This window comes from Mesorhizobium sp. M0761 (assembly GCF_040320205.1).
Taxonomy (GTDB): Bacteria; Pseudomonadota; Alphaproteobacteria; order Rhizobiales; family Rhizobiaceae; genus Mesorhizobium.
In genome coordinates this window covers 329,584-385,427 of sequence record NZ_JAMYPF010000004.1, presented here as the reverse complement: position 1 = coordinate 385,427, position 55,844 = coordinate 329,584, and the positions used below count along the sequence as shown (strand labels likewise).

The 55,844-nt window shown below is 62.2% G+C and carries 57 protein-coding genes, 1 tRNA gene and 1 pseudogene (2 of these 59 only partly in view); 21 read left to right on the top strand and 38 right to left on the bottom strand.

Annotation, left to right across the window (positions count from 1 at the left end; all coding sequences use genetic code 11):
- From NKI32_RS09580 to NKI32_RS09560, 5 genes and pseudogenes are all read left to right on the top strand, one after another.
- Nucleotides 1-168, top strand: the 3' portion of a protein-coding gene (locus NKI32_RS09580; protein ID WP_023706209.1) for a GntR family transcriptional regulator. The gene continues 492 nt to the left of window position 1, outside the view; 168 of the gene's 660 nt are visible here — the last part of the coding sequence; its start codon lies beyond the left edge, outside the window; the stop codon is at nt 166-168.
- A gap of 63 nt (nt 169-231) precedes the next feature.
- Nucleotides 232-1,568, top strand: a pseudogene (locus NKI32_RS09575) (ABC transporter substrate-binding protein).
- Nucleotides 1,568-2,506, top strand: a complete 939-nt coding sequence (locus NKI32_RS09570; protein ID WP_023693414.1) for a carbohydrate ABC transporter permease — start codon at nt 1,568-1,570, stop codon at nt 2,504-2,506. The pseudogene NKI32_RS09575 and the gene NKI32_RS09570 overlap by 1 nt, the downstream one beginning before the upstream one ends.
- Nucleotides 2,507-3,328 (top strand): carbohydrate ABC transporter permease, encoded by an 822-nt coding sequence (locus tag NKI32_RS09565; protein ID WP_023684659.1) that lies wholly within the window; start codon nt 2,507-2,509, stop codon nt 3,326-3,328.
- Between the two features lie 39 nt (nt 3,329-3,367).
- Nucleotides 3,368-4,429, top strand: a complete 1,062-nt coding sequence (locus NKI32_RS09560; protein ID WP_353002544.1) for an ABC transporter ATP-binding protein — start codon at nt 3,368-3,370, stop codon at nt 4,427-4,429.
- Between the two features lie 47 nt (nt 4,430-4,476).
- On the opposite strand, the gene NKI32_RS09555 is transcribed toward NKI32_RS09560, so the two are convergent.
- Nucleotides 4,477-4,552 (bottom strand) — tRNA-Lys (locus tag NKI32_RS09555).
- Nucleotides 4,553-4,874: 322 nt separating this feature from the next.
- On the opposite strand from NKI32_RS09555, the gene NKI32_RS09550 reads away from it, so the two are divergent.
- Nucleotides 4,875-5,366, top strand: a complete 492-nt coding sequence (locus NKI32_RS09550; protein WP_023693412.1) for a BA14K family protein — start codon at nt 4,875-4,877, stop codon at nt 5,364-5,366.
- Nucleotides 5,367-5,456: 90 nt separating this feature from the next.
- Here NKI32_RS09550 and NKI32_RS09545 read toward each other — a convergent pair whose 3' ends face one another.
- The 17 genes from NKI32_RS09545 to NKI32_RS09465 all read right to left on the bottom strand — a co-directional run bounded on the left by NKI32_RS09545 (nt 5,457) and on the right by NKI32_RS09465 (nt 23,104).
- Nucleotides 5,457-5,933, bottom strand: a complete 477-nt coding sequence (locus NKI32_RS09545) for a DUF6882 domain-containing protein (protein ID WP_023670980.1) — start codon at nt 5,931-5,933, stop codon at nt 5,457-5,459.
- A gap of 22 nt (nt 5,934-5,955) precedes the next feature.
- Nucleotides 5,956-7,449, bottom strand: coding sequence for a glycerol kinase GlpK (gene glpK, locus NKI32_RS09540; protein WP_353002543.1), 1,494 nt, complete (start codon nt 7,447-7,449; stop codon nt 5,956-5,958).
- Nucleotides 7,450-7,538: 89 nt separating this feature from the next.
- On the bottom strand, nt 7,539-9,266 hold the full coding sequence (locus tag NKI32_RS09535) for an ABC transporter substrate-binding protein (protein ID WP_023670978.1): 1,728 nt from the start codon (nt 9,264-9,266) through the stop codon (nt 7,539-7,541).
- 77 nt (nt 9,267-9,343) lie between these two features.
- Nucleotides 9,344-9,631 (bottom strand): DUF2160 domain-containing protein, encoded by a 288-nt coding sequence (locus NKI32_RS09530; protein WP_353002542.1) that lies wholly within the window; start codon nt 9,629-9,631, stop codon nt 9,344-9,346.
- A 67-nt stretch (nt 9,632-9,698) separates the two neighbouring features.
- Complete coding sequence (locus tag NKI32_RS09525) at nt 9,699-10,613, bottom strand: carbohydrate ABC transporter permease (protein ID WP_023670976.1); 915 nt, start codon at nt 10,611-10,613, stop codon at nt 9,699-9,701.
- A gap of 1 nt (nt 10,614) precedes the next feature.
- The gene (locus NKI32_RS09520; protein WP_023670975.1) at nt 10,615-11,481 is read right to left on the bottom strand and encodes a carbohydrate ABC transporter permease; all 867 of its coding nucleotides are present in this window, start codon (nt 11,479-11,481) and stop codon (nt 10,615-10,617) included.
- Complete coding sequence (locus NKI32_RS09515) at nt 11,482-12,573, bottom strand: ABC transporter ATP-binding protein (RefSeq protein WP_023730147.1); 1,092 nt, start codon at nt 12,571-12,573, stop codon at nt 11,482-11,484.
- A 10-nt stretch (nt 12,574-12,583) separates the two neighbouring features.
- Nucleotides 12,584-13,663 (bottom strand): ABC transporter ATP-binding protein, encoded by a 1,080-nt coding sequence (locus NKI32_RS09510; RefSeq protein WP_023684650.1) that lies wholly within the window; start codon nt 13,661-13,663, stop codon nt 12,584-12,586.
- 38 nt (nt 13,664-13,701) lie between these two features.
- Nucleotides 13,702-15,222, bottom strand: a complete 1,521-nt coding sequence (glpD, locus tag NKI32_RS09505) for a glycerol-3-phosphate dehydrogenase (protein WP_353002541.1) — start codon at nt 15,220-15,222, stop codon at nt 13,702-13,704.
- A 117-nt stretch (nt 15,223-15,339) separates the two neighbouring features.
- On the bottom strand, nt 15,340-16,107 hold the full coding sequence (locus NKI32_RS09500; RefSeq protein WP_023670971.1) for a DeoR/GlpR family DNA-binding transcription regulator: 768 nt from the start codon (nt 16,105-16,107) through the stop codon (nt 15,340-15,342).
- Between the two features lie 225 nt (nt 16,108-16,332).
- Entirely contained in the window at nt 16,333-17,748 is a 1,416-nt protein-coding gene (locus NKI32_RS09495) for a pyridoxal phosphate-dependent decarboxylase family protein (RefSeq protein ID WP_352754414.1), read from the bottom strand.
- Between the two features lie 93 nt (nt 17,749-17,841).
- Complete coding sequence (locus NKI32_RS09490; protein WP_023684646.1) at nt 17,842-18,573, bottom strand: proteasome-type protease; 732 nt, start codon at nt 18,571-18,573, stop codon at nt 17,842-17,844.
- A gap of 32 nt (nt 18,574-18,605) precedes the next feature.
- Nucleotides 18,606-19,400, bottom strand: coding sequence for a transglutaminase family protein (locus NKI32_RS09485; protein ID WP_023739978.1), 795 nt, complete (start codon nt 19,398-19,400; stop codon nt 18,606-18,608).
- A gap of 1 nt (nt 19,401) precedes the next feature.
- Complete coding sequence (locus NKI32_RS09480; RefSeq protein ID WP_023693403.1) at nt 19,402-20,343, bottom strand: alpha-E domain-containing protein; 942 nt, start codon at nt 20,341-20,343, stop codon at nt 19,402-19,404.
- A 122-nt stretch (nt 20,344-20,465) separates the two neighbouring features.
- Nucleotides 20,466-21,878, bottom strand: coding sequence for a circularly permuted type 2 ATP-grasp protein (locus NKI32_RS09475; RefSeq protein WP_023670964.1), 1,413 nt, complete (start codon nt 21,876-21,878; stop codon nt 20,466-20,468).
- A gap of 309 nt (nt 21,879-22,187) precedes the next feature.
- Nucleotides 22,188-22,424, bottom strand: coding sequence for an Lrp/AsnC family transcriptional regulator (locus tag NKI32_RS09470; protein WP_023670963.1), 237 nt, complete (start codon nt 22,422-22,424; stop codon nt 22,188-22,190).
- Between the two features lie 68 nt (nt 22,425-22,492).
- Nucleotides 22,493-23,104, bottom strand: coding sequence for a DsbA family protein (locus NKI32_RS09465; RefSeq protein ID WP_023693402.1), 612 nt, complete (start codon nt 23,102-23,104; stop codon nt 22,493-22,495).
- A 193-nt stretch (nt 23,105-23,297) separates the two neighbouring features.
- Between NKI32_RS09465 and NKI32_RS09460 the strand changes: the two genes are divergently transcribed.
- Nucleotides 23,298-23,720, top strand: coding sequence for a DUF4864 domain-containing protein (locus NKI32_RS09460; protein WP_023684643.1), 423 nt, complete (start codon nt 23,298-23,300; stop codon nt 23,718-23,720).
- A 6-nt stretch (nt 23,721-23,726) separates the two neighbouring features.
- On the opposite strand, the gene tgt is transcribed toward NKI32_RS09460, so the two are convergent.
- The 7 genes from tgt to coaD all read right to left on the bottom strand — a co-directional run bounded on the left by tgt (nt 23,727) and on the right by coaD (nt 28,378).
- On the bottom strand, nt 23,727-24,857 hold the full coding sequence (tgt, locus tag NKI32_RS09455) for a tRNA guanosine(34) transglycosylase Tgt (RefSeq protein WP_023715836.1): 1,131 nt from the start codon (nt 24,855-24,857) through the stop codon (nt 23,727-23,729).
- Nucleotides 24,850-25,119: a hypothetical protein gene (locus NKI32_RS09450; RefSeq protein ID WP_023684641.1), complete on the bottom strand. Its 270-nt coding sequence runs from the start codon at nt 25,117-25,119 to the stop codon at nt 24,850-24,852. The genes tgt and NKI32_RS09450 overlap by 8 nt, the downstream gene beginning before the upstream one ends.
- Entirely contained in the window at nt 25,109-26,197 is a 1,089-nt protein-coding gene (gene queA, locus NKI32_RS09445; RefSeq protein WP_023834129.1) for a tRNA preQ1(34) S-adenosylmethionine ribosyltransferase-isomerase QueA, read from the bottom strand. The genes NKI32_RS09450 and queA overlap by 11 nt, the downstream gene beginning before the upstream one ends.
- The gene (locus NKI32_RS09440) at nt 26,197-26,646 is read right to left on the bottom strand and encodes a DMT family transporter (protein WP_023684639.1); all 450 of its coding nucleotides are present in this window, start codon (nt 26,644-26,646) and stop codon (nt 26,197-26,199) included. The genes queA and NKI32_RS09440 overlap by 1 nt, the downstream gene beginning before the upstream one ends.
- Before the next feature lie 12 nt (nt 26,647-26,658).
- Entirely contained in the window at nt 26,659-27,171 is a 513-nt protein-coding gene (locus tag NKI32_RS09435) for a peptidylprolyl isomerase (RefSeq protein WP_023693397.1), read from the bottom strand.
- A gap of 43 nt (nt 27,172-27,214) precedes the next feature.
- Complete coding sequence (locus NKI32_RS09430; protein WP_502897932.1) at nt 27,215-27,709, bottom strand: peptidylprolyl isomerase; 495 nt, start codon at nt 27,707-27,709, stop codon at nt 27,215-27,217.
- A gap of 168 nt (nt 27,710-27,877) precedes the next feature.
- Nucleotides 27,878-28,378, bottom strand: coding sequence for a pantetheine-phosphate adenylyltransferase (gene coaD / locus NKI32_RS09425; protein WP_023670954.1), 501 nt, complete (start codon nt 28,376-28,378; stop codon nt 27,878-27,880).
- A gap of 194 nt (nt 28,379-28,572) precedes the next feature.
- On the opposite strand from coaD, the gene NKI32_RS09420 reads away from it, so the two are divergent.
- A complete protein-coding gene (locus tag NKI32_RS09420; RefSeq protein ID WP_023670953.1) occupies nt 28,573-28,719 on the top strand; it encodes a hypothetical protein in 147 nt (48 codons plus the stop codon).
- Nucleotides 28,720-28,774: 55 nt separating this feature from the next.
- Here NKI32_RS09420 and gyrA read toward each other — a convergent pair whose 3' ends face one another.
- Together gyrA and NKI32_RS09410 are read right to left on the bottom strand one after the other, a co-directional pair.
- Nucleotides 28,775-31,564 carry a DNA gyrase subunit A gene (gene gyrA / locus NKI32_RS09415; protein WP_353002539.1) on the bottom strand — a complete coding sequence of 930 codons (2,790 nt, stop codon included), beginning with the start codon at nt 31,562-31,564 and terminating at the stop codon, nt 28,775-28,777.
- A gap of 223 nt (nt 31,565-31,787) precedes the next feature.
- Nucleotides 31,788-32,639: a helix-turn-helix transcriptional regulator gene (locus NKI32_RS09410; RefSeq protein WP_353002538.1), complete on the bottom strand. Its 852-nt coding sequence runs from the start codon at nt 32,637-32,639 to the stop codon at nt 31,788-31,790.
- An 87-nt stretch (nt 32,640-32,726) separates the two neighbouring features.
- Between NKI32_RS09410 and NKI32_RS09405 the strand changes: the two genes are divergently transcribed.
- The 3 genes from NKI32_RS09405 (at nt 32,727) to NKI32_RS09395 (ending at nt 34,410) form a co-directional block, all read left to right on the top strand.
- On the top strand, nt 32,727-33,263 hold the full coding sequence (locus NKI32_RS09405) for a hypothetical protein (protein ID WP_353002537.1): 537 nt from the start codon (nt 32,727-32,729) through the stop codon (nt 33,261-33,263).
- Between the two features lie 33 nt (nt 33,264-33,296).
- Nucleotides 33,297-33,674: a VOC family protein gene (locus NKI32_RS09400; RefSeq protein ID WP_353002536.1), complete on the top strand. Its 378-nt coding sequence runs from the start codon at nt 33,297-33,299 to the stop codon at nt 33,672-33,674.
- A gap of 106 nt (nt 33,675-33,780) precedes the next feature.
- Entirely contained in the window at nt 33,781-34,410 is a 630-nt protein-coding gene (locus NKI32_RS09395) for a MarC family protein (RefSeq protein WP_023670949.1), read from the top strand.
- Nucleotides 34,411-34,476: 66 nt separating this feature from the next.
- On the opposite strand, the gene NKI32_RS09390 is transcribed toward NKI32_RS09395, so the two are convergent.
- From NKI32_RS09390 to NKI32_RS09375, 4 genes are all read right to left on the bottom strand, one after another.
- Nucleotides 34,477-34,902, bottom strand: a complete 426-nt coding sequence (locus NKI32_RS09390) for an OsmC family protein (protein ID WP_023700789.1) — start codon at nt 34,900-34,902, stop codon at nt 34,477-34,479.
- A 23-nt stretch (nt 34,903-34,925) separates the two neighbouring features.
- Complete coding sequence (locus tag NKI32_RS09385; protein ID WP_023726685.1) at nt 34,926-35,324, bottom strand: DUF2306 domain-containing protein; 399 nt, start codon at nt 35,322-35,324, stop codon at nt 34,926-34,928.
- A 37-nt stretch (nt 35,325-35,361) separates the two neighbouring features.
- A complete protein-coding gene (ssb, locus tag NKI32_RS09380) occupies nt 35,362-35,895 on the bottom strand; it encodes a single-stranded DNA-binding protein (RefSeq protein WP_023684633.1) in 534 nt (177 codons plus the stop codon).
- Between the two features lie 210 nt (nt 35,896-36,105).
- Entirely contained in the window at nt 36,106-36,507 is a 402-nt protein-coding gene (locus NKI32_RS09375) for an ABC transporter ATP-binding protein (protein ID WP_353002535.1), read from the bottom strand.
- A 132-nt stretch (nt 36,508-36,639) separates the two neighbouring features.
- Here NKI32_RS09375 and NKI32_RS09370 point away from each other — a divergent pair, with 132 nt between their 5' ends.
- The 8 genes from NKI32_RS09370 to NKI32_RS09335 all read left to right on the top strand — a co-directional run bounded on the left by NKI32_RS09370 (nt 36,640) and on the right by NKI32_RS09335 (nt 44,920).
- Nucleotides 36,640-36,954, top strand: coding sequence for an ArsR/SmtB family transcription factor (locus tag NKI32_RS09370; protein ID WP_023712387.1), 315 nt, complete (start codon nt 36,640-36,642; stop codon nt 36,952-36,954).
- Complete coding sequence (locus NKI32_RS09365; RefSeq protein ID WP_023754908.1) at nt 36,951-37,424, top strand: SRPBCC family protein; 474 nt, start codon at nt 36,951-36,953, stop codon at nt 37,422-37,424. The genes NKI32_RS09370 and NKI32_RS09365 overlap by 4 nt, the downstream gene beginning before the upstream one ends.
- Before the next feature lie 29 nt (nt 37,425-37,453).
- Complete coding sequence (locus NKI32_RS09360) at nt 37,454-38,062, top strand: ATP-dependent Clp protease proteolytic subunit (RefSeq protein ID WP_353002534.1); 609 nt, start codon at nt 37,454-37,456, stop codon at nt 38,060-38,062.
- Nucleotides 38,063-38,208: 146 nt separating this feature from the next.
- Nucleotides 38,209-38,430 carry a hypothetical protein gene (locus tag NKI32_RS09355; protein WP_033003135.1) on the top strand — a complete coding sequence of 74 codons (222 nt, stop codon included), beginning with the start codon at nt 38,209-38,211 and terminating at the stop codon, nt 38,428-38,430.
- Between the two features lie 783 nt (nt 38,431-39,213).
- Complete coding sequence (gene uvrA, locus NKI32_RS09350; RefSeq protein WP_023693385.1) at nt 39,214-42,135, top strand: excinuclease ABC subunit UvrA; 2,922 nt, start codon at nt 39,214-39,216, stop codon at nt 42,133-42,135.
- 34 nt (nt 42,136-42,169) lie between these two features.
- Nucleotides 42,170-42,634, top strand: a complete 465-nt coding sequence (locus NKI32_RS09345) for a GNAT family N-acetyltransferase (RefSeq protein WP_023706185.1) — start codon at nt 42,170-42,172, stop codon at nt 42,632-42,634.
- 28 nt (nt 42,635-42,662) lie between these two features.
- Nucleotides 42,663-43,466 (top strand): DUF72 domain-containing protein, encoded by an 804-nt coding sequence (locus NKI32_RS09340; protein ID WP_023696502.1) that lies wholly within the window; start codon nt 42,663-42,665, stop codon nt 43,464-43,466.
- 308 nt (nt 43,467-43,774) lie between these two features.
- Nucleotides 43,775-44,920, top strand: a complete 1,146-nt coding sequence (locus NKI32_RS09335) for a GGDEF domain-containing protein (protein ID WP_023670937.1) — start codon at nt 43,775-43,777, stop codon at nt 44,918-44,920.
- Nucleotides 44,921-45,012: 92 nt separating this feature from the next.
- Here the strand turns inward: NKI32_RS09335 and NKI32_RS09330 are convergent, their stop codons facing one another.
- The 6 genes from NKI32_RS09330 to urtA form a co-directional block, all read right to left on the bottom strand.
- Nucleotides 45,013-45,189: a hypothetical protein gene (locus NKI32_RS09330; RefSeq protein ID WP_023670936.1), complete on the bottom strand. Its 177-nt coding sequence runs from the start codon at nt 45,187-45,189 to the stop codon at nt 45,013-45,015.
- A 531-nt stretch (nt 45,190-45,720) separates the two neighbouring features.
- Entirely contained in the window at nt 45,721-46,416 is a 696-nt protein-coding gene (gene urtE, locus NKI32_RS09325) for an urea ABC transporter ATP-binding subunit UrtE (protein ID WP_023700798.1), read from the bottom strand.
- 69 nt (nt 46,417-46,485) lie between these two features.
- Nucleotides 46,486-47,232 (bottom strand): urea ABC transporter ATP-binding protein UrtD, encoded by a 747-nt coding sequence (gene urtD / locus NKI32_RS09320; protein WP_353002533.1) that lies wholly within the window; start codon nt 47,230-47,232, stop codon nt 46,486-46,488.
- A 4-nt stretch (nt 47,233-47,236) separates the two neighbouring features.
- The gene (gene urtC / locus NKI32_RS09315; RefSeq protein WP_023670933.1) at nt 47,237-48,469 is read right to left on the bottom strand and encodes an urea ABC transporter permease subunit UrtC; all 1,233 of its coding nucleotides are present in this window, start codon (nt 48,467-48,469) and stop codon (nt 47,237-47,239) included.
- Nucleotides 48,466-50,082: an urea ABC transporter permease subunit UrtB gene (gene urtB / locus NKI32_RS09310; RefSeq protein ID WP_023684622.1), complete on the bottom strand. Its 1,617-nt coding sequence runs from the start codon at nt 50,080-50,082 to the stop codon at nt 48,466-48,468. The genes urtC and urtB overlap by 4 nt, the downstream gene beginning before the upstream one ends.
- Nucleotides 50,083-50,194: 112 nt before the next feature.
- The gene (urtA, locus tag NKI32_RS09305; RefSeq protein WP_023684621.1) at nt 50,195-51,505 is read right to left on the bottom strand and encodes an urea ABC transporter substrate-binding protein; all 1,311 of its coding nucleotides are present in this window, start codon (nt 51,503-51,505) and stop codon (nt 50,195-50,197) included.
- A gap of 313 nt (nt 51,506-51,818) precedes the next feature.
- Here urtA and NKI32_RS09300 point away from each other — a divergent pair, with 313 nt between their 5' ends.
- Nucleotides 51,819-52,214, top strand: coding sequence for a hypothetical protein (locus NKI32_RS09300; protein ID WP_023684620.1), 396 nt, complete (start codon nt 51,819-51,821; stop codon nt 52,212-52,214).
- A 117-nt stretch (nt 52,215-52,331) separates the two neighbouring features.
- Nucleotides 52,332-54,245 (top strand): PhoX family protein, encoded by a 1,914-nt coding sequence (locus NKI32_RS09295; RefSeq protein WP_023684619.1) that lies wholly within the window; start codon nt 52,332-52,334, stop codon nt 54,243-54,245.
- A gap of 64 nt (nt 54,246-54,309) precedes the next feature.
- Here the strand turns inward: NKI32_RS09295 and NKI32_RS09290 are convergent, their stop codons facing one another.
- Nucleotides 54,310-55,844, bottom strand: the 3' portion of a protein-coding gene (locus NKI32_RS09290; protein ID WP_023684618.1) for a GMC family oxidoreductase. It continues 37 nt past the right edge of the window; only the last 1,535 of its 1,572 coding nucleotides appear in the window; its start codon lies beyond the right edge, outside the window — the gene reads right to left on this strand; it ends in the stop codon at nt 54,310-54,312.

The window sequence follows — 55,844 nt, the reverse complement described above, 5'->3', positions numbered from 1 at the left end:
ATCCGCCTGATCCACCAGGAGCGGTTCCGTATCGACGGGCGCGTCGTGCCGGTGATGCGCGAGCACCTGGCGGTGATCGAAGCCATGGAGAGCCGCGATCCAGGGAAGGCGGTCGAGGCGATCAGTCTGCATATCGACAAGGCGCGCCGGCTGGCGCTGCAGATCTGAGGAAACCTGAGCCGCACCGCGGTCCGCGATGCAATCGACAACGACAACAACCGGGAGGAAGACATGTCGTCCAATCTGTTCAACCCAACCAGGAGGCAACTGCTTCAGGGAACCGCGGCGCTTGCCGCCGCCGGCTTTGCGGGCGTTCGCCCAAGCTTTGCCGCCGGCGTCGACTGGAAGCGCTTTGCGGGAACGACGCTTGACGTCAATCTGGTGAAAAGCCCGCGCAGCGACACGCTGATAAAATACATCGCCGAGTTCGAGGAACTGACCGGGATCAAGGTCAATGCCGAAGCGACGCCTGAACAGCAGCAGCGCCAGAAGACGGTGATCGAACTGAGCTCCGGCAAACCGAGCTTCGACGTCGTGCATCTGAGCTACCACGTGCAGAAGCGCCAGTTCGAAAAGGGCGACTGGCTGGCCGACATATCAGGCTATCTCGCTGACCCGACCCTGACCGATCCTGCGCTGGTGGAAACCGATTTCGCCGATGCCGGCATGCTGTTTGCCAAGGACGGCCAGGGCGTGTTGCGCTCGCTGCTTTCTCAGTCGACTACTGGATCGTCTACTGGAACAAGGAATTGTTCGAGGCCAAGGGCCTCAAATACCCTGAAACCTTCGAGCAACTGGTGGCGGCCGCCGAAGCGCTGACCGACCCGTCGACCAACACCTACGGCTTTGTCGCCCGCGGCCTCAAGAACGCCAACACGCCGGTGTGGACGTCGCTTATGCTCGGCTACGACATGACGCCGCTCGACGACAAGGGCAAGCTGCGCACGACCTCGCCCGAGGCGGTCGAGGCGGCCAGCCTCTACCAGCGGCTGATGACCAAGTCGGCGCCTCCAGGCGTCACCGGATTCAACTGTGCCGAAGCCCAGTCCGCCTTCCTGCAAGGCAAGATCGGGATGTGGTTCGATGGCGTCGGCTTTGCCCCGCCAATGGAAAATCCGGAAAAGTCACGAGTTGTCGGCAAGGTTGGCTACGGCGTCATGCCCAAGGGGCCTAAGGCGCATGCCGCCGGCACCTTTGGCGACGGCCTCGGCGTGACGGCCGCCAGCGAGAAGAAGGAGGCCGCCTACCTCTTCTGCCAGTGGGCGATTTCGCCCGCGATGGGCGCGCGCCTGCTGCAGGCGGGTGCCGGCGTGCCGTTCCGCAAGTCGGTGCTGGAAAATCCCAAGGTGCGCGAAGGCGTCACCATGCCGGCGAGTTGGCTCGATGCCGTGGTCGGCTCGGGCAATGTCAGCCGGCTGTCGCTGCCGGTCATCATTCCGGTCACCGAGTTCCGCGACATCTATGGCGTGGCGCTGACCAATCTGATCGCCGGCGCCGATCCGGCGGAGGAACTGAAGAAGGCCACCGAGCAGTTCCAGCCGGTGCTCGACCGGAGCGAGCAAGGCTGATGTCCGCCATCACCCCAGAACGCACCGGGGTGACGACGCAAGCCATCGAAGGGAGCCAGACCATCCGGCTGGCTCCCAACTACTGGCCTTTCGTCGTCCCGGCGCTCGTCGTCGTCGGCGCCGTGATCGTCTTTCCCTGGGCCTTCACACTGTGGATGAGCGTCAACCGCTGGACCCTCGGCCAGGCGCGAAGCTTTGCCGGGATGGAAAATTACCTGCGGCTGGCCGTCGACCAACGCTTCTGGGAATCGCTTTTCCATACGCTGACCTACACGGCGCTTTCGGTTGCGGCGCCGATGTTCCTCGGCACTGTCGCGGCGCTGATCTTCGACGCCAAATTTCCGCTGCGCGGCCTGTTGCGCGGCGTCTTCGTCATGCCGATGATGGCAACGCCAGTCGCCGTGGCGCTGGTCTGGACGATGATGTTCCATCCCCAGCTCGGCGTGCTCAACTATCTGTTGTCGCTGGTCGGCATCCCGGCGCAGGAATGGATCTTTAATGCCAGGACGGTCATCCCGTCCCTGGTTGCGGTCGAGACATGGCAGTGGACGCCGCTGGTGATGCTGATCGTGCTGGGCGGCTTGGCCTCCGTGCCGCGCGAGCCCTTCGAGAGCGCCGAGATCGATGGCGCCAACGCCTGGCAGCAATTCCGCTATCTCACCTTGCCGATGATCGCGCCGTTCCTGATGATCGCGATGATCATCCGCACCATCGATGCGCTGAAAAGTTTTGACATCATCTATGCCATGACCCAGGGCGGACCGGGCACGGCCTCGGAAACCATCAACATCTATCTCTACAACACCGCCTTCTCCTACTACGACATCGGCTATGGCTCGGCCATGGCCGTGGTGTTCTTCATCGTCATCGTCGCGCTGTCCTTCATCCTGCTGATGCTGCGCCAGCGCTCCCAATGGATCGGGGTGGAGGGCAAATAGATGAGTTCACGGCTGCTCAACCGGATCGGGCTGTTTTTCGCGGCTCTGGTCTTCGTCTCGCCGGCGATCCTGTTCTTCCTCTGGATGGTCTCGCTGTCGCTGAAGTTCGAGATCGACAACGGTGCATACCCGCCGATTCTGATCCCGGAACATCTCGCCTGGTCGAACTATGTGAAGGTATTCGAGGAGAACAATTTCCTGCTCTATTTCTGGAATTCGGTTCTGGTGACGGGCACGGCAACGTTGCTGGCGCTGCTGATCGGCGTGCCGGCGGGCTATGGCATCGCGCGGCTCAAGGCCGAACGCTCGGCGGTGGTCATCATGATCGCCCGCATGACGCCGGGGCTTTCCTATCTCATTCCGCTGTTCCTGCTGTTCCAGTGGGTCGGCATTCTCGGCACACTGTGGCCGCAGATTATCATCCATCTGGTGGTGACGGTGCCGATCGTGGTCTGGGTGATGATCGGCTATTTCGAGACCACGCCGATGGAGCTGGAAGAAGCGGCCAACATTGATGGCGCCAGTTCCTGGCAGGTGTTCCGGCTGGTCGCCTTGCCCATCGCCAAGCCGGGCATTGTCGTCGCCTTCATCCTGTCGATCATCTTCTCATGGAACAATTTCGTCTTCGGCATTGTGCTCGCCAGCCGCGAGACTCGCACGCTGCCGGTCGCCGTCTACAACATGCTTTCCTACGAGCAGGTGAGCTGGGGTCCGCTCGCCGCCGCAGCACTTGTGGTGACGCTGCCGGTGCTGGTGCTGACCCTGTTCGCGCAAAGGCAGATCGTCGCCGGGCTGACCGCAGGCGCCGTCAAGGGCGGCTGAGGCACGGCCCCGACATCACTCATTTCCGGGAGAAATCCAATGGCATCGGTAACAATCAACAACGTTCAGAAGGCTTTCGGAGCCGCCAAGATCATCCACGATGTCAGCGTCGACATCGCCGATGGCGAATTCGTCATCCTGGTCGGGCCGTCGGGCTGCGGAAAGTCGACGCTGCTGCGCATGATTGCCGGACTGGAAACGATCTCGGGCGGCAGGATCGCCATTGGCGATCGCGTCGTCAACAATCTCAGGGCGCGCGACCGAAACATCGCCATGGTGTTCCAGAACTACGCGCTCTATCCGCATATGACGGTGGCCGACAATATGGGCTTTGCCCTGAAGATCAAGAAAGCCGATCCGGCCGACACCGCCGGCCGCGTCGGCAGGGCCGCCAGCATTCTCGGCCTGGACAAGCTGCTCGACCGCTATCCGCGTCAGCTTTCCGGCGGCCAGCGCCAGCGCGTCGCCATGGGCCGCGCCATCGTGCGCGACCCGCAGGTGTTCCTGTTCGACGAGCCGCTGTCCAATCTCGACGCCAAATTGCGCGTGCAGATGCGCGGCGAGATCAAGGCGCTGCACCAGCGGCTCGGGACCACAACCATCTACGTCACGCACGACCAGATCGAGGCCATGACCATGGCCGACAAGATCGTCGTGCTGCATGACGGCCTTGTCGAGCAGATCGGCGCGCCGCTCGATCTCTACGATCGCCCGGCCAACCTCTTCGTTGCCGGCTTCATCGGCTCGCCGGCGATGAATTTCATTCGCGGCCATGTCGAGGAAGGCGTTTTCCGCAGCGCCGGTGGACTGATCTTGCCGCTGCCAGAAGGCATCGACCTGACCAACATACCCGGCCGCGACCTCATCTACGGCATCCGCCCCGAACACATCCGAGCGACGACCGCCAAAGGAATCCCCGGCACGATCGTGCTTCTGGAAGCAACGGGTTCGGAAATCTTTGCCCGGGTCGACTGCGCCGGAGAAGAAATCTCCTGCCTTTTCCGCGAGCGGCTGGCACTGAAACAGGGCGAGCAGATGCGCATCGAGATCGACCGCGCCTGCGCTCATCTGTTCGACGTCAAGACCGGGCGGCGATTGTAGGGGGCGATGGGGGCTGCTGACAGGGCAACTTCCGCACGAAATATTTCTGGTGAGCGCGTCGGGGTTCGAACCCGAGACCTACTGATTAAAAGTCAGTTGCTCTACCGGCTGAGCTACGCGCTCCCGCGGGCTCTAAAGGCCGCCCTCGAAATTGCGCGGAACATAGGGAGAGTGCCGCGACCGGTCAACCGGAAAAAGATGGCCGTTCCACCGGGGTTTCGGCCATCGCCCGACGCGCCGCAAATTGCGTCGTCACCAGCCCGGTGAGCCGCTCCCGCAACGTGGTCGCCGCTTCGATCTGTTGGCGCGCGAAACGCGCCTTTTCTCACGCGCCAAATTCGAGAAACATTACAAATCAGCAACTTACTGTTTTGGTGGGAACCATCGCACGAGCGGGCCGTTTTCGTCTCACAAGGGACGTCAACCACCCTTCAAGGAGAAGATCATGAACAAGATCGCAACGGGTCTACTGGCGACCACCCTGTCAATTTCGTTTGCCGCGGCCGCCGCTATGCCGGCCAATGCCGCCCAGATGTTCGTGCCCCAGTCATCAGCAACTTCGTCCGACATCGTGAATGTGGGCGATTCTCGTCATGACAACTGGCGGTGGATGCGCCATGGCAACCGCAATTCCGGCAATCGCGATTTCCGCGTAGGCCGCCAATTCTCGCGCAACAATGATGGCGGCAGCTATTGGAATGGCCATCGCGGCTATCGCGAATATCACCGCGGCTATCGCCGTCACGGCGACTACTGGTTCCCGCTGGCTGCCTTCGCCACCGGCGCCTTGATCACCGGCGCGATCGTCAACAGCGAGAACAACCGCGGCGATGCGCATGTGCAGTGGTGCTACGACCACTATCGGTCGTACCGCGCTTCGGACAACACATTCCAGCCCAATTACGGCCCGCGTCGGCAGTGCAATTCGCCCTATTGAGCTGAGTTGGTACCAAGTGTTGTGTAGAAAAGCCCGCGCCGGCAACGGCGCGGGCCGTTCCGTAGGTTGCTTGGGTACGGGCGCGGCGGATTAGCTGGCCCAATTGACGCTCTTGAAGATCAGATACAGGGCTCCGCCTTCACCACGCGGAGAACGGTATGCGCCGAGGCCGTTGCAGATTCGAACCGCAACTGCGGTCATCTTCCAGCCGAGCACTTCCAGGTCGTTGTTCAAAGCTATCGCATAGGATTGAGCCAGCTCATCAATGGAATGCTCCTGTCCGAATGACCGAACCAGCTTTGCGTCGGCAAGCAGTTCGCCAGGCAGGTTTGAATTTGCCCAAGCCCAGAGCCAGTTGCTGGCCTTGGCACTCGTCGATCCGGCGATTTGGATTTCGGCGACGACCTTGGTGATGCCGTTGTCCGAGAACAGAAGCTTTCCTTCTGTCAGATCATAGTCATAGCGAGGCCAACTGCCGAGTCGGAACGCCTGCTGCAAGCGTGCATTCTTTGCATCCAATTGTTCGACAGCCTCGTCGCGCCAGGCGACATACCAGTGTGGATTCATCCCCTTCCCCCGCCACGATTTACTACCGTACGCTCAGCGTCCGGCGCACCGCATCGCGCCAGCCGGCCAGTTTTGCCGAACGCACCGTGGCATCCATGTCCGGCTTGAAGCGGCGCTCGAGCGCCCAGCTATTGGCAAAATCCTTCGCCTTCGGCCACACGCCTGCTTTCGAGCCGGCAAGCCACGCCGCACCCAGCGCCGTCGTCTCCAGAATGGTCGGGCGATCGACCGGCGCATCGAGGATATCGGCCAGCCGCTGCATGGTCCAGTCGGAGGCCACCATGCCGCCGTCGACGCGAAGCACGGTTTTGGCCGACGCCCCCTTCCAGTCCTTGCGCATTGCGTCGAGGAGATCGCGCGTCTGGTAGGCGACGGATTCCAGCGCCGCGCGGGCGAACTCCGCCGGGCCAGAGTTGCGGGTCAGCCCGAAGATCGCGCCACGCGCCTCGGCGTCCCAATGCGGCGCGCCGAGACCGACGAAAGCCGGCACCAGATAGACGTTCTGCGTGGGGTCGGCGGTTGCCGCCAAAACGCCGCTATGCTCGGCCTTGCCGATCACCTTGATGCCGTCGCGCAGCCATTGCACGGCGGCACCCGCGATGAAGATCGAGCCTTCCAAGGCATAGGTAGTCTTGCCGTTCAGCCGATAGGCGATGGTGGTCAACAGCCGGTTCTTCGAGCGCACCAGATCGGCGCCGGTGTTGAGCAGCGCAAAGCAGCCGGTGCCATAGGTCGATTTCATCATGCCTGGCTCGAAACAGGCCTGGCCGATGGTCGCTGCGTGCTGATCGCCGGCCACGCCAAGGATTTTGATTTCGGCGCCAAACAGGCTTTTTTCCGTCACGCCGTAGTCGTCGGCGCAATCCTTGACCTCAGGCAGCATCGCCACCGGGATGCGCAGGATGGAGAGCAGCTCGTCGTCCCAGACATTTTTCTCGATGTTGTAGACCAGCGTGCGCGAGGCGTTGGTGGCATCTGTCGCATGCACCTTGCCGCCGGTCAGCCGCCAGATCAAAAAACTGTCGATGGTGCCGGCGAGCAGTTCGCCCTTTTCGGCGCGCTTTCTCGCACCGTTCACCTTGTCCAGCATCCAGGCGATCTTGGTGCCGGAGAAATAGGGATCGAGCAGCAGGCCGGTTTTTCTGGTGAACTTTTTCTCCAGGCCGTGTTTCTTCAGCTTCTGGCAGAGCGGCGCGGTGCGGCGGTCCTGCCAGACGATGGCATTGTGGATCGGCTTGCCGGTCGCCTTGTCCCAGATGACGACGGTTTCGCGCTGGTTGGTGATGCCGATCGCCGCCACATCCGAGGCCTCGCGGCCGGCGGCCTTCAGCGCGCCTTTGACCGTCGCGACGACGCTTGCCCAGATCTCTTCCGGATCATGCTCCACCCAGCCGGAGGCAGGATAATGCTGCGTGAATTCCTGCTGCTTGCTGCCGGCGACCTTCATCGCGCCGTCGAACAGGATCGCCCTGGTCGATGTCGTACCCTGGTCGATTGCAAGGATGTATCCGGTCATTAGTCCTCCCGGTAGCTCGCCTATACAAACAGGGGAGACGGCAAGATGCCGCCTCCCCGTTCACTATGATCCTGGCGCGTACGCCAAGATTACTTCTGCCAGCTCTTCACCAGTTCGTCGTAGTTGATGGTGATCGGCTTTTCCTTCTCGTTCTCGATCTTCAGCTGAGGCGCGAGATTGCCGTTCTTGACCGCGTCGGCGTTCCAGTAGGCGAGGTCATGCTCTTCGGCCATCTTCGGGCCGATATCGCCCTGGACGCCCGACTTCTCGATGCGGGTCATGACTTTTTCCTGCTCGGCGCAGAGCGAGTCCATGGCTTCCTGCGCCGTCTTGGCGCCGGACGAGGCATCGCCGATCGCCTGCCACCAGAGCTGTGCCAGCTTCGGATAATCGGGCACGTTGGTGCCGGTCGGCGACCACTGAACGCGGGCCGGCGAGCGGTAGAACTCGATCAGACCACCGAGCTTCGGCGCACGTTCGGTGAAGCTCTTGTCGTGGATCGTGCTTTCGCGGATGAAGGTCAAGCCGACATGGCTCTTCTTCACGTCGACCGTCTTCGAGGTCACGAACTGCGCGTAGAGCCAGGCGGCCTTGGCGCGGTCGGTCGGCGTCGACTTCATCAGCGTCCAGGAACCCACGTCCTGATAGCCGAGCTTCATGCCGTCCTTCCAGTAGACGCCATGCGGCGACGGGGCCATGCGCCACTTCGGCGTTCCGTCGTCGTTCAGCACCGCCTTGGCGCCGGCGTCGACCATCGAAGCGGTGAAGGCGGTGTACCAGAATATCTGCTGCGCGACCGCACCCTGTGCCGGCACCGGGCCGGATTCGGAGAAGGTCATGCCTTGGGCTTCGGCCGGAGCGTAGGCCTTCAGCCAGTCGAGGTATTTCTGGATCGAGTAGACGGCAGCCGGGCCGTTGGTGTCGCCGCCGCGCGCCGTGCAGGAGCCGACCGGCTGTGATTTCTCGTTGACCTTGATGCCCCATTCGTCGACCGGCAGGCCGTTCGGCAGGCCCTTATCGCCGTTGCCGGCCATCGACAGCCAGGCATCAGTGAACCGCCAGCCGAGCGACGGGTCCTTCTTGCCGTAGTCCATGTGGCCATAGACCTTCTTGCCGTCGATCTCGCGGCCGGTGAAGAACTCGGCGATGTCCTCATAGGCCGACCAGTTGACGGGAACGCCGAGGTCGTAGCCGTATTTCGCCTTGAAGTCGGCCTTGTTCTTCTCGTCGTTGAACCAGTCGTAACGGAACCAGTAGAGGTTGGCGAACTGCTGGTCGGGCAGCTGATAGAGCTTCTTGTCCGGCGCGGTGGTGAAGGAGGTGCCGATAAAATCCTTCAGGTCGAGGTTCGGATTGGTAACGTCCTTGCCCTCGCCCGCCATCCAGTCGGTCAGGTTGCGGACCTGCTGGTAGCGCCAGTGGGTGCCGATCAGGTCGGAATCGTTGACCCAGCCGTCATAAAGGTTCTGGCCGGTCTGCATCTGGGTCTGGATCTTCTCGACGACGTCGCCTTCCTGGATGACGTCATGCGTGATCTTGATGCCAGTGATGGCGGTAAAGGCCGGCGCCAGCACCTGCGATTCATACTGGTGGGTGGCGATGGTTTCGGACACGACCTTGATGTCCATGCCGGCGAAAGGCTTCGCGGCATCGATGAACCACTGCATTTCTGCTTCCTGGCCGGCGCGGTCGAGCGTCGACAGCGGGCCGATTTCCTTGTCCAGAAACGCCTTGGCCTCATCCATTCCGGCGTAGGCGTTGCCTACCCCGAGCAACAGGACAAGGGCAGTTGTTGATGTTAAAAATTGCCGTCGCATAGGTTTCCTCCACATTTAGGTTTCAAGTGCGATCTGGAACGGCCGCCGGCACGCGGTCGATCCAACAGTTTCCCCCTCTATACGTAGCGGAACACGCCGGCGGCGTAGACCACGGAGAGAGCGAGAGCCCACCACAGGTTGGATCCGACAAGACCCAGCCAAGCGAGATGGATAAAGGCGCTGCCAAGCAGCGACAGAAAAAGACGGTCGCCGCGCGTCGTCTCGAAGCGCAGGACGCCGACGCGCGGATTGCCGCCCGGCGAGGCAAATTCCCAAAACGCCATGCCGCACAGCAGCAGAAGAATGGTGCCGAAGAACGCCGCCGTCGGCCACGTCCACGCCATCCAGGTGAGGTCGAGATTCATGGTGACACCCTCCCCAGGGCAAAGCCATTGGCGGTGGTGGTGAGGATGAACCCGTGCTTTTGTTTCATCACACCCTCCCCAGGGCGAAGCCCTTGGCGATGTAGTTGCGGACAAACCAGATGACGAGCGCGCCGGGGATCAGCGTCAGCACGCCGGCGGCGGCGAGCAGGCCCCAATCCATGCCGGCGGCCGAAACGGTGCGGGTCATGGTGGCGGCGATGGGCTTGGCGTCAGTGGTGGTCAGCGTGCGGGCGATCAAAAGTTCGACCCATGAGAACATGAAGCAGAAGAAGCAGGCGACACCGATGCCACTGGCGATCAGCGGCATGAATATCCTGACGAAGAAGCGCGGGAAGGAGTAGCCGTCGATATAGGCTGTTTCGTCGATCTCTTTGGGCACGCCCGACATGAAGCCTTCGAGGATCCACACCGCCAGCGGCACGTTGAACAGGCAGTGCGCCAGCGCCACAGCGATGTGGGTGTCGATCAGGCCGAAGGCCGAATAGAGCTGGAAGAATGGCAGCGCGAACACCGCCGGCGGCGCCATGCGGTTGGTCAGCAACCAGAAGAACAGATGCTTGTCGCCGAGGAAGCGGTAGCGCGAAAAGGCGTAGGCCGCCGGCAGCGCCGCAGCCACGGAAATCACCATGTTCATGACAACATAGGTGATCGAGTTGATGTAGCCCGAATACCAGGACGCATCGGTGAAGATAGTGACGTAGTTGGCGATCGTAGGCTGATGCGGATAGAGCGTCAGCGAGGAGACGATCTCGGCATTGGTCTTGAAGCTCATGTTGATGAGCCAGTAGATCGGCAGCAGAAGCACGATGATGTAGATCGTCGGCACGATCCACCACCAGCGCGATTCCTCGCCGCGCTTGCGCATCAGCCGGGCGACCTGATCCTGCGAAAGCGTGCTCGCCAATTTTCCCGAAGCGGTGGTTTCGCTCACTCTGTCGGCTCTTTCGTTGGCGCCGCTCATCTCAGCGCTCCGCGTCGTAGTTGGTCATCACGGTGTAGAACACCCACGACAACAACAGGATGATCAGGAAGTAGACCAGCGACATGGCGGCCGCCGGACCGAGGTCGAACTGGCCGAGCGCGGTCTTGACGAGGTCGATCGACAGGAAGGTCGTCGAGTTGCCGGGGCCGCCGCCGGTGACGACGAAGGGCTCGGTGTAGATCATGAAGCTATCCATGAAGCGCAACAGCACGGCGATCAAAAGCACACGCTGCATCTTCGGCAGCTGGATATAACGGAACACCGCCCAGCGCGAGGCGCCGTCGATCTTGGCCGCCTGGTAGAAGGCATCCGGGATCGAGACCAGGCCGGCATAGCAGAGCAGCACGACAAGGCTGGTCCAGTGCCAGACGTCCATGATGATGATGGTGACCCAGGCGTCGAACGGATCCTGAACGTAATTGTAGTCGATGCCGAGCGCGTTGACGTAGTAGCCGAGCAGGCCGATGTCGTTGCGGCCGAAGACCTGCCAGATGGTGCCGACGACGTTCCACGGAATGAGCAGCGGCAACGACATAAGCACCAGGCAGACCGGCACGCCCCAGCCCTTCTTCGGCATGTTGAGCGCGATGAATATGCCGAGCGGCACTTCGATGGCCAGAATGATGAAGGAGAAGATCAGGTTGCGCACCATCGCTTCCCAGAAGCGGCTGGACGACAGCAGTTCCTCGAACCACTGGGTGCCTGCCCAGAAGAAGACGTTGTTGCCGAAGGTGTCCTGCACCGAATAGTTGACGACCGTCATCAGCGGAATGACGGCCGAGAACGCCACCAGCACCAGCACCGGCAGCACCAGGAACCAGGCCTTGTTGTTCCAGGTCTTTTCCATCTATGCCCCCATCTCGACACGCCCCATCTCAACCAGCCAGGAATCGGCATAGATGTTGATGCCGGCCGGATCGAAGCGAACCTTTGGGTCGGCCGGCACGCTCTCGTCCTCGCCGATGACGGCAGCGATCTCGCGGCCTTCGAGGCTGGCGCGCACCACCTTGTGGCGGCCGAGATCCTCGACCTTGCTGATTTTAACCGCCATGCCGTCACGGCCGAGCCTGACATATTCGGGGCGGATGCCGAGTTCGATGGCGCCGGAGCTCCCAGCGGCGGTCTTTGGCGCGCCGGGCAGCTCGATGCGTTGGCTGCCAATGGTCGCGGTCTTGCCGTCGATCGCCACCGGCATGACGTTCATGCCGGGCGAGCCGATGAAGTAACCGACGAATGTGTGGCGCGGGCGCTCAAACAATTCAGCCGGCGTGCCGATCTGGACGATGCCGCCATCATACATGACGACGACCTGGTCGGCGAAGGTCAGCGCCTCGGTCTGGTCATGGGTGACATAGACCATGGTGTAGCCGAAGCGGCGGTGCAGTTGCTTCAACTGCGATCGCAGCACCCACTTCATGTGCGGATCGATAACCGTCAGCGGTTCGTCGAACAGGATGGCATTGACATCCGAGCGCACCAGGCCGCGGCCGAGCGAGATCTTCTGCTTCTGGTCGGCGGTCAGGCCCCTCGCCTTCTTCTTCGCCCACGACGCCAGGTCGATCATCTCCAGCGTCTCGCGCACCTTGCGGTCGACATCGGCCTCCGGCACGCCGCGATTGCGCAGCGGGAAGGCAAGATTGTCGTAAACGGTCATGGTGTCGTAGATGACCGGGAACTGGAACACCTGCGCGATGTTGCGCTCCTGCGTCGACAGATTGGTGACGTCCTTGCCGTTGAACAACAACTCACCGTGCGAGGGGTGCAGAAGTCCCGAAATGATGTTGAGCAGCGTGGTCTTGCCGCAACCCGAGGGCCCAAGCAGCGCATAGGCGCCGCCATCCTCGAATGTGTGGTGCACTTCCCGCAGCGCAAAATCGGCATCCTTCTGCGGATTGGGCAGGTAGGAGTGCCTGACATGGTTGACGTCGATGCGCGCCATCTCTTCCCCCTCAGGCCGCAAGCTTCGGCGCGGCGACGGCGCTGCCGTTGCTGTCGAAGACCATGATGTGGCGCGGATCGATAAACACCTCGATCTCGGCGTCCGGCTCGAAATCCCGGATGCCGTGGGTCAGCATGACCCAGCGCGCATCGGCAAAATCGAGGTGGATGAAGCTTTCCGAGCCGGTGATCTCGGTGATCGTCACCTTGGCGCGCACCGGCACCGCGGCAGCGTTGGGCCGCTCGAGCGACAGATGATGCGGCTGGAAGCCGATCGTGTAGTTGGCGTCGGCAATTCCGGCGAGTTCTGCCGGTACCGGCAGCTTGACGCCGCCCTCGAGAAGGAAATCCGGACCTTTCTTGGCCAGCACGATGGTGTTGAGCGGCGGATCGGCAAAGGTTTTCGCCGTCACCAGGTCGATCGGCTTGCGGAAGACGTCGATGGTCGGCCCGAATTGAGTGATCCGCCCCTCGGACAGCGTCGCCGTATTGCCGCCGAGCAGCAAGGCTTCATGCGGCTCGGTCGTGGCGTAGACGAAAATGGTGCCGGCGGCGGCAAATATCTTGGGCAGTTCGGCGCGCAGCTCCTCGCGCAATTTGTAGTCGAGATTGGCGAGCGGCTCGTCGAGCAGCACCAGGCTGGCATTCTTGACGATGGCGCGAGCCAGCGCCGTACGCTGCTGCTGGCCGCCGGACAGGCTGAGCGGCGTGCGGTCGAGATAGGGTGTGAGCTTCAAAAGCCCTGCCGCGTTGCGGACTTCCTTGTCGATCTTGGCCTGGTCGGTGCCGGCGACGCGCAATGGCGAGGCGATGTTCTCGTAGACGGTCATCGCGGGGTAGTTGATGAACTGCTGATAGACCATGGCGATCTTGCGCTGCTGCACCGGCATGCCGGTGACATTCTGGCCGTCGAACCAGACTGAACCGGTGGTCGGCACGTCGAGTCCGGCCATCAGCCGCATCAGGCTGGTCTTGCCCGACAGTGTCGGCCCGAGCAAAACGTTGAGCGAGCCGTGCTGAAGCGTCAGCGACACGTCGCGGATATGCTCCACCGCGCCGACCATCTTCGTCACGTTTCTCAGTTCCAGCATGATGCCTCCTCCCAGGCTTTGTGCATCAATCGCCTTCCCTATTCCGCTGCCGCGACATGGCGCCGGCTGATGCCGCGCATGAATTCGTCAAGCGCCGAGGCCTGTTCGCGGCTGAGATGCAGACCGCGCTTGGTGCGACGCCACAATACATCTTCGGCGGTCAGCGCCCATTCGTTTTCGCTGAGGTAGCGTACCTCGGCCTCATAGAGATCGGCGCCGAAATTGCGGCCGAGATCGGCGTTCGACTTGGCGAGGCCGAGCAGCACTTGCGCGCGCGTGCCGTAAAGCCGGGTCAACCGACGCGCCAGGCGCTGGTCGATGAAAGGAAAGGCGCTCTTCAGCTTCGCCACCTGGACGTCGAAACCGGTGGCCGGGAAATCGCCGCCCGGCAAGGGCGCGTTCGCCGTCCACGGCTTGCCGCGCTTGCCGAGAAAACCTTCGACCTTTTCCAGCATCGATTCCGACAACCGGCGGTAGGTGGTGATCTTGCCGCCGAAAGCGTTGACGATCGGCGCCTTGCCCCCGCCGCCGTCGGCTTTCAGCACATAGTCGCGGGTCGCTTCCTGCGCCTTCGAAGCGCCGTCGTCGTAGAGCGGGCGCACGGCCGAATAGGTCCAGACGAGATCGGGGCGCGTCACGGCTTCAGCAAAATATTCGCTCGCCGCCGCGCAGAGATAGTCGATCTCGGTGTCGCTGATCTTCACGTCATGCGGATCGCCGGGATAGTCGCGATCGGTGGTGCCGATCAGCGTAAATTCTTCCTCGTAAGGGATGGCGAAGATGATGCGCCCGTCCTTGTTCTGGAAGAAGTAGGCGCGCGGATCATCGAACTTCTTTTTGATGACGATATGACTGCCCTGCACCAGGCGCACATTGTGCACGTCGTTCTGGCCCACAGTGGTCGACAGGACGTGGTCGACCCACGGACCGGCGGCATTGACCAGCAGCCGGGCCTTGACCTCCTCTGCCTCTCCCGTCTGCACGTCTTCCACGCGGATCGCCCACAGATCGCCTTCGCGCCGCGCCCCGACGACTTTCGTGCGGGTGCGGATGGTGGCGCCGCGGTCGGCGGCGTCACGCGCGTTCAACACCACCAGCCGGGCATCGTTGACCCAGCCGTCCGAGTACTCGAAGGCCTTGTGAAATAGCGGCTTCAGCGGCTTGCCGGCCGGATCCCTTGACATGTCCAGTGTCCGGGTCGCCGGCAGCAATTTGCGGCCACCAATATGATCGTAGAGGAACAGGCCGAGCCGGATCAGCCAGGCCGGGCGCAGGCCCTTGGCATAGGGCAGCACGAAGCGCATCGGCCAGATGATGTGCGGCGCGTTCTTCCACAGAACCTCGCGCTCCATCAGTGCCTCGCGCACCAGCCGGAACTCGTAGAATTCCAGGTAGCGCAGACCGCCGTGGATCAGCTTGGTCGAGCCGGAGGAGGTTCCGCTGGCAAGATCGTTCATCTCGGCGAGAAATACCGAAAAGCCCCGCCCAACGGCGTCGCGGGCGATGCCGCAGCCATTGATGCCGCCACCGATGACGAAGATGTCACGGACTGCGTCCACAAAGCCCTCCCGCGATTTCGCATTGCAGCATTTTTAGGTTGTTACGAAACCCTAGCGGGATTATTTCGAAATAAGAACGAATGTCAAACGAAATATCAAGGGGCTGTGATAGCGCCGCTATCCGAGCGACGTTTCAATCAATTGCACCTCCGCTTCCTCGCAGATCTTGCGCACCGACGGGATGTCGCAGCGGTCGGTGATGAAGGTGTTTACCTGCGAGAGATGGCCGATGCGAACCGGCGCGGTGCGTTCGAACTTGGTCTGGTCGGAGACCAGGATGACATGCCTGGCATTGGCGATGATGGCTTGCGCCACTTTCACTTCGCGAAAGTCGAAATCGAGCAACGCGCCGTCATGGTCGATGGCCGAGGCGCCGATCACCGCATAGTCGACCTTGAACTGCCTGATGAAATCGACCGCGGCCTCGCCGACAACGCCGCCGTCGGAGCCGCGCACGACGCCGCCGGCGATTACCACCTCGATCGAAGGATAGATGCGCATCCTGTTGGCAACATTGATATTATTGGTGATGACCATCAGCCCGGTATGATCGAGCAGCGCCTTGCTGACCGACTCGGTCGTGGTGCCGATGTTGATGAACAGGGAGGCGTTGTCGGGTATCAGCCTGGCCGCCGCGCGGCCGATGGCCTCCTTCTCGTCGGCGGCAATCTTGCGGCGCGCCTCATACTCCATGTTCTCGATGCCGGACGGGAACAGGGCCCCGCCATGGATGCGCGTCAGCAGCCGCTGGTCGCAGAGATCGTTGAGGTCCTTGCGGATGGTCTGTGGCGTCACGTTGAAATGCGTGGCGAGGTCATCGACCAGCACACGGCCATGGTCCTTCGCCATCTGGATGATTTCGGCATGGCGCGGCGACAAATACACTGAGAACCTCCCGTTTTCGTTTTTCTTGTTTGTAGCTGAAAACGAAAGCGATGAAAAGGGAGACGCCGGCTAATGAAATGTCGATGATTGCAAAGGCGAAATCGATGCAGGCGGGTAACGCTGGCCGGGCAACGTTGCGGGTGCAACAGCGGCGAGTTTGCCGGGCGAGCATGAAGCTGCGTCCGAACCGACCGCGGTTTGGGACCTGACTGGCCTGTTACCCTGTCAGTCCCTCAGCGATCTTGCACACTCGCAGATGACAGTGAAGGCGGCATCGACATCGGCCGCGGTTGTCTCGAACTGGCCTGCCTGGAAGCGGATGGCGACCCGGCCATCGACACGCGTCTGCGTCAGGTAGATACGGCCGTCATTGTTGATGGCGTCGACCAGACGCAAATTGTGCTCGTCGGAGTCAACGCCGGATGCGGCGCGATGCCGGAACGAGAACAGCGACAGCATCGGCTGGCTGGCGAGCTCGAAATCCTCCTCCTCGGCCAGGCGCCCGGCTATGCCTTCGCTCCAGGCGACGTGATTGCGGATCATGGTGCGCAGCGCCTCGAGGCCATGGGCGCGCAGCAGGAACCACAGCTTCAGCGCCCGGAAGCGACGCCCGAGAGGCACCGACCATTCGGAGTAGTTGATGATGCCGTCATGGCCGCGAGTTTTCAGATAATCCGGCTTGATCGCCAGCGTGCGCACGAGATCCTCCGGCTGGCGGACGAACTGGATCGAGCAGTCGAATTGCGCGCCCAGCCATTTGTGCGGGTTGAAGACGATCGAGTCCGCGCCCTCGACACCGGTCCAGAAAGGCCGGTATTCCGGGCAGATCATCGCCGATCCGGCCCAGGCGGCGTCGATATGCAGATAGAGCCCCTGGCGTTTGGCCACCGCGGCCACTTCAGCGATGTCGTCGGTGCCGCCGGTGCTGGTGCCGCCGACGCAAGCGATGATGCCGGCCGGCAAAAGGCCGGCCGCGCGGTCGGCAACAATCGCCGCTTCCAAAGCCGCGGTATCCATGGCGCGGTAGGTGCCGGCGACGGGAATGCGGACGAGGTTTTCCTCTCCAATGCCGGCGACCCAGATGGCGCGGTCGATCGAGGTGTGCACCTGGTCGGAGGAATAGACGCGCAGCCTGCCCTGCGCGAAAAGGCCCTTCTTGTTGCCCTGCCAGTCGAGCGTGCGCTCGCGCATGGTCAGTACGGCGGCCAGCGTCGCCGATGATGCGGAGTCCTGGATGACGCCGGAAAAGCCTTCGGGCAGGCCGAGCGCCTGGCGCATCCAGTCGACGATGCGCGTCTCAAGCTCTGTCGCCGCCGGCGAAGTCTGCCACAGCATGCACTGCGCGGCCATCGCAGAAACCAGATATTCGGCAACCACCGAGACGGGTGCTGCATTGGCCGGGAAATAAGCAAAGAAACGCGGATGCTGCCAATGCGTCATGCCGGGCACGATCTTGGCTTCGAAATCGGCGAAGATCGTCTCCATCGATTCCGCCGCCTCCGGCGGAGAAGCTTCGATGCTCCTGAAGATCTCGCCCGGCGCTATGGCAGGTCGCACGGGCCGATCGCGAAGGCCGGCGCGGTAATCAGCGCCCCAGTCGGCGGCGCGCCTCGACCAGTCGCGGAATTGCTCGTTGTCCATCTATCCTCCCGACGTGCCGATCAGTCCCAGCCGTATGGGTTTTTGATTAACATGTTAAATAGAGTGAGGCAACCGCGACGGAGGTTGCCCGCGCTACCCCGGAAAATCAGGCAGGCTGGCAAAGGCCGTCTTCAACGCGTTCGACCAGCCTTCGGAAATAGCACGATAATATCGATCGTCCTGGCCGATGCGCTTTTTCAAACCCACCGTGAACGTATCCTCCTCCAGGAACAGCAGGTCGAGAGGCAGGCCGACGGACAGGTTCGATTTCAGCGTCGAATCGAACGAAACCAGCAAGAGCTTGACCGTTTCAGCCAGGCTCATCGTCCTTTCATAGGCACGGATGATGATCGGCTTGCCGTATTTGGTCTCGCCGATCTGGAAGAACGGCGTGTCGTCGGTGGATTCGATGAAATTGCCCTCGGGATAGATCATGAACAGCCGTGGCGGGCTGCCCTTGATCTGGCCGCCGAGGATGAAGGAGGCGTTGAAATAGGAATCCGCCTTTTCGCCGGCAGGCGACGAGCTGGCGATGACTTCCTTGACGGTGTCGCCGACCAGCCGCACCGTCTGGTACATGGATGGGGTCTCGAGCAGCGTCGCGTGGCGTTCCGCCACCGCCTTGGTGCGCTCGTCGAGCAGGCTGACCACGGCCTGCGTTGTGGCCAGATTGCCGGCCGACATCAGCACGATGACGCGCTCGCCTGGCTCTTCCCAGACATGCATCTTCTTGAAAGTGGAGATCGAATCCATCCCGGCATTGGTGCGCGTGTCCGACATGAACACGAGCCCACGATCGATCTTGAGGCCGACGCAATAAGTCATGGAATCTCTTCAGGCAGCAATCTTGCCGGAGACTACTGCTCTACCGTGACGGTGACTGCAAGCTGTTCCTCCGCCTGTCCCAGTCGAATTCCCGACACCGGCGAGGCGTCGCGATAATCACGGCCGGTGGCTACCCTGACATAGCGTTCATCGGGGGAAATGCCGTTGGCGGCGTCGAAGGCGACCCAGCCGAGACCCTGAACATGGGCTTCGGCCCAGGCATGGCTCGCCGCCTGCTCGATGGCCGCATCCATCATCAGATAGCCACTGACATAGCGGGCCGGAAAACCCATGACGCGGGCTGCGGTGACAAAGATGTGGCTGTGATCCTGGCAAACGCCGGTCTTCAGCGCCAATGCCTCTTCCGCCGGGGTCGTCACGCTTGTGGTGCCCGGCGTGTAGGCGACGCGCTCGACGATCAGCGCCATCAGCCGATGCAGCCTTTCGATGTCGGTACCTTTGCCGACCGCCGCGGCAAGCTCGCTTATGCCCTCGCCGGGGATGGTCAAAGCTGTCTCCTGGCTGAACAGCCACAGCGGCGCAAAGCCGTGATGCGGGCCGGACACGCCTGCTGTGTCGCGCGTCACAACCTCGCCGGAGGCTTCGACGGTGATGAAGTCGCGCTCGCCATCGACGCTCAACAACCTGTTATCGTTGCCGAAATGGTCGTTGAAGCGGACTTCCTCGCGCGCGCCCTCGATCTTCAGCGCCCAGGACAAGACGGTCTGCGTCGGTCCGCTGACCGGCAGCAGCCGCAGCCGCTGCAGCAGATAATGCACCGGCGCGTCGTAGCGGTATTCGGTCCGATGGGTGATTTTCAATCGCATATCAATTGAACCGGTAATCTTGTGCGATCTCTTCGCCAAGCTTGGTGTTGTCTTGAATGAACCTGGCCAGGAATTCGTGCAGGCCGGCGTCGAATATGTCCTTGATCGACCCTGCCTGCAGCATCGCCTGTGTCCTGTCGACGGTGGCGTGGCAGGCATGACGGTCGCCATAGTCGTCGCCGAGGAACTTCAGATGCTCGGCAAGAAAACGATAACAGAAGGTCAGCGAACGCGGCATGCGCACATTGAGGATCAGATAGTCGGCAATGTTGGTGGGTTTGTAGTCGGCCTCATAGACCCAGCGATAGGAACGGTGCGCCGACACCGAGCGCAGGATCGATTCCCATTGGTAGTTGTCGAGGCTCGAGCCGACCCAGGAGATCGACGGCAGCAGCACGTAGTATTTCACGTCGAGGATGCGTGCCGTGTTGTCGGCCCGCTCGACATAGGTGCCGAGTTGTGAGAAGTCGAAGATCTCGTTGCGCAGCATCGTGCCGTAGAACGAGCCGCGGATCAGCGCCGTCTCGCGTTTGATGGCGTCGAGCACACTCGGCAGGTCGCGCTCGTCGATCGGCTTTGCCAGCATGCGCTTCAGGGCCATCCAGGCTTCGTTGATGCTCTCCCAGGTCTCGCGCGTCAGCGCGGTGCGCACCATGCGGGCATTGTTGCGAGCGGTCTCGATCGCCGACATCGTGCTCGACGGGTTCGAGGTGTCGCGCAGCAGGAAGTCGGCGACATTGGCGGCGGTGTAGTCCTTGTATTTCTGCGTGAAGGTGACGTCGGAGCCGGCGCTGAGCAGCACCGAATTCCACTCTTCCGACGCGCTCTGGGTGCGGGTCAGCGCCATGCGAAGGCCGGCATCGACCAGACGCGCCATGTTTTCCGCCCGCTCGATATAACGGTTCATCCAGTAGAGCCCGTTGGCGGTGCGGCCGAGAAGCATGGCAAGACCCTTCGGGCTAGTGAGTAGGGAATAGTGAGTAAGGATTAGTAAGCATTTGAATCTCTGTGGAATATGGCATTTCTTGTCCCTCTACTGCCTACTGCCTACTGCCTACTGCCTACCTAATCGTCCAACACCCACGTATCCTTCGTCCCGCCGCCTTGCGAGGAATTCACGACCAACGACCCCTCCTTCAGCGCCACCCGCGTCAAGCCGCCGGGCACGATCTGGATTCGGTCGGAGACCAGAACATAGGGTCGCAAGTCGACATGGCGCGGCGACAGGCCTTTTTCTGTCAGGATCGGGCAGGTCGACAGCGCCAGCGTCGGCTGGGCGATGTAGTTGGAAGGCTTCGCCTGCAGCTTCTTGGCGAAATCCTGGCATTCCTTCTTGGTCGCAGCCGGCCCCACCAGCATGCCGTAGCCGCCGGAGCCGTGCACTTCCTTGATGACCAGCTCATGGATGTGTTCGAGCACGTATTTCAGGCTGTCGGGCTCCGAGCAGCGCCAGGTCGGGATGTTGCCGAGGATGGCTTTGCGGCCGGTGTAGAACTCGACGATGTCGGGCATGTAGGAATAAATCGCCTTGTCGTCGGCGATGCCGGTTCCCGGCGCGTTGGCGATGGTGATGTTGCCGGCGCGGTAGACGTCCATGATGCCGGGCACGCCAAGGGCCGAGTCCGGCCGGAAGGTCAGCGGGTCGAGGAAGGAATCGTCGACGCGCCGGTAAAGCACGTCGATCTGCTTGTAGCCTTCGGTCGTGCGCATAGCGACGTGGCCGTCTACAACGCGCAGATCCTGGCCTTCGACCAGTTGCACGCCCATCTGGTCGGCGAGGAAGGCATGTTCGAAATAGGCGGAGTTGAAGCTGCCCGGCGTCAGCACGGCAATGGTCGGTGCGCCCTTGGTGCTTTGCGGCCGCACTGCCGCCAGCGACTGGCGCAGCAATTGCGGATAATTCTCCACCGGCCGCACCTTGATCTGCTGGAACAGCTCGGGAAAGAGCTGCATCATCGTCTCGCGGTTCTCCAGCATGTAGGAGACCCCCGACGGCGTGCGCGCATTGTCCTCCAGCACGTAGAACTCGTTCTCCGAGATGCGGACGATGTCGACGCCGATAATGTGGGTGTAGACGCCGGCCGGTGGCCGCACTCCGATCATTTCCGGCAGGAACGCCTCGTTCCTGGCGATCAGCTCCCTCGGCACGCGGCCGGCGCGCAGGATTTCCTGGCGGTGGTAAATGTCGTCGAGGAAAGCGTTCAGCGCCTGCACGCGCTGCTCGATGCCTTGCGTCAGCCTTCGCCATTCATTGCCGGAGATGATGCGCGGCACGATGTCGAAGGGGATCAGCCGCTCGGAGGCTTCCTGCTCGCCATAGACGGCGAAGGTAATGCCGGTCTTGCGGAAGACGCGCTCGGCGTCCTGCATCTTTTCGGTAAGCCTGGCCGGGTCCTGCTCCTTCAGCCAGCGGTCGTAAGCCGTATACGGTTGTCTAAGCCCGGAAACTTCCGGAAGCATTTCATCGAACGCTGCCAATCGCATACTCCCCTGTGACGCCATTTCACTGGCGTCGCGGGAGAAAATCAAGCGCAATCGGTGATTTGGAGGATATCGGCGATCAGTATGTTCCGACTGCCCAAAATTCGGGCAGTCGGAACAGGACCTTAATCAGGCTCTGCCTTGTCGCCGGGCAAGTGCCTGATGCGGCTCTAGCAGTTCACCGGGCAAGTGCCTGATGCGGCCATAGCAGTTCACCGTTTCATGGAAACGGCGACCTGCCATGGCTTTTTGCTTTGACGCAATTCCGGACGGAAAACCGCTTCACATTTTTTTCCTGGAATTGCTTTAGAAAGCGCGGAAAGTGACGACCGTGAAGGTGTCCTTGATTCCGGGAATAATCTGCACCTTCTCGTTGACGAAGTGGCCGACATCTTCCTCGTCGTCGACGTAGAATTTGGCAAGCAGGTCGTAATTGCCGGCGGTCGAGTAGATTTCCGAGGCGATTTCGGCATCGGCGAGCGCGCTGGCGACCTCATAGGACTTGCCCAGATCGCACTTTATCTGCATGAAAAACGTCTTCATTGCCGGTCCCGATCAAGCTTCAGCACACAAGCGGCCCTTGTGGCAGACTGCCGCCCGGCTTTCAAGCATCAGGCCGAGCGCGCCTTGGCGACGGCTTGTCTCAGTTCGGACACCGGCATGCCGCGCCGATACAAGTTGCCGCCGATGACCAGGGCTGGCGTGCCGCGCAGCTTGAAAGCCGTCGCCTGGGCTTCGGTGCGGACAAGGGCAGCGTCGATGTCGGGTTCACGGATGGCGAGGTCGGCACGCACCATCGCCACATCGACACCGACGGAAGAAAGGATGTCGTTGGTGCGGCGTTCCGAAAGGCCGCGCTGGTTGGTCATCAGCGCATCGACCGCCGCGCCATAGTGTTCGCCGCTCAGCAGCGTCACCCGCGCCGCGTCGCGCGACACGTCGCCGAAGATCGGCCAGTCCTTCATCACAAGCCGGACGCCGTTGTCCTCTTCCATCAACTTCTTCAGTTCGACGAAGACGAGCTTGCAGATCGGGCATTGATAGTCGACGAATTCGGCGATGGTGACGTCGCCATCGGGGTTGCCGAGCGCTGGAATGGCGGGATCGAAGGCGACTTCCGTGACAGTCGGCCCGGTGCTTGCCCAGGCGGGCAAGGGAGCCAAAACTGCGAGGCTTGCCGCGCCCTTCAGCAAAAGGCGCCGGTCGATCGGCTGCTTGAACATGGTCGTCCCCTGGTTGCGCGAACGGGTCCCCACCCGTCCCTACGATGCGCGCCCCGCGTTAAAGGAGGCTTAAGCATGATCATGTGGCACTTGCGTGGCGAATATTGCGGTTGCTGAAACCGTGAGGCTCCGCAAACCGTATGGTATGATGCGTCCCGGGACAGGTTTTGTTGGGGGACAATGGAGACAGGCCATGCGCCGCACCGCATTCGCAGTTGTTTCATTGCTGTTCGCGTTGTTCGTGTCGGCAGCCCTTGCCGGCGACGCCGAAGTCAAGGCCGGCCAGGCCGTCATCGATGGTCAGTTGAAGGCGCTCATCGCCAATGATGGCGCCAAAGCGTACAGTTTCGCCGCTCCAAATGTGAAGCGCATCTTTCCGACCGTCGACACCTTCATGAACATGGTGACCAACGGCTATCCGCCGGTGCGCCAGCCGCAGAGCTATTCCTTCGGCAAGGTCGAGCAGATGGGGCCAACTTCGCTAATCCAGCAAGTGCTGATCGTTGGGCCCGACGGCAAGGACTATGAGGCGGTCTACACGCTGGAACAGCAGCCCGACGGCAGCTTTCAAATCACCGGCTGCAGCTTGCGTGCAGCGAATTCGCTCAGCACCTAGATGTGCTTATAGCACCGGAATATCGCCCCTCGCCCATCCCTCTGAAATGTCTGATGTGTGCGCCTCGAAGGCCTTTGCCTCGATCGCGGCGCGAATGTCCTGCATCAGCTTCTGATAGTAAGACAGGTTGTTCCAGGTCAGAAGCATCGCGCCCAGCGCCTCCTGCGAGCGCACGAGATGATGCAGATAGGCGCGTGAATAGTCGCGTGCCGCCGGGCAGTCACTCTCCTCGTCCAGCGGCCGCGGATCGTCCGCATGGCGGGCATTCCTGAGATTGACCTTGCCGCGCCTGGTATAGGCCAGGCCATGGCGGCCGGCGCGGGTCGGCATCACGCAGTCGAACATGTCGATGCCGCGCGCCACCGATTTCACGATGTCGTCCGGCGTGCCGACGCCCATGAGATATCGAGGCTTGTTGTCAGGCAATTCCGGACAGGTGATCTCCAGCATATCCAGCATCACCGCTTGCGGCTCGCCGACGGCCAGGCCGCCGACGGCATAGCCCTTCAGCTCCATCGCGCTCAGCGCCTGCGCCGAGCGCACCCTGAGTGCTGCGTTGTCGCCACCCTGGACGATGCCGAACATGGCCTTGCCGGGCTGGTCGCCGAACGCTGTCTTGCAGCGCTCGGCCCAGCGCAGCGACAGCTCCATCGCGCGCTCGATCTGCTTGAGGTCGGCCGGCAGCGCTGTGCATTCGTCGAGCTGCATCTGGATGTCGGAATCGAGCAGGCCCTGGATCTCGATCGAGCGCTCCGGCGACATCTCGTAGGCAGCGCCGTCAATGTGCGAGCGAAAGGTGACGCCCTTCTCGGTCAATTTTCTGAGCTTCGACAGCGACATGACCTGAAAACCCCCACTGTCGGTCAGGATCGGCTGTGGCCAGCGGGCGAACTCATGCAGGCCGCCAAGCCGCGCCACGCGCTCGGCGCCTGGCCGCAGCATAAGATGATAGGTATTGCCCAGAATGACGTCGGCGCCGACGCCGCGCACCTGGTCCATATACATGGCCTTGACCGTGCCGCCGGTGCCGACCGGCATGAAGGCCGGCGTGCGGATTTCGCCGCGCGGCATGGTGATGGAACCGCGCCGCGCCTTGCCGTCGGTGGCGAGGATCTTGAAGGTGAATGTCTCAGCCATTGAATTCCTTGTCATGGACAGGCGCGCCTGGCGCCTGCCTGTCGAGCGACTGGCGGTATTGGATGCAGCCGCGCATGAATTTCGGCCATGGCGGCACGGCAATCGATGGATCGGTCTTTTCCGGCAGCAGGTCCCACAGGTTGGGATGATGCCAGCATAAATCATGGCCGGTAGAATCTCGGTGCTGGCGAATGCCGGCACGCAATTTCTTCACTTCGGCGATCAGGCTTTCGCGATCAAAGGCCTGCAGGTCATCGTCCATCGCTCATCTCCGCTCGATAAAGCAGGCTTGCATCTCCGTAGGAATAGAACCTGTAATCGTTCCCGATGGCATGAGCATAGGCCGCACGCATCGTATCTAGGCCGCTGAAGGCCGAAACCAGCATGAACAGCGTCGAACGCGGCAGATGGAAATTCGTCATCAGCAGGTCGGCGGTCTTGAACCGATAGCCCGGCGTGATGAAGATGTCGGTCGGGCCGGACCAGGCGGTCAGCGAGCCATCAGGCCGTGCCGCGCTCTCCAGCAGGCGCAGCGAGGTCGTGCCGACAGCGATGATGCGCCCGCCCCGCGCCTTGGCGCCATTCAGAGCGTCGGCTGTTGCTTCGCTGACCGAGCCGGTCTCGGCATGCATCTTGTGGTCAGCGGTGTCGTCCGCCTTGACCGGCAGGAAGGTGCCGGCGCCGACATGCAAGGTGACGAAGCGGCGTTCGATGCCTTTTGCATCCAGCGCGGCAAACAGCTCCGGCGTAAAATGCAGGCCTGCGGTGGGGGCAGCGACTGCGCCCTCCTCCTTGGCATAGATTGTCTGGTAATCCGTCAGGTCGCGTGCGTCGTCGTCGCGCTTGGAGGCGATATAGGGGGGCAGCGGGATGTGGCCGACGGCGCGCAGCGCTTCGTCGAGAAATGGGCCGGAGAGGTCGAAGCCGAGCAACGCCTCGCCGGCGTCGCCCTTCTCGATCACCGTGGCGTCGAGTTGGCCGAGAAAACAGGAATTGCCGTCATGGCCGAAATGGATGCGGTCGCCGGCGGCGATGCGCTTGCCCGGCCGCATGAAGGCCAGCCAGCGGTCCGGCGCCATGCGCATATGCAGCGTGGCGTCGACCTGCGCCTGCGCTTCGCCGCGCCGCCTGATGCCTCTCAACTGGGCAGGAATGACCTTGGTGTCGTTGAAGACCAGCACGTCGCCCGTTCTGAGCAAGGACGGAAGGTCGCGCACCGCGCGGTCCGCAAAGTCTTCGCCTGGCCTGACCACCAGCATTCTGGCGCTGTCGCGCGGCTCGGCCGGGCGCAGCGCGATGCGCTCCTCCGGCAGGTCGAAGTCGAAGAGATCGACGCGCATCAGTAGAGCCGGACGAGCAGCGCTCCGGCCAACAGCAGCACCGCGCCGGCGATGCGGCCGAGCGAAATCTCGCGCACCGCCACGCCGAGAAAGCCGACGCGATCGATCAGCATGCCGGCCAGCAACTGGCCGGCAACCAGGAACGCCATCAACGCGGCTGCACCAATGCGCGGCGTAAGAATGGTTGACAGGGTAACATAGAAACCGCCGAGCATGCCGCCGGCGATGAACAGCCAAGGCGCCGGCGCCTTCCAGTCGAGCGAGATGTCCTGCAGCCGCACAACGGCAATGGAGATGATACCAAGCACGATCGCGCCCGACAGGAACGAAAACGCAGCAGCCGCGACCGGGAGTCCCAGGCCGCGCGCCAGCTGCGAGTTGATCGGCGCCTGGACGGCGATGAAGGCGCCTGACAGGATGCCGAGCAGCGACCAGACCAAGCCCATCATCTTCGTTTGTCCTTACCTGACGTCGGCCGCGACCTTCAGCGACACGATCTTGTCGGGATCGACCACCGGCTCGCCGCGCTTGATCTTGTCGACATTGTCCATGCCTTCGATGACCTGGCCCCAGACCGTGTACTGGCGGTTGAGGAAAGCGGCATCGTCGAAGCAGATGAAGAACTGCGAATTGGCCGAGTTCGGGTTCTGCGAACGGGCCATCGAGCAGGTGCCGCGGCCATGGTTGGCGTTGGAGAACTCAGCCTTCAGGTCCGGCTTTTCCGAGCCGCCCATGCCCGCACGCGAAGGCGCGAAGGTCGGCTTCGACGAATTGCCGAACTTCACGTCGCCGGTCTGCGCCATGAAGCCTTCGATGACGCGGTGGAAGACCACGCCGTCATAGGCGCCTTCGCGGGCCAGTTCCTTGATGCGGGCGACGTGGCCGGGAGCCAAATCGGGGAACAGTTCGATGACGACCTTGCCCTTGGTCGTTTCCAGGATGAGCGCGTTCTCGCGGTCCTTGATCTCAGCCATGTCGTATATCCTTTATCTCAGAAAACAGATTGATTTGATTGGTTTACTTGTCGGCGGCGATGCGTACCTTGATCATGCGGTCGGGCTCGCTGACCGTGCCGTTGTCGGCCTCGTCGCCCTTCTTGATCTTGTCCACCAGCTCCATGCCGCTGACGACACTGCCAACGATGGTGTACTGGCCATCGAGGTTCGGCGCCGGCGCGAACATGATGAAGAACTGCGAATTGGCGGAGTTCGGGTCCTGCGAGCGGGCCATGCCGAGCGTGCCGCGCTTGAAATGTTCGCTCTGCGAGAATTCGGCCGGCAGGTCGGGCAGGTCTGAACCGCCAGTGCCGACGGCCTCGGGGCTGAACCCCTTCTTCATGTTGCCGAACTTGACGTCGCCGGTCTGCGCCATAAAGCCGTTGATGACCCGGTGGAATGCGACATCGTTATAAGCGCCTTCACGCACCAGCTCCTTGATCTGCGCGACATGCTTGGGTGCCAGGTCGGGGCGTAGCGCGATGGTGACGTCGCCGTTCTTCAAGGTGATGACCATGGTGTTTTCCGGTTCGGCGGCGAAGGCCGAAACGGATGCGGTCGCGAGACCGGCAAGCACGACGAGGAACGAGGCGAGCTTTTTCAGCTGCATAAGGGATCTCCGAAGGTCTTTGTTAGGGTGCATGTCGTTGCCCCAAAACCGGCATCCACTTTGGGGCGACATGCACTATTTCGCGAATTTGGCGGTGAGCGCACCGGCAACGGCGGCCGGTACGAAGGGACGGATGTCTCCGCCCATCGAGGCTATCTGGCGCACAAGTGTGGCAGTAATGGTGCGTACCGATGGGCTGGCGGGCAGAAAAACCGTCTGCAGTTCCGGCGCCATGGTCTCGTTCATGCCAGCCATCTGCATCTCGTAATCGAGATCGGTGCCGTCGCGCAGGCCGCGGATCATGATCGAGGCGCCATGCTTGCGGGCCGCGTCGATGACCAGCCCGTCAAAGGCGACGACCTTGATCCGGTCGCCGTCGCGGCCAAATTCAGCCTTGGTCGCGGCCTCGATCAGCTTCACCCGTTCGTCGAAGGAAAACAGCGGCGTCTTGCCGGGGTGGGTGCCGATCGCCGCATAAACCGTGTCGGCGACAGCCAGCGATGCCTTCAGGACATCGAGATGGCCGTTGGTCAGCGGGTCGAAGGAGCCGGCATAAAGGGCGATGCGATCGGTCATGGGAGGTGCTTCTAGCGGGGCATTGGGCGGAAGGCAAATGCGATTGGGAACATCTGCGTGAACCTTTTCGCAGACATGAACGACAGATGAATGCCTTGATCACGAAGACTTCACGCCGCGTTCGCTAGTTTGCACTTCGGAAAATGAAACCAAAACCCGATCTAACCGTTGGATAGGCGCAGGAGAACACGCACATGCTGATCTACATGCTCGCCACCGCAATGACCGTCGCCATGCTGATCGCCACCGCATTCGGATTGCATAGCGAGGCAGAGCGCGTCCGTGTCCGCACAAAGCGGTTCGAAGGTTTCGGCGCTCGCTGGCCCCACCGTCGCCCCTGATTTATTGCTAGTTCTTGTTTGCGCCGGCCCATCGGGCCGGCGTTGTTGCTCAAACCTATTCGGTGCTGTCCGGTACGGCATCTCCGGCGCCGGCCTCAATGACACCCTCTTCGACATCCTCGTCGGCCTGCGGCTCCGAAATCCGTTCGACCGAAACCACCTTCTCGCCTTCGGCGGTGTTGAAGATGGTCACGCCCTTGGTGGCGCGGCTGGCGAAACGGATACCGTTGACCGGCACCCGGATGACCGTGCCGCCATCCGAAACCAGCATGATCTGGTCGTCATTGCCGACCGGGAAAGTCGCCACCAGCTGGCCGATCTCGGCCACCTTCGACACGTCGGTGGCGCGGATGCCCTTGCCGCCGCGTCCGGTCAGGCGGAAATCGTAGGATGACGAGCGCTTGCCGTAGCCATATTCGGTCACCGTCAGCACATACTGCTCATGCGCCTTGAGCTCTTCGTAACGGCTGTCGGAAAGCTCGGTCTCCTCGCCAATCTCCTCATTGGTGAGTGCAATCTCTTCTTCCTCGCCGGTCACCTCGGCGGCAAGCCGCCGCTCCAGTGCTGCCCGCTTGAGGTAGGCGGAGCGTTCCGCCGGTGAAGCATCGACATGCTCGATCACCGACATGGAGATGATGCGGTCGGTCTCGGCCATGCTTATGCCGCGCACGCCGACCGAATTGCGGCTCTGGAAGACGCGCACATCGCCAACGCGGAAGCGGATGCACTGGCCGGAGCTGGCGGTCAAAAGCACATCGTCATTGTCTGTGCAGGTCTCGACGCCGAGGATCTCGTCGCCCTCCTCCTCCAGCTTCATGGCGATCTTGCCGTTGCGGTTGACCTGGACGAATTCGGACAGCTTGTTGCGGCGCACGGTGCCGCGCGTGGTGGCGAACATGACGTCGAGTTCGCCCCAGCTGGTCTCGTCCTCGGGCAGCGGCATGATGGTGGTGATGCGCTCGCCCTGCTCCAGCGGCAGCATGTTGATCAGCGCCTTGCCGCGCGACTGCGGATTGCCGATTGGCAGCCGCCAGACCTTTTCCTTGTAGACGATGCCGCGCGAGGAGAAGAACAGCACCGGCGTATGCGTGTTGGCCACAAACAGCCGGGTGACGAAATCCTCTTCCTTGGTCGACATACCGGAGCGGCCCTTGCCGCCGCGGCGTTGCGCCCGGTAGAGCGACAACGGCACGCGCTTGATGTAGCCGGAATGGCTGACGGTGACGACCATGTCCTCGCGCTGGATCAGGTCCTCGTCTTCCATGTCGGCGCCGCCGTCGGTGAGCTCGGTGCGGCGCGGCGTGCCGAACTCGTCGCGCACGGCGGCAAGCTCGTCCTTGACGATCTGTTGGATGCGGGCGCGGGACGACAGAATGTCGAGGTAATCCTTGATCTCGTCGCCGATGGTGTTCAGCTCGTCGGCGATTTCGTCACGGCCGAGCGCGGTCAGGCGCTGCAGGCGCAGTTCGAGGATTGCGCGCGCCTGTTCCTCGGAGAGGTTGTAGGTGCCATCCTCGTTGATGCGATGGCGCGGATCGTCGATAAGCAGAATCAATGACTCCACGTCCCCGGAGGGCCAGCGCCGCTCCATCAACTGCTCGCGCGCCGTCTGCGGATCGGGCGCGGTGCGGATCAGCTTGATCACTTCGTCGATGTTGGCGACGGCTATGGCGAGGCCGACCAGCACGTGGGCGCGGTCGCGCGCCTTGCGCAGCAGGAATTTCGTGCGCCGGCTAATCACCTCTTCGCGGAAGCTGACAAACGCCTTCAGCATGTCGGTCAGGTTCATCAATTCCGGCTTGCCGCCGTTCAGCGCCACCATATTGGCGCCGAAGGAGGTCTGCAGCGGCGTGAAGCGGTAAAGCTGGTTGAGAATGACGTCGGCGACAGCGTCGCGCTTCAGCTCGATGACGACGCGGTAGCCCTGGCGGTCGCTTTCGTCGCGAATGTCGGAAATGCCTTCGATGCGCTTGTCGCGCACCAGCTCGGCCATTTTCTCGATCATCGAGGCCTTGTTCACCTGGTACGGGACTTCCGTGATGATGATCGATTCACGGTCGTTGCCGCGCTGTTCGACATTGACCTTGCCGCGCATGACGATGGAGCCACGGCCCGTCGCATAGGCGCTGTAGATGCCGGAACGGCCGAGCACGATGCCGCCGGTCGGGAAATCGGGACCCGGAATGATCTCCATCAGCGCCGGCAAATCGATCGCCGGATTGTCGATGATGGCGATGGCGCCGTTGCAGATCTCGGCCAGATTGTGCGGCGGGATGTTGGTGGCCATGCCGACGGCGATGCCGCCGGAACCGTTGACCAGAAGATTGGGGAAGCGGGCCGGCAGCACCTTCGGTTCGGTGTCGGATGCGTCATAAGTCTCCTGGAAATCGACGGTTTCCTTGTCGATGTCCTCCAAGAGTTCATGTGCGACCTTGGTCAGCCGCGATTCGGTGTAGCGCATCGCCGCCGGCGGATCGCCGTCGATGGAGCCGAAATTACCCTGCCCGTCGATCAGCGGAACGCGCAGCGACCAGTCCTGCGCCATGCGCACCAAGGCGTCGTAGATCGAGGCGTCGCCATGCGGATGGTATTTACCCATCACGTCGGCGACCGGGCGGGCCGACTTCACATATTTGCGGTTCCAGTGGTAACCGCTCTCATGCGCCGCATAGAGAATGCGGCGGTGCACCGGCTTCAGGCCGTCGCGCACATCGGGCAGCGCACGGCTGACGATCACGCTCATGGCATAAGAGAGGTAGGAGCTCTGCATCTCCTCGATGATGGAGATGGGCTCGATGCCGGTGGGGCCGCCGTCGGCGCCGCGCGGGGGTTTTTGGTCGGTCAAATCGGATCACAATCTAATCAGGAATCATTGACCGCTTATATAGGAAGCACGGCCGAAACTCCAATATTCGTGGTGCTTTTCCAACGACAATTTCAGTGGTAAATTCAAATGGATACCTCTGATTGCGACGATTTGGCCATAACGCATTCGCCGCCGCCAGGGGCAAAAGCCTGCGAAGGACAGTTTTCCAAGTCAAGAGCGTATCTGGAGGCAGACAGACGCGTCAGCGGGTAGCCACCCGCCGGGAGCGATAGTGGCCAGGCGTTTCACCCATGACGCGCCGGAAACGGCGGTTGAACGTCGACAAATCGTTGAAACCGGCCTCGAAGGCGATTGCCGAGATGGCATCGCCTGACATGCGTAGCCGCACCGCCGCGCGGTGCAGCCGGGTTCTCAGCAGAAACTGATAGGGCGTCATGCCGGCGACCTGCCGGAAGGTGCGCAGGAAATGATACGGGCTGGTCGCCGTCGCGCAGGCAAGCTCGGAAAGCGAGACCGGCCTGCCGGCATTGAGCTCGATCTGCCGCACCGCCTCGGCAACCCGTTTCTGGTCGCGGCGGCTCGGCGGTCGGACGCCCGGCACCGCATCGCTGGCCACAGGCAGTGCTGCGCCGGCAACAGCCAGTGCTGCGCCGGCAATTCGCAGGCCAAGCTCCTCAAAGGCGTCGATGTCGACCATCTCGCGCGCCGCTTCCGCCTCGGCCAGCAGCGATGCCAGCGCCGGCAAGGGCGGCATATGCGGCACGCCGAAGGCGAGCTTGCTCGCGCCGGGCACGTCGCTGGCGATGCGGTCGAGATAGGCCGGAGCGAAGTGGAAGGACAGGCAATGGTCGCCGGCGCCATGCTCATGCCCGCATTCATAGCAGGCGCCGACATTGCCGAGCAGGATCGCGCCCGGCGCCAGCATGGCGGCGCCTTGCCTGGTGCGGTAGCGGAAGGTGCCGCTGGTGACAGCGGCAACGCAGAAGGTGTCGTGCGCCTCCTCGAACGGGCGGTCGCCGGCGCCGGCCGTGCACAGCACGTCACAGACATACCAACCCTGCCCCGATGCCAGGTTTTGTTGGCTCGTCGTCATGGCTTGAAAGATAGCAATTTTTCCCAAGCGCGACACCCTGCCGGGGCCTATCGCTTGCAGCCTCCTGACACAACGAAGGCAGCAAGTATGATCGGTGCATCCTCCTTTGCCGAAGCGCTCCACAGCGACGGCCCCAATCCCGGCCTGGCTGAAAAGCTGGATCTCTACGGCCGCTTCGTCGGCGCCTGGACATTCGATGCCACGCGCCATCTCGAGGACGGCACGGTTCTCACCGGACGCGGCGAGGTGCATTTCGGCTGGGTCCTGGAAGGCAGGGCGATCCAGGATGTATGGATCCTGCCCGCGCGGGATGCCGGCCCCTCGCCCTCGCTCGGCAAATGGACTTTCTATGGCACAACGCTGCGGGCCTATGATCCCGGCTCGGATGCCTGGCACATCTTCTGGAGCGACCCGCGCAACCAATACTACAGCCGCCAGCTTGGTCGCGCCGAAGGCGACACGATTGTGCAGGTCGGCGCCGACGGCACTGGTTCCTCGGTCCGCTGGAGCTTTTCACGCATCACCAAAGACAGCTTCCGCTGGCTCGGCGAGCGTTCGCACGACGATGGCAAGACATGGCGTCTCGAAGTCGAGTTCCTGGCGCGCCGCGTCGCCCAGGACTGATGACGCAACATATTGCAAAAAAGGTGAAAAAACATGCTTGACCATGTCTCGATCGGTGTCCGCGACACCAATTTTTCGAAGCCCTTCTACGATGCCGCGCTAAAGCCGCTTGGTTATTCCTGCCTCAGCCAGTCGCCAGGCTCACTGGGTTATGGTGCACAAGCAATCGCGCTGTGGGTGAACGACGCGGAGCAGCCAGTGCCATCGGACGAGAAGTCCGGTCTGCATTTCTGCTTTACCGCGCCGACCAGGCGGAGCGTCGACGCCTTTCACGCCGACGCCTTGCGTGCAGGCGGCAGCGACAATGGCGCGCCGGGCCTGCGCGCCGACTATGGCGAGGACTATTACGCTGCCTTCATCGTCGATCCCGACGGCTATCGCCTGGAGGCCTGTTGCAACGCTGCCGCCTAACATAGCCGGCGTCTCCGGTATCGGCATCTCAGACGGTTCCCACCGGCCAGCCTTTGCTCTACCACTATCGTGGCGCAGGGGTCCGTCCCGGCGGGAGGGGTCAGCGATGCCGAGTTTCGACAGCCTGTTCAACGCCTTCGTCACCATTCTGGTGACCATCGACCCGCCAGGTCTCGCGCCGCTCTTCCTCGCGGTGACACGCGGCATGAACCGCGAGGAACGTCAGCAGGTTTCGGTGCGCGCCTCGATCATCGGCTTCCTGGTGATGGCGCTGTTTGCGGTGGCCGGGGCGTCCATCCTGTCGGTGTTCGGCATCACGCTGCCGGCTTTCCGCGTCGCCGGCGGGTTTTTGCTGTTCTTCATCGCGTTCGAAATGGTGTTTGAGCGCCGCCAGGACCGCAAGGAGAAGATCGGCGACGTCGCCATCACCAAGGACATGATCCACAATATCGCGGCCTTCCCGCTGGCGATCCCGCTGATCGCCGGCCCCGGTGCGATTTCGGCGACCGTGCTACTGTCGGGCTCTTTCCAGGGTTTTGCCGCACAAGCGGCGCTGGTCGGCATCATCTTCGTCTGTCTTGCCATCACCTATCTGGTGTTCGTGCTGTCGGAGCGCATCGACCGCATCCTCGGCCAGACCGGCCGCTCGATCCTGACCCGCCTGCTCGGCGTCATCCTTGCCGCGCTTGCGGTTCAGTTCGTCGCGGATGGCATCAAGGCGCTTATGGCGGGGTGAACGGCAGGCCCTGCTCCCTGCTCCCTGCTCCCTGCTCCCTGCTCCCTGCACCCTGCTCCCTGCTCCCTACTCCACCGCCGTATCGACGACCTCGAAATCGTGGGTGATGACAGCCGTCTTGGCCAGCATGGCCGAGGCCGAGCAGTATTTCTCGATCGACAGGTTGATGGCGCGCTGGACCTTGTCGTGCGACACCGCGTGGCCCGTGACGATGAAATGCATGTGGATGCGGGTGAAGACTTTCGGGTCGGTTTCGGCTCGGTCGGCGTCGAGTTCGACAACACAGTCCTCGATCGCCTCGCGGCCTTTTTCGAGGATGTGGACGACATCATAGGCCGAGCAGCCGCCGGTGCCGATCAGCATCAGTTCCATCGGGCTCGGACCCGGCGTCTTGCCTTCCGGCCCGGAGCCGGTTCCCAGCACAACCTTGTGGCCGCTGCCGGACTCGCCGACGAAGGTGCGCTCCTCGACCCATTTGATCCGGGCTTTCACGGCAATCTTCCTTTCAGAAAGCGTCACTGGCCGAAGACGACCGTGTGCATGATCCGCCCCGGCAGCAGCGTGAACACGCCGGCGCCGATCAGGGCGAAAACATACAGCGATATCATGACCCTGCGATGTTTGGCGACCCGATGCATATGCGCGTGCCAGACCGCCAGCGGCACGGCGATCAACACTAAAATCGACAAGAGATGGATCGGGCTGAACGGACCGACGAGGCGTATCTGCTGGATCCAGAAACTGGAGATGGCGACGACCATCATCAGCGCCGCCCAGGCATAGCCGACGACACGATGACGCGTCGTGCCTTTCGGCAGCGCCAGTTGCGTAGCGCCAACGGCCAGCGCGGCAAGGGCCGCGAAGGCGTGCCATGGAATGGGAGGGCGCGCCGATAGAAGCGGTCCGAGCGACATCGCACCCTCTCCTCAGATATCGCTGACTATCGTCAGCTCAGAACGGGATTTCGTCGTCCAGTTCGCGCGACGAGCCGCCGCCACCGCCGCCCTTGGAACCGCCGCCACCGCTGTTGCCGCCGCGGTTGAAGCTCTCATTGGGGCCAGACTGGCCGAAATCCGAGCCACGGCTCGCGCCGCTGCCGCCGGCATAGTTGCCGACCTGACCGCCGCCCTCGCCGCGAGAATCGAGCATCTGCAGCTCGCCGCGGAATTTCTGCAACACGACTTCGGTCGTGTACTTGTCGGCGCCGGTCTGGTCCTGCCATTTGCGTGTCTGCAGCTGGCCTTCGACGTAAACCTTCATGCCCTTCTTCAGGTACTGCTCGGCGACCTTGGCGATCTGGTCATTGAAAATGACCACGTTGTGCCATTCGGTCTTTTCCTTGCGCTCGCCGGAATTCTTGTCGCGCCAGCTTTCCGACGTGGCGATGCGGATGTTGACGACTGGGTCACCAGAATTCAGGCGGCGGATTTCAGGGTCCGCGCCGAGGTTACCGACCAGAATGACCTTGTTGACGCTACCCGCCATGACACTTCTCCGCGCTCATCCGAAACAAATTTCAAGTCGTTCACCTTACAGGCCGCGGACAATCCTGGCTTGCCGCGGCTGGCTTTTCCCACAAGGTTTTTGTTCCCTTTTCGTTCCTATACTGTTAACCACGGATTGTCAAGGAATGGCAGCAATCGCCGACGCGGGCGCGTGGATTTAGCTGACACGCAGGGGCGAGAAGCGGTGTCGTCAGCGCCGTTTTTTCGCTGGTCGCAACGGACCGAAAAAGCCGCTCCACTCCATGCCCATGGCATGGGCGCGCTGTGCGATCACGGTTGGTGCCGACATCAGCCCGACTGCAGGTTCAGATTTTAGAGCCGGGTCATTCAGCAATTTCCCGATCGCGCGCCCGTGCCACCACACCTGAGCGACGAGCGCCGCTACCACCGCGATCAGGCCCCAGGTCCCAAATCCTTCGCCGAAGATGTAAATCCCGTATGGCGGCGATAGCGCCGTACCCAGCTTGGCCAACAAGATCACGGCCACGAAACCGATGACGGCGATGGCGCCTATACCGAGGACGAGGCGGCGATAGAGCCTCAGAGCCTCGTTGAGGTTCTCGGCGGACGAAAGATCGACGTTGGAATTCATAATACTACTCCTGCCTCGCGATGATCGGCCCATCTTGTTCCCCATGGATTAGAGGCCCGGCAGGATCCAATCAATACGGGGCATTCAAAACACCCCTTGCCAAATCGATAAGTATTGACTTATGCTTTTGCCATGATCGAAGCACAGATTTTTCGCGCCCTGGCCGACCCGACGCGACGCGCCGTCTATGAGCGGCTGACTTCCGGCGAGATGAGCGTTTCGGAGTTGCGCACCGGCATGAGCGTGTCGCAGCCGGCGGTGTCGCAGCACCTTGCCGTGCTGCGCGGCGCCGGCCTGGTCAGCGAAAGGCGGGCCGGCCGCAATGCCTACTATCGCGCCGATCCGCAAGGGCTCGAGCCGCTGCTCGGCTGGATCGAACGCTACCGCGCATTCTGGCCGGAGCGCATCGAAAGACTGAAGGCCGTTTTGAAGGACATGGACCAATGACCGACGAAAAGCAGACGCAGACCGCCAAGGATGCCCTCGCCTTCGAATGCGATCTGCCGGACGCACCGGAAAAAGTGTGGCGGGCGCTGACCGTGCCGGAGCTTTTGGCGGAATGGATGATGCCGAACGACATCAAGCCGGAAACCGGCAGCCGCTTTGCCTTTGCCGGGCCTGAGAAGCCGATCGAGTGCGAAGTGCTCGATGCCGAACCGGGGCGCCTGCTGCGCTATTCCTGGCGCGAGCGTTCTGAAACCGGCGATGCCAATGGGCTGGACAGTATCGTGACCTTCACGCTTGCCCGCACTGTTTCCGGTGGCACGCATTTGCGCATTGTTCATGACGGGTTTGCCGCGGCGGCAACGCCTGCGGTGGCGATGGCGGGCGCCGCCTGCCGGCTCTCGCTGCGCGCATACAAGCCCAAGCCGCCAGTCGCCGCCAACGCGCCGCGCCTGTTGCTGCGCGCTGCCTAAACCGGAAAAATCAAAACGGAGACAATGAGATGAGCGGCTTTGCCAATCTGGTGCCGATGGTGATCGAGCAATCGAGCCGCGGCGAACGCGCCTTCGACATTTTCTCGCGGCTGCTGCGCGAGCGCATCATCTTCGTCAATGGCGAGATCAATGACGGCATGTCGGCGCTGGTCTGCGCCCAGCTCCTGTCGCTGGAATCGGACAATCCCGACAAGGAGATCTCGCTCTACATCAACTCGCCGGGCGGCGTGGTGACCAGCGGTTTCGCCATCTACGACACGATACAATATGTCAGCTGCCCGGTGTCGACCGTGTGCATGGGCTTTGCCGCGTCGATGGCCTCGTTCCTGCTGATGGCGGGAACGCCGGGGCGGCGCATCGCGCTCCCCAACGCCAGCATCGTGCTGCACCAGCCTTTGGGCGGCTTCCAGGGCCAGGCCTCCGACATCCAGCGTCACGCCGAAGGCATTTTGCGCACCAAGCGGCACATGGCCGACCTCTACGCTCACCATTGCGGCCGCACCCACGAAGAGGTCGAACGCACGCTTGACCGCGATTTCTTCATGACCGCGAAGGAGGCCAAGGACTGGGGCCTCGTCGACCACGTCTTCGACACCCGCAAGCAGGCAGCGGCCTGATCACCGTATCGAATGCAGGCCGGTGTTCCCTCAATTTCAACGCCGCTGGTCTGGCCTCGCCTTGAGCGCGGCACTATAGTCTTGCCATGCGCTACCACCTGAACAGACTGACCATAGCCATTGCCATCACGGCGGCGACATCGAGCATGGCCTTTGCCGGGGGCAGCACCAGCACGTCGCGGAAAGGCGCCCTGCCCGGCGTGACCGGCGACTACCGCATCGCCAAGCCCGCGCCGCAGCCGGAGCCGGACGACGCGCTGCCTGCCGGCGAGAACGGCACGTTCAAGATCGGCGACACCGATGTCAAGATTTCCGGCAGCATCACTGTCGATGTCGGCACGGGTGGGATCAAGCCGCCGCGCCGGTAGCCCCTTCTCCCAGCTACTATACGGGAGAGAAAGCCTGCGCCGACGACTTCCTCGCAAACGAACAGCCCCGCCGTTGCTTCCGCAAACGGTCGGGGCTTTTTTTGGATTTCAAATCCAAACTGCCGGTAGTGTTATACCGACTTTGATTTCGGATGCTTCGCGGCATTCAGCCGACGATCCGACTAGCCGTCTCTGATTTTTGTGGGATTCGGCAGATCACGGTTTGTCGGGTGGTTTGTTGGACTGACGCGATGCGATCGTTTGGACGCATACACTTCAATGCCTTGAAACTACCTGGCACTTATGCCCGCCGCGGCTCCACTAGCAGGTGGAGCCTCAAGGGACTATCCGGTGGCGTCATGCTCCGCTCCTATGTCCGTTGCGACTGGGGTCAATCCGAAGCACAAATCGCAAAAACCTGCGGCGTCTCGCAGGCCGCTATGGGCGGCGAGGCCATCAAAGACGGCCGGCTCCGTTGACTCCGGCAGAGTGCGCCCCCGATTCGACGACGTCAACCTTGAATAGCCGGTTACGGAAAATGTGATCGCCGGGAGCTTACGTCAGGGTCAGTTTCTGAAACACCCTTGTCAGTTTCTGCACAGCTTTGTCAGGAGCGTGTTCGGCCTTTGTTCTTTCCGCTTGCCCCTTCGCTCGAAAGACGGTTAAACGGCTTTGGTCGAGAAGTGTGGGGTCTCTCGACGTGGCGGCAAAAATACCTACATAGGGAACGGTCGGGAAAACCCGCCGATCCCACTGACACCAGACCTGAGGCGGCGACCGGCGATGGCCGACCATAAATACCTTTCCATTCGCGGGGCACGCGAACACAACCTGAAGAATGTCGATCTCGACCTGCCACGTGACAGCCTGATCGTCATGACCGGCCTGTCGGGCTCCGGCAAATCGTCGCTTGCTTTCGACACCATCTATGCCGAGGGCCAGCGCCGTTACGTCGAGAGCCTGTCGGCCTATGCGCGCCAGTTCCTCGAAATGATGCAGAAGCCGGATGTCGACCAGATCGACGGCCTATCACCGGCCATCTCCATCGAGCAGAAGACCACGTCGAAGAACCCGCGCTCGACAGTCGGCACCGTCACCGAGATCTACGACTACATGCGCCTGCTGTTTGCGCGCGTCGGCATCCCCTATTCGCCGGCCACCGGCCTGCCGATCGAGAGCCAGACGGTTTCGCAGATGGTCGACCGGGTGCTGGCGGTCGAGGAAGGCACGCGCCTTTTCCTGCTGGCGCCGATCGTGCGCGGCCGCAAGGGCGAGTATCGAAAGGAACTGCTGGAGCTGCAGAAGAAGGGCTTTCAGCGCGTCAAGGTCGACGGCGTCTTCTACGAGATCGCCGACGTGCCGGCGCTGGACAAGAAGTACAAGCACGACATCGACGTCGTCGTCGACCGCATCGTCGTGCGCGGCGACCTGGCGACACGGCTTGCCGATTCCATCGAAACGGCGCTGAAGCTCGCCGAAGGGCTGGCGGTGGCCGAGTTCGCCGACCGGCCGCTCGACGCCAGCCAGACCGGCGAGGACTCGGTCAACAAATCGAAGAACGAGACGCATGAGCGCATCCTGTTCTCGGAAAAATTCGCCTGCCCGGTTTCCGGCTTCACCATTCCGGAGATCGAGCCCAGGCTGTTCTCGTTCAACAACCCGTTCGGCGCCTGCCCGACCTGCGACGGCCTCGGCAATCAGCGCGCCATCGACGCCAGCCTGATCGTGCCGGACGAAAACGTCTCGCTGCGCGACGGCGCCGTCAGCCCGTGGGCGAAATCGACCTCGCCCTATTATGCGCAGACGCTGGAAGCGCTGGGCAAGGCATACGGCTTCAAGCTCGGCGACAAGTTCAAAGACCTGACCGAAGAGGCAAAGGATGCCGTCCTGCGTGGCACCGGCGAGCGCGAGGTCACCTTCCAATATGATGACGGCCTGCGCTCCTACAAGACCACCAAGACGTTCGAGGGCGTCATTCCCAATCTCGAACGGCGGTGGAAGGAAACCGAATCCGCCTGGATGCGCGAGGAGATCGAGCGCTTCATGTCGGCGACGCCCTGCCCGGTCTGCAAGGGATACCGGCTGAAGCCGGAAGCGCTGGCGGTGAAGATCGCCGGCAAGCATATCGGCGAAGTCACAGAGCTGTCGATCCGCAAGGCCGACCAGTGGTTCACCGAACTGCCGCCACATCTCAACGACCAGCAGAACGAGATCGCGGTGCGCGTTCTCAAGGAAATCCGTGACCGCCTGCGCTTCCTCAACGATGTCGGCCTCGACTATCTGACGCTGTCGCGCAATTCCGGCACGCTGTCGGGCGGCGAGAGCCAGCGCATTCGTCTGGCGTCGCAGATCGGCTCCGGCCTCACCGGCGTGCTCTATGTGCTGGACGAGCCGTCGATCGGCCTGCACCAACGCGACAATGCCCGCCTGCTTGACACGCTCAAGCATCTGCGCGACATCGGCAACACGGTGATCGTCGTCGAGCATGACGAAGACGCCATCCTGCATGCCGATTATGTCGTCGACATGGGTCCGGCCGCCGGCATTCATGGCGGCGAGATCATCGCCCAGGGCACGCCGCAGCAGGTGATGGCCAATCCCAACTCGATCACCGGTAAATATCTGTCGGGCGCGCTCGAAGTCGCCACGCCCGGTGTCAGGCGCGAGGCCAAGAAAAACCGCCGGCTGAAGATCGTCGGCGCGCGCGGCAACAATCTCAAGAACGTCACTGCCGAAATCCCGCTCGGCACTTTTACCGCCGTCACCGGCGTGTCTGGCGGCGGCAAATCGACCTTCCTGATCGAGACGCTGTTCAAGGCGGCGTCGCGCCGCATCATGGGCTCGCGCGAGCATCCGGCCGATCACGACCGCATCGAGGGCCTCGAATTCCTCGACAAGGTCATCGACATCGACCAGTCGCCGATCGGCCGCACACCGCGTTCGAACCCGGCCACCTACACCGGCGCCTTCACACCGATCCGCGACTGGTTTGCCGGGTTGCCCGAGGCCAAGGCCCGCGGCTATCAGCCGGGCCGCTTCTCCTTCAACGTGAAGGGCGGCCGCTGCGAGGCCTGCCAGGGCGACGGCGTCATCAAGATCGAGATGCACTTCCTGCCCGACGTCTACGTCACGTGCGACGTCTGCCACGGCAAGCGCTACAACCGCGAGACGCTCGACGTCCTGTTCAAGGGCAAGTCGATCGCCGACGTCCTGGACATGACGGTCGAGGAAGGCGTCGATTTCTTTGCCGCCGTGCCCGGGGTGCGCGACAAGCTGGAGACGCTGAAGCAGGTCGGCCTCGGCTACATCCATATCGGCCAGCAGGCGACGACGCTGTCGGGCGGCGAGGCGCAGCGCATCAAGCTCGCCAAGGAATTGTCGCGCAAGGCGACCGGCAAGACGCTCTACATCCTCGACGAGCCGACCACCGGCCTGCACTTTCACGACGTCGCCAAGTTGCTGGAAGTGCTTCACGAACTGGTCGACCAGGGCAACACGGTGGTGGTCATCGAGCACAATCTCGAAGTCATCAAGACCGCCGACTGGGTGCTCGACCTCGGCCCCGAAGGCGGCGATGGCGGTGGCGAACTGGTGGCACAGGGCACACCGGAAGCCATCGTGCGCGAAAAGCGCAGCTACACCGGCCAGTTCCTGAAGGAGCTTTTGGAGCGGCGGCCCGGAGGCAAGCGCGAAGCGGCGGAGTAACTGACAGACCGGTCGGGCGCCTGGAGAGCTTTGAATGACAGTCCGACAGGCGCTTGCCGGTGATCTCGACGCAGTCGTCTCGCTGACGCAGACCGCCTATGAGCACTACACGCCCCTGTTAGGCGCGCCGCCGCTCCCAGTCACCGAGGACTATGCGCCACGCATCGAGCGTGGCGAGGTCTGGCTCTTGGAGAGCGGCGCGGAACTCGCCGGGCTGATCGTTATTGAGCGCCATCCCGATCATGCGATGATCTTCAGCGTCGCGGTCTCCCCCGCTTTCCAGGGCAGGAAACTCGGCACCGCGCTGCTCGACTTCGCCCAGGAACAGGCGCGGCTATGGGGGGTGCCGGAGGTCCGGCTCTACACCAATTCGCGCATGGAGCGGAACATCGAGATCTATACGGCCTATGGCTTCCACGAAACGGGCCGCCGAGCCAATCCCCACCGTCCCGGATGGACCGTGGTCGACATGATCAAACCGGTTGGAAAAATAGCCTGACCGCATTTTTAGAACTGGGAGGAAGACGATGATCAGCCAAGGAACAATCCGCGCCGGGATGGGCGGCTGGACTTTCGAACCCTGGGATACGTCCTTCTACCCGGACAAGCTTTCCAAGGCCAAACAGCTGAGTTACGCCACCCGCCAGGTACCGAGCATCGAGGTCAACGGCACCTACTATTCCAGCTTCAAGGAGCCGACCTTCGTCAAATGGGCGGGCGAGGCGCCGGACGGTTTCGTCTATTCGCTGAAGGGCAATCGCTTCGTCACCAACCGCCGCGTGCTTGGCGAAGCCGGCGAGTCCATCACGCGCTTCCTCGGCTCCGGCATTGCCGCGCTGGGCGACAAGCTGGGCCCGATCCTGTGGCAGTTCGCGCCGACGAAAAAGTTCGACGCCGACGATTTCGAGGCCTTCCTGAAGCTGCTGCCGGAAAAGCAGGATGGCGTGGCGCTGCGCCATGCGCTGGAAGTGCGCAACGACAGTTTCAGCGTGCCGGAATTTGTGGGCCTGGCGCGCAAATACAAGGCGGCAATCGTCTATGCCGACCATGCCAAATATCCTGGTATCGCCGACATCACCGGCGATTTTATCTATGCGCGGCTGCAGACCGGCAGCGACGACAATCCGGATTGCTATACGCCGAATGGCTTGGACGAATGGGCAGCGCGGGTGAAGACCTGGGCGCAAGGCAAGCAGCCGGCCGATCTGCGGCGCGCCGATCCGACTTTCGACGCGCCGGTGAAACCGCGCGACGTGTTCGTCTACTTCATCACCGAGGGCAAGGTGCGCGCGCCGTTCGGCGCCATGGCGCTGATGAAGCGGGTGAGCTGATCGGTTAAAGCGCGTCGCGCTGAAACGGATTCATACGACGCGATTTAAGTCTTTGTCTTGATGCATGCCGTTGTCCCAGAACCGCGGCACACTTCTGGGCGTTAGGAGCAATTCCAGGAAAAGTGTGGGACGGTTTTCCCGGGAAAGCGGTCAGCGCTTTCCCTTGAAAAGGGTTTCAACCCAGAATTGCTACGATGAACCGAAGCGTGATAGCTTATGCGCATCGTAACCTTATCGATACCTCCATCCTGCATAAATCCGGTGCGGGTCCTTTCTAGAGGCCGGCCGCCGCGCGCAAGGACGAGGGCATGTCGCTCGACTACAGTTCCCTTCTGTTGGCTGTCGGGTTTTCCGCCGCTTGCCTCGGCCTGACGCTGTTCGGCATTTGGCTTACCGCGCGCTCGGAAAAATTCCTGCTGACCTGGGCGGTCAGCGTGCTTCTGATCGTCGCCGACGTCTTCGCCTACCAGGCCTATATCGACGCGCCCGGACGCCTGCTCGGCCTCGCCAGCTTCACGTTCCTGCTGCTCGGCTTCGCGACCATGCTGGGCGCGGCCCATCAGTTCACGACCGGCCGCTCGCCATTGCCGCGCATCGCTGTCGGCGCCGGCGTCTCGCTGGCAGTCGCCTTGCCGCCGATGGCGCTTGGCTATGACGGGCTGGGCTTCATGCTGGAGAATGCCTTCGCCGCGCTGCTTTTGTTTGCGACGGCCTATGAATACTGGAAGGGTCGTACGGAATTCCCGGCCCCGATCCTCGGCATTGCAGGGCTCTACACCGCCACCGCAATTTCCTTCGTGCTGTGCTCCGGTGCACTTGTCTGGGATGGCAGGCTGGTGCTTGGCCATGCGCCGAGCAACTGGGCCGAGGATTTCAGCCTCATCGTCGTCATCGCCTGCATGACCGGCATCGGCGCGCTCTCGCTGGCGCTTAACCAGGGACGCCTGGCGCAGCATCATCGCCGCGAAGCGCTGACCGATCCGCTGACCGGACTGCTCAACCGGCGCGCTTTGTTCGACCTGCACGGCAAAACACCGGTCCGGTCCTTCACCGCCGTGATCGTGTTCGATCTCGACGGCTTCAAGGCCATAAATGACGAGTTCGGCCATGCCACCGGCGACGAGGTGCTGAAACTATTCGCCAAGGATTTGACCGCCAATCTCCAGCCAGGCGATGTCGCCGCGCGCATGGGCGGAGAGGAATTTGCATTGGTGCTCGATCGCACCTTGCCTGAAAAGGTGGAATTCATAGCCGAGCGGATCCGGGCCAGTTTTGCCATGCGCCGGATCGATACCGAGACCCGCCTGCTCTCCTGCACCGTCAGCGCCGGCTACGCCTTCGGCAGCGAGGGCGGCACCAAATTCGACAAGGTGCTCAGCGCCGCCGACAAGGCGCTTTACGGCGCCAAGCGCGGCGGCCGCAACCGTGTGCTCGCCTTCCGGCGCGCCGGGTAGGCTGGGCTGATATTCAGCCGGCCTGAACCTCACCACACGTAAAACAACACCCCAAAGCGCGTCGCATGAGGCCGTTCAGGCGCGACGCGCTTTTAGGCCGCTATGACGATCTCGTTGTAAGTGTCGAGGTCGACGTAGAAAACCTTGGTGATTTCGCCGATCAGCTCATCCTGCTGGTAGCCTTGCGAGCGCAGAATGTTGATGGCGGTGATGATGTCGACACGCTCTGTTAGCCGTCGTTTCTGGTGGTCCTCGACGAACCGTTCCATAGCCCTATTCTCCTGGCAAGATTATCTGAACGCATCGACCGACAATCAGAACTGCGAGGGAAGCTAGGGTGGCTTGCTTGCGTGGAACTTGCAGGCTGAGCCAGCATATTCCCTCGATCTGCTACAGAACCAGACTGATACGGAAGCGGCCGACTCACCGAGGCCTAGGAAAGACTAGCATGCAGTATTCGGCGTGCCAGAGGTGGCGGCCTCGGACGAAAGTCCGACGCAACGGGTGCGGACCTTCGCGACTTCATCATCCTTGGGCGTAGCGACCCGAAGCGGAGCGAAGACCCAGGGATCCATGCCGGGACGAAGAAGCGTCATTAACGGTGCAGAATGTGGAATGGCCAATGTGCCGCAGAAGCGATCTTGTTCTGCATCGCGGCACTCTTTGGCTGATGTCGCGGCATGGATTCTAGGGTCTGCGCGCGTCGCTCCGCTCCTTGGCTCCGCCCTAGAATGACGAAGTGATTGTGGGCATTTCAGCCAATCTTCGACGTGTACGATCCGTGCAGCCGTCGACCTGCGTTAAACCGTCAGAAACTTCCTGACGTCCGCCCGGTCGAGATCTTCGGCCGGGCCGGTGTGGACGATCTGGCCGCGGTCCATGATGTTGACCTCGTCGGCGAGCTCGCGGCAGAAATCGAGATATTGCTCGACCAGAAGCACCGCAATGCCGGCCTGATCGCGCAAATAGCGGATGGCGCGGCCGATGTCCTTGATGATCGAGGGCTGGATGCCTTCGGTCGGCTCGTCGAGCACCAGCAGTTTCGGCCGCATGACGAGCGCCCGGCCGATGGCGAGCTGCTGCTGCTGGCCGCCTGAGAGATCGCCGCCGCGCCGCCCCAGCATCTGCTTCAGCACCGGAAACAGTTCGAAGACATGCGCCGGCACGTTGCGGTCGGCGCGCTTCAACGGCGCAAAGCCGGACTCCAGGTTTTCGCGCACCGTCAGCAGCGGAAAGATCTCCCTGCCCTGCGGTATGAATGCGATGCCCGACCGGGCGCGATCATACGCCGCGCTCCGGTCGAGCGCCTTCCCCTCGAAGGCAACGCTTCCGCTCGTCAGCCGGTGGTGGCCGACGATCGATCTCATCAAACTGGTCTTGCCGACGCCGTTGCGGCCGAGCACGCAGGTGATCTTGCCGGCACCCGCCGTCAGCGACACACCGCGCAACGCCTGAGCAGCGCCGTAATGGAGCGTGGCGTTGGAAACTTCGAGCATGTCAGCGCCTTCTCCAGAAGCGGAGGAACGAAAAGTCGAAGCGATGGAATTGCACCCGCCAGACCATGCTCATCTCCCGAGATAAACTTCGACGACCCGCTCGTCGGCCGAGACGAAATCGAGCGAGCCTTCCGACAGCACCGAGCCCTCATGCAGGCAGGTGACCTTGACGCCGAGTTCGCGCACGAAATGCATGTCGTGCTCGACGACGATGACCGAATGGTCGCGCGCTATGTCCTTGAGCAGCCGCGCGGTTTCCTCGGTCTCGGCATCGGTCATCCCTGCGACCGGCTCGTCAACCAAAAGCAGCTTCGGGTCCTGCGCCAGCAGCATGCCGATCTCCAGCCACTGTTTCTGGCCATGGCTGAGATTGGCTGCCAGATCGTGGCGCTTGTCGCCCAGCCGGATGATGCCGAGGATGTCGTCGATCTGTCTGGCTTCGGCGGCCGAGCGGCGATGGAACAGCGCCGGAAAGATCGAGCGCGGGCCCTTCAGCGCCAGCATCAGATTGTCTTCGACGCTGTGGCTTTCGAAGACGGTCGGCTTCTGGAATTTGCGGCCGATGCCCATCATGGCGATCTCCGCCTCGTCGTGCCGGGTCAGATCGACCTGGCCGTCGAAGAACACTTCGCCCTCGTCGGGCCGGGTCTTGCCGGTGACGACGTCCATCATCGTCGTCTTGCCGGCGCCGTTGGGACCGATGATGGCGCGCATCTCGCCCTTGTCGAGCACCAGCGACAGATTGTTGATGGCGCGGAAACCGTCGAAGGAGACCGAGACGCCGTCGAGATAGAGGATGGTGTTGGACTTCGACATCGCTCTATTCCGCCGGCTGCGGTTCAGGCCCGGACGCGGACCAGGCACCGGGCGTTGTTGCTGCGCTGCGCACGATCTTCGATGGCGGCGGGGCATCAGGGTCTGTGCCCGCTTCCTCTGCAATCGCTGCAGCCCGCATCGCCCGAGCGTTACCGCGCCAGGAATCCCACATGCCGACGATGCCCTTGGGCAGGAACAGGGTTACGGCGACGAACAGGCCGCCGAGCGCAAACAGCCAGAACTCCGGCAGCAGGCCGGTGAACCAGGATTTGCCGGCATTGACCAGCAGCGCGCCGACGATCGGGCCGACAATGGTGCCGCGCCCACCGACGGCTGCCCAGATCACGACTTCGATGGAATTGGACGGCTCGAATTCGCCGGGATTGATGATACCGACCTGCGGCACATAGAGCGCGCCGGCGATGCCGGCCATGACAGCCGAGACGGTGAAGGCAAACAGCTTCACGTTCTCCGCCCGCCAGCCGAGGAAGCGGGTGCGGCTCTCGGCGTCGCGCACCGCCATTAGCAGCTTGCCGTATTTGGAGCCGACGATCGCCCAGGTGATGAAGACGGCGAGCGCGAGTATGATGGCGCTGGCGGCAAACAGGGCCGAGCGGGTGGCGTCGGCCTGCACGTTGAAGCCCAGAATATCCTTGAAATCGGTCAAGCCGTTGTTGCCGCCGAAACCCATGTCGTTGCGGAAGAAGGCGAGCAGCAGCGCGTAGGTCATCGCCTGGGTGATGATGGAGAGATAGACGCCGGTGACGCGGCTGCGGAAGGCGAACCAGCCGAAGACGAAGGCGAGCAGGCCGGGCACCGCCAGCACCATGATGGCGGCGAACCAGAAGTGGTCGAAACCGGTCCAGAACCAGGGCAATTCCTTGTAGTTCAGGAACACCATGAAATCGGGCAGGATCGGATTGCCGTAAACGCCGCGCGAGCCGATCTGGCGCATGAGGTACATGCCCATCGCATAGCCGCCGAGGGCGAAGAAGGCGCCATGGCCGAGCGAGAGGATGCCGCAATAGCCCCAGACGAGATCGAGCGCCAAGGCAAGCAATGCATAGCAGAGGTACTTGCCCGTCAACGCGACGATGTAGGACGGAATATAGAACGCGCTTTGCGGCGACACTGCGAGGTTGAGCAGCGGCACGATAATGGCGGCCGTCAGCAGGATGAAAATAGTGATGGCGATGCGACGGTCGGCACCCGCGGCGAAGAAGCGTCCCGTGATCATGTTTCCACCGCCCTGCCCTTGAGCGCGAACAGGCCGCGCGGGCGCTTCTGGATGAACAGGATGATCAGCACCAGCACGACGATCTTGCCGAGCACCGCGCCAGCATAGGGTTCGAGAACCTTGTTGACGATGCCGAGCGAGAAGGCGCCGACCAGCGTGCCCCAGAGATTGCCGACGCCGCCGAAGACCACGACCATGAAGCTGTCGATGATGTAGCCGCGGCCGAGATTGGGCGAGACATTGTCGATCTGGCTGAGCGCGACGCCGGCAATGCCGGCAATGCCGGAGCCGAGCGCAAAGGTCAGCGCATCGACCCAAGGCGTCCTGATGCCCATCGAGGCGGCCATGCGGCGGTTGGCGGTGACGGCGCGCATCTGAAGGCCCCAGGGCGTGCGCTTCATAACAAAGAGCAGCACGCCGAAGACGGTGAGCGCGAAGACCAGGATCCAGAGGCGGTTCCAGGTGACGGCGAGTTGGCCGACATCGAACGATCCCGACATCCAGGAGGGGTTGCCGACCTCCTGGTTGGTCGGTCCGAAGATCGAGCGCACCGCCTGCTGCAGGACAAGCGAGACGCCCCAGGTTGCGAGCAGCGTTTCCAGCGGCCGGCCGTAGAGGAAACGGATGACGCCGCGCTCGATGATCAGGCCGACGGAAGCGGCAACCAGGAAGGCGAGCGGCAGCGCGATCACCAGCGACCAGTCGAACAGGCCGGGGAATGAGGTTCGGATCACCTGCTGGACGACGAAGGTGGTGTAGGCGCCGAGCATCACCATCTCGCCATGCGCCATGTTGATGACGCCCATGACGCCGAAGGTGATGGCGAGACCGATGGCGGCCAGCAGCAGCACCGAGCCAAGCGAGATGCCGTACCATATGTTCTGGCCGGCATCCCACAGCGCCAGGCTCGAATTGATGCTGGCGATTGCCGCCGTCGCGGCATCCTTGACCGCGCCTTGCGCATTGGCCTCGACCGCGGTGAGCAGCGAGACCGCGTCGCGGTCGCCGCGCGCGCCGATCAGGGCAATGGCGGCAAGCTTGTCGGCCTCCGGCTTGTCGGAGACCAGCACCGATGCCGCGCGCGCCTGTTCGAACAATGCCTTGACCTTGGCGTCGGTCTCGGCGGCGATGGCTGCATCGAGCGGCTCGATATTGGCGGCATCGGGGGTCTTGAACATGGTGTCGGCGGCGGCGATGCGGACAGAAGGATCTTTCGCGCGCAACGTCAGCGTTCCCAGCGCATCTCGGATGACACGACGCAGCGTGTTGTTGACCTTGATCTTCGTGATGTCGGCCTTGGGGGCGTCGCCGGCTTTCTCGCCACTCAGCGGGTCGAGCAGCGTGACGCTGTCGGCGGCCTCACTGCCGACGAAGACGGCTGAATCGGCTTTACGGATGTAAAGGTTGCCTTCGGCGAGCGCTGCAAGCGGCCGTTCAACCAGCGGATCGCCGGTGGCGGCAAGTTCGCGCACGACGGCCTCAGTGGCGGCAAAGCCCGTGCCCGTGGCGAATTTGGCGACGATGGCGCGCAGATCGGCTTCGGCTGCGTTCGACGGCAATAGGCTTGCCACCAGGAACACCAGCATGAGGCCGAGAGTGCGCAACAGGATCATCCGTTCAGATACTCTTCTGTGGGGAAATTCCGCGTCCGGGCGGGCTGAAGCGCCCGGACGCTTGGCGGTACCGATCGTGGACGCGTCCACGATCGGTCAGTCCCGGGAGGGATCAGTTCGTGCCCTTGCCGCCGCATTTGCCGGTGGCAACGTTGAAGTTGCCGCAGGACAGAGGCGCGCGCCAATCCGAAATCAGGTCCTTGGAATCGGGCAGATAGTCGGACCATTCGTCGCCCATCACGAGGCCGGGCGTCTGCGACACGGTCTCGAACTGGCCGTCGGCCTGGATCTCGCCGATCAGCACCGGCTTGGTGATGTGATGGTTCGGCATCATGGTCGAATAGCCGCCGGTGAGGTTCGGCACGGACACGCCGACCATGGCGTCGATGACCTTGTCGGGATCGGTGGTGCCAGCCTTTTCGACCGCCTTCACCCACATGTTGAAGCCGATATAGTGAGCTTCCATCGGGTCGTTGGTGGTGCGCTTGTCATTCTTGATGAACTTGTGCCAGTCGGCGATGAACTTCTTGTTTTCGGGTGTGTCGACGCTCTCGAAATAGTTCCAGGCAGCGAGATGGCCGACCAGCGGCGCGGTATCGAGACCGGCCAGTTCTTCCTCACCGACCGAAAAGGCCATGACCGGGATGTCCTCGGCCTTGATGCCCTGGTTGCCGAGTTCCTTGTAGAACGGAACGTTGGCGTCGCCATTGACGGTCGAGACGACGGCGGTCTTCTTGCCGGCCGAGCCGAATTTCTTGATTGCGGAGACTTCGGTCTGCCAGTCGGAGAAGCCGAACGGCGTGTAGTTGACCATGATGTCTTCGGCGGCGACGCCCTTGGCCTTCAGATAGGCCTCGAGGATTTTGTTGGTGGTTCGGGGATAGACGTAGTCGGTGCCTTCCAGCACCCAGCGCTTCACCGAGCCACCGTCCTCGCTCATGAGATAATCGACGGCAGGAATCGCCTGCTGGTTCGGGGCGGCGCCGGTGTAGAACACGTTGCGCTCGCTTTCCTCGCCCTCATACTGGACGGGGTAGAACAGGATGTTGTCGAGTTCCGAGAACACCGGCAACACCGATTTGCGCGACACCGAGGTCCAGCAGCCGAACACGGCGGCGACCTTGTCCTTCGAGATCAGCTCGCGCGCCTTTTCGGCAAAGAGCGGCCAGTTGGAGGCCGGATCGACAACGACCGCCTCGAGCTTCTTGCCGAGCAGACCGCCCTTGGCATTCTGCTCTTCGATGAGCATCAGCATGGCGTCTTTCAGCGTCGTCTCCGAAATCGCCATGGTCCCCGATAGCGAATGCAGAATGCCGACCTTGATCGTGTCTTCGGCGGCCTTGGCCGGAGACGACATCGACAGGCCGGCGGCGATCACGCCCGCCGAAAACATTTTTGTTATTGTGGAGAAATTACCCCTCATACCGAAGACTCCCAAGCTGTTTGATTGCACCGCGACAATGCAAAGCAACTGCCGTGCCAAACGCGAAGGCGCCGCTCACAAAGATGGAATAGCCGAGCGTTATCAGCCGGTTGGTATATTAGCCTGGAGAAACAAAAAGGCAGCCGGTAAAAATTGATTGAGGCAAATTTGCGCAGCGCACACCACTTTTGCCTAATTTTCGCCCAATTGAGACAAATGCCTAGTTTTTGATCTCCGGCCGTGGGTTCCGGGCGAACAATGTTGCGGCACCGCGCAAAAATAGGGCAAGCTCGCCCTTCAAAAGAGAGACGTCATGACATCTCGCATCTCACGCATTTCCTGCATCCTGCTGCTGATGGCAACGAGCGGCGCCGCGCGCGCCGATTTCAGCGAGGGCAAACTTCCTGACGGCACCTATCATTGCGAGGTCTATTTGCTCGGCGCCTTCCTCAACCTCGGCGACATCACTATCAAGGGCAATGTCTATACCGGCCCGGTGACGTTCGGAACGGCGCTGCAAGGCTACAACTATCAGATGAACGCCAATGGCGAGATCACCTGGCTCGGGCCGCTGGGCGGCTATACCACCGGTGGCAACTCCGTCTCCATGACACAGGCAACACTGGACGGCGAGACCGCCCCGTCATTCGACATCATTCTGAAGCAGCCCGACGGCGCCTTCACCGCCTCGACCTGCACCAAGGGCTGAGCGATGCGTAGTGCCGCGCCCCGTTGCGGCAAAACCTTCCTCTTATGTCATGTGAATGTTGCCTAAGCAGACTAGGGCAACGGTGCGCCGTAACATCCACCCTGAGAGGCAGACACCATGGCCAATACACCGTCTTCATCCTCCCCCGTCATCCGCGAAATCATTGCCGAGCGCGTCTCGCGCCGGTCTCTTTTGAAAGGCAGCCTCGCCTCCGGCGCGCTGATTGCCGGCGGCAGCTTTGTCGGCTCCTTGTTTGCCGGCGAAACGCATGCCGCCGCAGCGCAGTCGACGCTCGGCTTTCCCGAGCTGAAGCGGGTCTACGACAAGACCCATGCCGCCGCCGAAGGCTATGAGACGACCATCGTCGCGCGCTGGGGCGACCCGCTTGCAGCCGGCCTCGCCGAATTCGACGGCAACAAGGTCGCGGCGGAGGAACAGGAAAAGCGCTTCGGCTACAATTGCGACTACATCGCCTTCATGCCGCTGCCCAAGGGCACGGTGAATTCCGATCATGGCCTGCTCTGCGTCAACAACGAATACATCTCGCCCAATGTGATGTTTCCGGGGATGACCGAGGGCGATGCCGGCAAGACGATGACCAGGGAACAGGTCAATCTCGGCATGGCCGCGATGGGCCATTCGATCCTCGAGGTGCAGGTGAAGGACGGCAAGTGGGAAACCGTGGCGGACAGCCCGCTCAACCGCCGCATCACCGCCAACACCGAAATGACCGTTTCCGGACCGGTTGCCGGCCATGCGCTGATGAAAACTTCGGCCGACCCGACTGGCACGAAAGTGCTCGGCACCAGCTATAATTGCAGCGGCGGTTTCACCCCCTGGGGTACGGTGCTGACCTGCGAGGAAGGCGTGTCCGACATTTTCGGCGGCGACCCGAAAAAGGCGCCGACTGCCGACCTGCTCGACCGTTACGGCTTCGACGGCTCCGACATCTATGGCCGCGGCCGCTTCCATGACCGCTTCAACCTCGACAAGGAACCGAACGAGGCCAACCGCTTCGACTGGGTGGTCGAGATCGACCCTTACGATCCTCAGTCCAGGCCGGTGAAGCGCACGGCACTTGGCCGCATGTCGCATGAGGCCTCGACCGTGGTCCTCAACAAGGACGGCCGCGTTGTCGTCTATATGGGTGACGACGACTATTTCGAATATATGTACCGCTTCGTCTCGGCCAAGGCCTATGACAAGGCCAACCCGGCCTCCGGCGCCGATCTGCTCGACGATGGCGTGCTGTCGGTCGCCCGCTTCGATGCCGATGGCTCGATGACGTGGCTGCCGTTGGTGCACGGCCAGGGCAAGCTTACCGTCGAGAACGGTTTTGCCGACCAGGCCGAGGTGCTGTTGAAGACGCGGTTTGCGGCAGATGCGCTCGGCGCCACGCCGATGGACCGGCCCGAGGACATCGAGACCAATCCGGTGACCGGCCGCGTCTATGCGGTGATGACCAAGAACAAGAAGCGCGACCAGTCAAAGGTCAATCCGGCCAACACGCGGCCGGAAAATCTCTGGGGCCATATTGTCGAACTGATCCCGCCCGGCGGCCGCGGCGCGGATGCCGACCACACGGCGGAAAAGTATGCCTGGGACCTGTTCGTGCTCTGCGGCAACCCGAAAGATGCCAAGGTCGGCGCCACTTTTCATCCGGACACGTCGGACAATGGCTGGTTCGTCTGCCCCGACAACATCACCTTCGACCCGGCGGGGCGGCTGTGGGTGGCGACGGACGGCGCCAATGATTTCGACCTGCCGGACGGCGTCTATGGCGTCGACACCGAAGGTGCGGCGCGCGGCCTGCCGAAGCTGCTGTTCACCTGCCCGCACGGCGCCGAAGCGACCGGCCCGTGCTTCACGCCGGACGGCACGACTTTGTTCCTGTCGGTGCAGCACCCTGCGGAAGATGCCGAGACGCTCGACAAGGCGCAGACGCTATGGCCCGATTTCAAAGACGGCCAGTTGCCGCGACCTTCCGTCGTCGCCATCCGCCGCAGGGACGGACAGCCGGTCGGCGCATAGTGAGTCCTAGTGAAAAAGGCGGAACGCGCCATGCGCGTTCCGCGTAGCGATCCGGGAGGACGGCTCAGATCGTCTTGGCCGACATTTGCGAAGCGATGTATTCGGCCTGGCGGATAGCCAGCGACACGATCGTCAGCGTCGGATTTTCAGCCGCACCGGTCGTGAACTGGCTGCCGTCCGACACGAACAGGTTCTTGATGTCGTGCGCCTGGCCGTGCTTGTTGACGACGCCGTCTTCCGCCTTTTCGCTCATCCGGTTGGTGCCGAGATTGTGGGTTGAGGGATAGGGCGGCGTCGGGAAGGAGCGCGTCGCGCCGACCGCATCGTAAAGCGCTGTGGCCTGCTTGTAGGCATGGTTGCGCATCGCCGTGTCGTTGGGATGATCATCGAAATGCACGTCGGCGATCGGCATGCCGTGCGCGTCCTTCTCGTCCTTGTGCAGCGTGACGCGGTTTTCCGCGCGCGGCATGTCCTCGCCGACGATCCACAGGCCAGCCATGTGATCATAGTGGTCGAGCGCGGTGGTGAAGGAACGGCCCCAGCCGCCGGGATTGAGGAAGGCGGCCATGAAGGGCAAGCCGAGCGACAGCGTCTCGAATTCATAGCCGCCGACAAAGCCGCGTGAGGGATCGTGCCGCGCCTCGTCGCGGATAATGCCGGCCATGGTGGTGCCGCGATACATTCGCACCGGTTGGTCGAAAATGGCGTAGACCGAACCGGTGGTGTGGCGCATGTAGTTCTTGCCGACCTGCCCCGACGAATTGGCAAGCCCTTGCGGAAACTTCGCTGACTCGGAGTTCAGCAGCAGGCGCGGGCTTTCGATCGAGTTGCCGGCGACGGCAACGATGCGGGCCTTCTGCTCCTGCAGCTTGCCGTCCTTGTCGGCATAGACGACGCCGGTCACTTTTCCGCTAGCGTCATGGTTGATCTTGATCGCCATGGCGTTTGGCCGGACCTCGAGATGGCCGGTCGCCTCACCCTTGGGAATTTCGGTGTAGAGCGTCGACCATTTGGCGCCCCATTTGCAGCCCTGGAAGCAGAAGCCGGTCTGTTGGCAGGAGTTGCGGTCGTCCCGCTCGACCGAATTGATTGCCATGTTGCCGGTATGACATTCCTTATAGCCGAGCTTGTCGGCGCCGGCCTTGAGCACCTTGAAGTTGTTGTTGCCGGGCAGCCGCGGCCAGCCATTGGTGCCGGTGACGCCCATCTTGGCTTCCGCCTTGGCGTAGTAAGGCTCCATCTCGGCCAATGTGACCGGCCAGTCCAGCAGGTTGGCGCCTTCCAGCTTGCCGTAGGTCGAGAGCGTCTTGAACTCATGCTCCTGGAAGCGCAGCGAGGCGCCGGCCCAGTGCGTGGTCGAGCCGCCGACCGATTTGACGATCCAGGCCGGCAAATTGGGGAAATCCTTCGACACCCGCCAGTCGCCTGAGGTTGTGCGCTTGTCCGTCCAGGCGAGTTGGCTGAAGGAACCCCACTCGTCATTGATGAAATCCTCGTATTCGTGGCGCGCGCCGGCCTCGAGGATGACGACATCGACGCCTTTCTGGGCGAGTTCGTTGCCGAGCGTGCCGCCGCCGGCGCCGGAGCCGATGATCACGA

Excerpts from the sequence above, each read along its gene's own strand:
- urtE (WP_023700798.1), bottom strand. The coding sequence starts at position 46,416 with ATGCTCGAAGTTTCCAACGCCACGCTCCATTACGGCGCTGCTCAGGCG.
- tgt (WP_023715836.1), bottom strand. The coding sequence starts at position 24,857 with ATGGCTGAGACATTCACCTTCAAGATCCTCGCCACCGACGGCAAGGCG.
- NKI32_RS09520 (WP_023670975.1), bottom strand. The coding sequence starts at position 11,481 with ATGGAAAAGACCTGGAACAACAAGGCCTGGTTCCTGGTGCTGCCGGTG.
- coaD (WP_023670954.1), bottom strand. The coding sequence starts at position 28,378 with ATGACCGATCGCATCGCCCTTTATGCCGGCTCCTTCGACCCGCTGACC.
- urtA (WP_023684621.1), bottom strand. The coding sequence starts at position 51,505 with ATGAGGGGTAATTTCTCCACAATAACAAAAATGTTTTCGGCGGGCGTG.
- NKI32_RS09480 (WP_023693403.1), bottom strand. The coding sequence starts at position 20,343 with ATGCTTCTCGGCCGCACCGCCAACGGGCTCTACTGGATGAACCGTTAT.
- NKI32_RS09510 (WP_023684650.1), bottom strand. The coding sequence starts at position 13,663 with ATGCTGGAACTGAGAAACGTGACGAAGATGGTCGGCGCGGTGGAGCAT.
- NKI32_RS09420 (WP_023670953.1), top strand. The coding sequence starts at position 28,573 with ATGCTGATCTACATGCTCGCCACCGCAATGACCGTCGCCATGCTGATC.
- NKI32_RS09335 (WP_023670937.1), top strand. The coding sequence starts at position 43,775 with ATGTCGCTCGACTACAGTTCCCTTCTGTTGGCTGTCGGGTTTTCCGCC.
- ssb (WP_023684633.1), bottom strand. The coding sequence starts at position 35,895 with ATGGCGGGTAGCGTCAACAAGGTCATTCTGGTCGGTAACCTCGGCGCG.
- NKI32_RS09365 (WP_023754908.1), top strand. The coding sequence starts at position 36,951 with ATGACCGACGAAAAGCAGACGCAGACCGCCAAGGATGCCCTCGCCTTC.
- NKI32_RS09530 (WP_353002542.1), bottom strand. The coding sequence starts at position 9,631 with ATGAATCTCGACCTCACCTGGATGGCGTGGACGTGGCCGACGGCGGCG.
- NKI32_RS09385 (WP_023726685.1), bottom strand. The coding sequence starts at position 35,324 with ATGTCGCTCGGACCGCTTCTATCGGCGCGCCCTCCCATTCCATGGCAC.
- NKI32_RS09550 (WP_023693412.1), top strand. The coding sequence starts at position 4,875 with ATGAACAAGATCGCAACGGGTCTACTGGCGACCACCCTGTCAATTTCG.
- urtB (WP_023684622.1), bottom strand. The coding sequence starts at position 50,082 with ATGATCCTGTTGCGCACTCTCGGCCTCATGCTGGTGTTCCTGGTGGCA.
- NKI32_RS09485 (WP_023739978.1), bottom strand. The coding sequence starts at position 19,400 with ATGCGATTGAAAATCACCCATCGGACCGAATACCGCTACGACGCGCCG.
- uvrA (WP_023693385.1), top strand. The coding sequence starts at position 39,214 with ATGGCCGACCATAAATACCTTTCCATTCGCGGGGCACGCGAACACAAC.
- NKI32_RS09355 (WP_033003135.1), top strand. The coding sequence starts at position 38,209 with ATGGCCTTTGCCGGGGGCAGCACCAGCACGTCGCGGAAAGGCGCCCTG.
- NKI32_RS09345 (WP_023706185.1), top strand. The coding sequence starts at position 42,170 with ATGACAGTCCGACAGGCGCTTGCCGGTGATCTCGACGCAGTCGTCTCG.
- NKI32_RS09545 (WP_023670980.1), bottom strand. The coding sequence starts at position 5,933 with ATGAATCCACACTGGTATGTCGCCTGGCGCGACGAGGCTGTCGAACAA.
- NKI32_RS09570 (WP_023693414.1), top strand. The coding sequence starts at position 1,568 with ATGTCCGCCATCACCCCAGAACGCACCGGGGTGACGACGCAAGCCATC.
- NKI32_RS09465 (WP_023693402.1), bottom strand. The coding sequence starts at position 23,104 with ATGTTCAAGCAGCCGATCGACCGGCGCCTTTTGCTGAAGGGCGCGGCA.
- NKI32_RS09395 (WP_023670949.1), top strand. The coding sequence starts at position 33,781 with ATGCCGAGTTTCGACAGCCTGTTCAACGCCTTCGTCACCATTCTGGTG.
- NKI32_RS09460 (WP_023684643.1), top strand. The coding sequence starts at position 23,298 with ATGCGCCGCACCGCATTCGCAGTTGTTTCATTGCTGTTCGCGTTGTTC.
- glpK (WP_353002543.1), bottom strand. The coding sequence starts at position 7,449 with ATGACCGGATACATCCTTGCAATCGACCAGGGTACGACATCGACCAGG.
- urtD (WP_353002533.1), bottom strand. The coding sequence starts at position 47,232 with ATGTCGAAGTCCAACACCATCCTCTATCTCGACGGCGTCTCGGTCTCC.
- NKI32_RS09330 (WP_023670936.1), bottom strand. The coding sequence starts at position 45,189 with ATGGAACGGTTCGTCGAGGACCACCAGAAACGACGGCTAACAGAGCGT.
- NKI32_RS09410 (WP_353002538.1), bottom strand. The coding sequence starts at position 32,639 with ATGACGACGAGCCAACAAAACCTGGCATCGGGGCAGGGTTGGTATGTC.
- NKI32_RS09490 (WP_023684646.1), bottom strand. The coding sequence starts at position 18,573 with ATGACTTATTGCGTCGGCCTCAAGATCGATCGTGGGCTCGTGTTCATG.
- NKI32_RS09450 (WP_023684641.1), bottom strand. The coding sequence starts at position 25,119 with ATGGACGATGACCTGCAGGCCTTTGATCGCGAAAGCCTGATCGCCGAA.
- NKI32_RS09495 (WP_352754414.1), bottom strand. The coding sequence starts at position 17,748 with ATGGACAACGAGCAATTCCGCGACTGGTCGAGGCGCGCCGCCGACTGG.
- NKI32_RS09435 (WP_023693397.1), bottom strand. The coding sequence starts at position 27,171 with ATGGCTGAGATCAAGGACCGCGAGAACGCGCTCATCCTGGAAACGACC.
- NKI32_RS09295 (WP_023684619.1), top strand. The coding sequence starts at position 52,332 with ATGGCCAATACACCGTCTTCATCCTCCCCCGTCATCCGCGAAATCATT.
- NKI32_RS09470 (WP_023670963.1), bottom strand. The coding sequence starts at position 22,424 with ATGAAGACGTTTTTCATGCAGATAAAGTGCGATCTGGGCAAGTCCTAT.
- NKI32_RS09515 (WP_023730147.1), bottom strand. The coding sequence starts at position 12,573 with ATGGCGCGCATCGACGTCAACCATGTCAGGCACTCCTACCTGCCCAAT.
- NKI32_RS09405 (WP_353002537.1), top strand. The coding sequence starts at position 32,727 with ATGATCGGTGCATCCTCCTTTGCCGAAGCGCTCCACAGCGACGGCCCC.
- NKI32_RS09565 (WP_023684659.1), top strand. The coding sequence starts at position 2,507 with ATGAGTTCACGGCTGCTCAACCGGATCGGGCTGTTTTTCGCGGCTCTG.
- NKI32_RS09535 (WP_023670978.1), bottom strand. The coding sequence starts at position 9,266 with ATGCGACGGCAATTTTTAACATCAACAACTGCCCTTGTCCTGTTGCTC.
- queA (WP_023834129.1), bottom strand. The coding sequence starts at position 26,197 with ATGCGCGTCGATCTCTTCGACTTCGACCTGCCGGAGGAGCGCATCGCG.
- urtC (WP_023670933.1), bottom strand. The coding sequence starts at position 48,469 with ATGATCACGGGACGCTTCTTCGCCGCGGGTGCCGACCGTCGCATCGCC.
- NKI32_RS09440 (WP_023684639.1), bottom strand. The coding sequence starts at position 26,646 with ATGATGGGCTTGGTCTGGTCGCTGCTCGGCATCCTGTCAGGCGCCTTC.
- NKI32_RS09360 (WP_353002534.1), top strand. The coding sequence starts at position 37,454 with ATGAGCGGCTTTGCCAATCTGGTGCCGATGGTGATCGAGCAATCGAGC.
- NKI32_RS09430 (WP_502897932.1), bottom strand. The coding sequence starts at position 27,709 with ATGGTCATCACCTTGAAGAACGGCGACGTCACCATCGCGCTACGCCCC.
- NKI32_RS09340 (WP_023696502.1), top strand. The coding sequence starts at position 42,663 with ATGATCAGCCAAGGAACAATCCGCGCCGGGATGGGCGGCTGGACTTTC.
- NKI32_RS09375 (WP_353002535.1), bottom strand. The coding sequence starts at position 36,507 with ATGAATTCCAACGTCGATCTTTCGTCCGCCGAGAACCTCAACGAGGCT.
- NKI32_RS09300 (WP_023684620.1), top strand. The coding sequence starts at position 51,819 with ATGACATCTCGCATCTCACGCATTTCCTGCATCCTGCTGCTGATGGCA.
- NKI32_RS09400 (WP_353002536.1), top strand. The coding sequence starts at position 33,297 with ATGCTTGACCATGTCTCGATCGGTGTCCGCGACACCAATTTTTCGAAG.
- NKI32_RS09525 (WP_023670976.1), bottom strand. The coding sequence starts at position 10,613 with ATGAGCGGCGCCAACGAAAGAGCCGACAGAGTGAGCGAAACCACCGCT.
- NKI32_RS09560 (WP_353002544.1), top strand. The coding sequence starts at position 3,368 with ATGGCATCGGTAACAATCAACAACGTTCAGAAGGCTTTCGGAGCCGCC.
- NKI32_RS09370 (WP_023712387.1), top strand. The coding sequence starts at position 36,640 with ATGATCGAAGCACAGATTTTTCGCGCCCTGGCCGACCCGACGCGACGC.